Origin of the sequence: Amycolatopsis sp. CFH S0740 (genome assembly GCF_004522315.1) — a bacterium.
In the GTDB taxonomy this organism is placed as follows: domain Bacteria; phylum Actinomycetota; class Actinomycetes; order Mycobacteriales; family Pseudonocardiaceae; genus Amycolatopsis; species Amycolatopsis nivea.
Map to the genome: position 1 here is coordinate 57672 of NZ_SDLS01000016.1, position 57671 is coordinate 115342.

Sequence of the window (57671 nt, forward strand, 5' to 3'; positions counted from 1 at the left end):
GTTGGCCGCAGCCCTCGTGCTCGACCGGTGCGCGGTGTTGCTGGGCAAGCTGCTCGCGGGCGGACACCCGGTGCCTGCCGAGGTCTATGCCATCGACGACCCGATCGCCCGCTTCGCCGCGATGGAACGCATCCGCGGCAGCGACCGCAGCTGTGCCGCCCCCTGGTCAGAGGTCCTGACCAGACTCGGCCTGCAACTCACTCCCCGCAAGGCACGCGAGCTCGTCCGCGCCTTCGCCGAGATGCCACGCGAACTCGCCGAGGAGATGGATGAAGCCAAAATCAGCCTGCACACCCGTATCCGGTTCATCGAACTGCGTCGCGGACGCGAGGATGCCGCCGAAGAAATCTGGGCCGCGGTCAAAGAAAACGGCCGGATCCGGCTGCTCGGCACCGCGCTCGCGCACGCCAACGATCGAGACCTCTCCGCCGAAGAGGCCCTCGCAGCGGCCGAGGAAACACACCAGCACGCCGATGAGGCCCGCGCCGCCAAGCTCCGGGCTCAACCGGCCGACGAGTACCTCGCCGAGGAGAAGGCACCGCCGGTGGACCAAACACTGGTCGACGCGGCGCTCACCGCACTTCGTGCGCTCGTGCATGCGGTGTCTGCCGGAAACCGGCTGCACGAGCACGACGCCTCGTCCCTGCGCTTGCTCACCGATCATCTCGCCGACAATTCAGGGAGTACGCCGTGACCGTATTTCTCGGCCAGCCAGGTTCCACCGCGCCCGCCGCTGCCTGCGATTGCCGCCGATGTCCGTGGTACTCCGGCGAGGACGCCGAGCCCGGCGTCACCATCGCTCCGTTGTGCTCCGGCTGCAATTCCGACTGCAGCTACTGCGGCTGTGCCCGCGCCGACCTGCCTGGCCCTGCTCGGCAATCGGCGTGCGGCGCTTGCCCGATCCGATGCGGTTCCCGCGTCGACATCCGCGCCTGGATGAGCGACGTCGGCGGCACCTTGGAGTTCGACGACATCGAGTTAGCCGGCACGCTGCCTGCCGGGCTGCCCGCGTTCATCCCGCAAATCGACGGCTCGCGCCAGGACCAGGTCGACGCCGCACTGCACTGGCCCGCCTATGCGGTCGGCCTGCGGCGGGTGTTCTCCCTGGCGAGCCACGAGATCTTCCCTCGCTGGCGAACCGGCGAAACCGCGGCCGAGGTTCTCGGTCTACCGCCCTCGACGCTAACGGTGTTCTCCGGCTACGGCGAGGACCCGCTCGTCGAGATGTTCTGGACTGTCCGCGACCGCGAACGCCTCATCGAGCGGATCGCCACGCTCAGGTTCGACCTCGTCCTCGCCCCGAACTTTTCGGTCTACGGGAACTGGCCCCGAGCGGAGCACCTGCTGAACATGCGCAGGTCGTTGCTGATTGCTGCCGAATTCGCCGACGCGGGAGTCTCCGCGGTCCCGAATCTGTACTGGTACCGGCTCGAAGACCTCAAGCGCTACGTCGACTGGCTCGGAACCGCGGCCCCGCCGGCCGTCGCGATCAACCTCCAGACCGTGCGGGAGAGCGGCAACTGGGACACCTGGACCCTTCCCGGGCTGCACTGGCTCGCCGAGAACCTTCCGACTCAGTTGCCAGTCGTCCTCACCGGACTCTCGCGGCGCGACCGGATCGCCACCGCGGTCGAACTCTTCGGTGAACGGCTGGTCCTGGTCAGCCAGAACCCCGCCCAGTACGCCCTTCATGGGGCCGTCATGACCGAGGAAGGCCGCCGCGACCTGCACGCACGGACTGCCGACGCGTTCGCGCAATCGGTCCGCTACATGGCCTCCCTTCTGCCCCACAGCACCGTTCCCGGCGGTGCCCGATGACACGGCACGTCTGGGTCCTCCTGGCCTGGTCCTCCGAGTACGGCGCGGCGACAACACCGGTCGGAGTGCTCGGCCTTGACCTCCTCGACGCAGCCGAGGTTTTCGTGGAATGGGTGCCTCGTATCTACGAGCCCGCGACCCTGTGGCGGCAGCGGATAGCCGGAACCTCGGCTGACGAGATCGCCATCAACATGGGGATCTGGGAGAACTCGCCCGTAGCGCCGGCCGCGCGCGTGGAGTCGTTGAGCGACGGAGGTTTGGCCGAGGCGGTGCAACGGCAGGTCGACGACCTTCTCGCCAGCGGCTGATCACCAATTCCGATGGGCACGAACTCCAAGGCCTCCCACGCCGTCTACGCCATCGCGCCGACGGCTGGCGGCGTCGTGCCAGCCGAGGCTGTCGACGCACCGGCCGAGGAGTACCCGCAGCACCTGATCGGCGTCATCGCACATGAGGAAACAGCGGAAACCGACGCGGAAGAGGCGCTCGAAAAGCTGGCCGTGCTGGCAGCCGGCGGCGATCCAGAAGGCCCGCCGGAGTTCGACTTCGCGAGCACAGCCGACCACTACGACGCAGTCACAGCAGCCGCGGAGGATGTTATCGCGGCTGCCGGCGCGCTCGATCCGGAACAAGCGAACGCGCTGCAGCAGAAGACGCACGAGTTGTGCAGGCAGTTCCTGGCGGGTCTCGAGCACGAGGACCTGCTCGACCTCGCCGGCAAGAACGGCTTTCAGTATCCCGAACTGGCAAGCCTGGACGAGACCGCACCGTCGCCGCTGACCTTCTGGCTCGACCCGGCCGCCGCGGACGACGAACAGAAAAAGACCATCCAGGCGATCGCGCTCAACCGCCACGCGCTCCTGATCGCTGGCGGCAGCGTGGGCGGCAAGACAGTGGGCGAGTGGTACCCGGCCGCACCGGAAACCCTGGCGGACAACACATTCGCCGCGCACCTGGCAGAGGTGGCGCAGCATCAGCAACAAGGCGGAGCGGCTCTCGCGAGTTCGATCGCCGCCCTCATCGACGAAGAGAACAAGTTCGTTGCCGCACATGCCTCTCCGGAGTTGATCGAGGCACACCGCTCCCAAGTCGACGCCGCCCTGACCGCCGTGACCTGGGACCAGCTGGCGCCGGCGATCGCGCAGGCCCAGGCCTCGGGATCGCTCGACGACACTGCAACGCAGGTTCTCGGTCCGCACCAAATGCTGAAGCTGCTTCGCACGTCGACCCCCTCGGCCGAGCACACTGACCTCATCGCGATCGCAACCGCGCGAACGGACCAACTCAAGTCCGCCAGCGCCCTCGCGGAGGAGCTGAAGGGCCTCGCAGCGGGTCAGCCGCCCGCACTGGGGGCGAGCGGCGGCGAGCAGGCGGCGCTCGAGCTTCTCGCGAAGACTCGCGATCTCAACCAGCTCGTCAGCGAGATGGGCGCCTGGAACAGCCTTGCCCCGGCACCGGACTATCAGAGCACCCTCAAGCCTTGCCATGCCGCTCTCGCAGGATGGCTCAAGGAACAGAAGCTGACCGAGCTGCGAGAGTTCCTGACGCACAACGGAATTCTGGACAACGCCGCCAAGATGTCGCGGTCCAAGCTGCTCCTGGCAGTTCAGCAGCACATCGGCACGGACAAAACGATGGCCGGCGCGCTCGCCACCACCATCAAGGGACAGAACAAACCCACCGCGCCGTCGCCGACAGCCAAGCCGACCAGCTTCGTCTACATGGCGGCAAACCCGAAGAGCGCGTTCGGCCACCAGCACGCCCAGATGGTCGCTGCCCTGCGCGCCGCACAGTCTGCGCAAACAGCCACACCACAGCCCGTCGACGCCGCAGCAGTCGAGAACTGGGACTTCGGCTCGGGAAAGCCCGCCGCACTGGGCGGAACCCACCCCAAAACCGTCCACACCGGACCCGACGGAAGGACCTGGCTCGCCAAACGCGAAGGCACGCCCCGCGACGGCGCGGTCACGCACGCCGAGGCCGCGGCGTCCCGCATGCTCGCCCGCGCGGGCTTGCCGTGCGTCCCGGTGTACGCGTCGAAGATCGACGGAATTCCGGTGAGTCTCCAGCCGATGCTCACGGGTGCCAAGGAAATGTCCACCCAGCCTGGTTCATGGACTCAGGCAGACGTCGACTCCCTGGTCCGGCTCCACGTCGCGAACTGGGCGCTCGGCAATCACGACGGGCACAGCGGGAATGTCCTGCGCACGAATGATGGGGGTCTGGTCCCCATCGACCTCGGTCAGGCGTTCAAGAACTTCGGCCGCGACAAACTCAGCCTCGACTACCGGCCCTACACCAACCCCCTGCACCACATGGCTTACGACGCTCACCTCAAAGGCGGGCTGGCGAAAGGCGTCCGCGTCGATCCTTCAGCTGCCCACCCGGTCATCCGAAGCATCGAGTCCATCCCGGACGTCGAGTGGCGCGCGATGATGCACGAAGCGGCGCATCGCGGCGCAAGCCAAGCGATGAAGTGGTCGCAGCCAATGCGCGCCCGCGCCGCGAAGAAGCACGGAGTCCCCGAAAGTGCCGTGACCAAAGACCAGATCGCGGAGGCGCTCCTCGACACCGCGGTCGAGCGCAAGAACAACCTGCGCAAGGACTTCGTCCAATTCTTCACGAAAGAACTCCAGCTCAGCTCCGCATCGGCCCTCCAGTACCTGGGCAAGAGCTGATGGGCACCAACTCGAAGACCTCGCACACGACGTACTCCGTGTCTCCGACATCGGGGAGCCCGGTTCCGGAAGCACCTGCCGGAGAACCGGTTCTTCCGCCCACAGAAGCCACTTTTGCCGGCCAGACGGCGTTGACCCAGATTCCCGAAACTCCCGAGACCGGGCAAGCATATGGCGAACCGGTTCTCGTCGGAAGCGACGACCTGCTGGCATCAACGGCGACGCTGGTGACCTATCAGAGTGCGGACGGTCCGCGCACAGTGCTCTACGCTCGCCTCGACGAAGACGCCGAGGCGAAGCTGCTCGACGCCCTCGACGTAGGTTCGAACCTGGTCGCCAAAGAGGTGGAGCAGACGGTCCAAGGCCGGGTTCCGCTCGACGAAAAGAACGAGCTGGCGGAGAAGCTCATCAGTACGGCGAAGAGCGTGAACCACCACATCACCAACGAAGACCTCACTCCGGGGCACGCACCGGCAACCACCGTCGCCAAACTGGACGCTGCGAAAGCTGCGCTTTCCGCAGTGATGGACGCCGCCGGCGAGAACCCCGGTGCGGCCGAAGTCGAGATGCTCCAGCACTACCAGAACAAGCTCGCCGCGCTCGATCATGCTGTGGCCACCGCCACCAAAATCGCGCAGGTTCAACCCTTCACCTACGAAGGGAAGACGCTTGCCACCATGATGGTGCCGTCCACGCCGGCCGACGCGACGAGCGATCACGCCGTCGCGGCGCTGAGGGACGCCACCCGCATCAAGCCGACGCTCGACCCCGAGACCGGTGAAGCGAGCTGGAACGGCACCGAAAGGTGGACCGACGTCTCGGCCAAGGAATATGCCATCGAACTCGGCGACGGTTTCCAAGCGGTGTACCGGCCCTACAGCCTCAACGATCCGAAGACGACCGAGTACTCGCTGCGCGGCCGCCTGGAAATCGTCGCACCCGCCGGTCAGGGCAATGGCCCGGAACTGGTGAATCGGCTCGGCCAACTGCACCTCGCCAACCGGCCGATGAGCCCGGAGGAAGGAGAACACAGCTATCTCAACGCCAACGTCGTGGCCCAGAACCTCGCCCAGAACACGAGCATTCAGGAGGCTCGCAAGACCGGCGACCACCTCGAGGACATGGTCCGGCAGGAACTGTTCCACGAACGAGCCCACGAAGCAGTCGGCATGACCGACGCTCAGCTCGCGCACTTCGCGAAGGAACTCCAGCTCGAGGCTCATACGCGAGCACTGCCTGCGAAAGTCGGAGTCCTTCGCGACGCAGTCGCCCAAGCCACCGGGTTCGCCGACGGCACGGCTCTCGCCGCGAGCCCCGGCTACGATCCGACGCCGCGAAAGGTCGGCGGTTGGTTCACCTGGAGCCGGTTCGACGTCGGCAACGCCGCGGACAAACTCGCCAGCGCCGCCGAGGGGAAGTCCCTCGTCCATGCGAGCTCCCCGGACGGCCTGCGGATGATGCTGAAAACCGGGCTGCTCGCCTCCTCCGAACGTCGGCTGACGATGGGAACCAAGCGCTCGATGGGCAAGAGCGAAGACGTCGACAAGCTCACCGGCGGGGCCAGCTCAGTGTTCCTGCGGGTACTGAAGACGCCGACCTCCACCGAGCCCCACCCGCGACTCATCTGGGACGACCCATCGCGTCTGCTCGCCCGCACTGACTACTACGGTGCCAACGCCGACACCTTCGGCGTCATCAACCCGGCGAAAGCCTCCGAGTACTCGAACGGGAACCCTGCGACGCGTGACCCGTTCAAGATAGCCAAGTTCACGAACCCGTCGAACGAGGTGATGTTCGGCGACGGCATCGATTTGCTCGGACCGGAAGGCCCCAGCAGGATTAGCTGCGGATCGGAGACACTGCGCAACGAACTCCACTCGATGCTGGCCGCCAAGGGCGTCACTCACATCGCCGGAAAGCCCGTTGGCGACGTGGTCGTCTTGTAGCGGAAGGAGCAGAGATGCAGGCTGGTTTGGATGAGGCGTGGATTCGGCTCGTCGGCTTGCTCAACGGCCGCGACGGCGAGGAGCGGGGCGACCAACTGCCGGGAGCCGAGCTGAGAGTGACCGAGGACGGCAGCGAGGTCTTCCATGCTGCGCTGGGGCGGCACGCTCGTCGCGAGGGCGCCATCTTCTGGATTCGTCCCATTGTCGCGAGGGAGACCGATTCAGCCACCGGGTTGCCCGCATTCGACCTGCAGGTCAACCGCCGCCGTGCGCTCGACGTCACCGAGGCGCGGGTGGACGGGCCGTGGCTAGAGCTGACGCTGGCCACCGGCCAGGTGGCGGTGATTCGGCCTGCATCAGGGCCGCGGCTCGCCATGCTTGCCGATTTCGACTCATGGCTCGCAACGTTGCCAGCTCGCACAACTGCGCGGATCGACCAGCTCGAGGATGACTCCGAGGTGGCCTGAAGCCCGGGCCGTGCTTGCTGCGACGTCTGGCAGTGAGCTGGAACGTTCGCGGTCCTTGGGCGAGGTTGGCAGAGAATGCCAGAAAGCGCGGGCCGCTATTCTGTCCGCGTGGAGTTCCGAGAGTTCGACGGCAAAAAGGTTCAGCGTCCTTCGCTGGATCTTGAGGATGTGCGCGCTGAGAGCGCCGGTTTCCGAGGCGAGTTCGCGTACGATCTGGCTTCGCTCGTCGGGGCTGACCAGGCTGGGGTCGTGGGCGAGGGCGAGGTCGTCCGTTCGATGGTGAAGCAGGTCAACCTCGCTGGCGCCACGCTGGACCCTCTGGACATGCGGGATTCCGTTTTCGCAGGCATCGACTTTTCTCGCGCCAAGTTGCCCCGGGCGACGGCACAGCGGATCGAGCTGGTGGACTGTCGCGCGGCGGGTGTCCAGCTGACCCTGCTTCAGGCGTCGGATGTGTACGCCGAGGACTGCCAGTTCGACTACGGAATCATCCGGATTGACCGGGTCAAGCACGCGGTCGCTTTTTCGGGATGTTCGTTTCGCGAGACGCTTCTGGCCGGCGATCTGTCCAATGTGGTCTTCGTCGATTGCGTGTTCGCCGGTACGGAGTTCGAAGCGACGGCCGCGGCGGGATGCGATCTGCGCGGTTCGACGTTCGAGGGCGTGAAGGGGCTGTTGTCGTTGCGTGGTGCGCGGATCAGCAGTGAGCAGGCGCTCTCGGCCGCAGCGGCGATCGCAGCCGAGAGCGGCCTCATCGTGCGGGACTAACGGCGCTTGTTCCAGTTGTCCCAGCCTGGCCGGTTGTCGAATTTCGGGCGGTCGTCCCACGAAGGCCGGCTGTCCCACTTCCCGCCGGGGGCAGGTGGAGGCGTCCATGATGAGAACACGGTCGTCAGGCAGCGCAGGGAGTTCGCGATTCGCCGGTCAAGCGGCGCCGCTGTTTCGGGCATGACGGAGCACTCCTTCCAGGACGGTGATTTTGCTGTTGACGCAGTAGTTGGTCCGGGTGCCGTCGAGCCGCTGGTGCTCGAAGAACCGGTTCGCGGGCTGGCCTCCTCCACAGAAGTCGAAGTACGGGCAGCTGGTCCGGCAGCGGCGGAGCCCCTCCAGGTATTCCTGCACCCACGCTGCACGTGTTCCCTTCGCGATCAGCGTGTCCAGGGGCGTGTGGAGCACATTGCCGCACGCGAAGTCGCCGAGGCGGGGCGAGGTGAACCCGGCTAGTTCCGGTGAGATCAGCGTGACGGTGCCGTCGTGGGCGACGGTCGGCAGCGGGTCCACCTGCGCCGCAGCTGTGCGCCTGGTTCTGTCGAGGCCGTGCGCGTAAGACAGCACACGGTCGAGTTCGCGCAGCCGCACTTGGGGGTCCGCGGTCCAGGCGGAGGCGAGCGCGGCCCAGAACTCTTCCAGTTGCGCAGTGTCGCGGTGGTTGTCGTGGGTGTTGACGCCTTCTTGTTCTTCGATGTTGACGCCGAGCCACGTGGCACCGAGTTCGGCCGCGAATTCGTACAGTCGGCGCGCTCGGGCCGGTGTCGGGTCGGACACCACGGCGATGATCGAGACCTCGTGCCCGTGCCGGGCGAGGGTCTTGATGCCGCGCAGGATGCGGGCAAACGACTCCTTGCCGGTGAGGTCGGTCCGGTGCCGGTTGTCTTCGGCAGGTCCGTCGATGCTCACCCCGACGTGCACGTCGCGTTCGCGGAAGAACCGGCACCACTCGTCGGTGATGAGGGTGGCGTTCGTCTGAATGCCGTGTGCGACGGCCATCCCGGCGAAGGAGTCCATCAGCGCTCCCAGCCGTGCGGTGCCGAGCGTGAGCGGTTCACCGCCGTGCCAGCACACTTCGACGGTGTCGTTTTCGGTCCACGGTCTGATCGAGGCGGCCACCGCGTCGGCAACCTCACGGGACATGGTCAGCTTGCGTCGGCGGAATGGCAGGTAGCAGTAGCTGCAGTCGAGGTTGCACAGGGTTGTCGGCTGGAGGATCACCGAGTCCGGTCTGGTGAACAGGACGTCCGATGCCATCGTGCTGCTCCCTCCTCGTCGAAATGGGCACGGTTCGGCCCGTACGTTCGAGAGAACCAGGCGAGGAGCGAGGGTTCGGCCCCTCAACGTGGACGAAGGGTCCCCGTCGCGGCGGCGGAGAGTGGACGAACCGTGGACGTTGTCGGCCTGCGCAGCCCGTTCGCCCCAGTACCGTGTCTGGCATGGCAGGCGAGCGTCGTCCCAACTTCGTGTTGATCGAGCTGCGGGAGAGCAGGGGACTCTCGCAGCAGGAACTCGCCGTGGAGCTGAATCGCCTCGCCACCACGAAGTACAACCGCGAAACGAACCTCACCAAGAAATCCGTGTGGCGCTGGGAAGGCGGAGACACCGTCAAACCGAAGGGCATCTACCAGCTGCTGCTGTCCGACTTCTTCGACGTCCCGACCGGCGAGCTGGGCTTCCTCCGCACCCACCACGAACCGGCACCCGCATCCGGTACCGCCGATCCGACCGGCCCGTGCTCCGATCCGGAAGTGGACCGCGAACAGCACGAGTGGCGCGAAACCCGCACGTCGCTGGGCCGAACTCGCCGCGCTCTGGCCCTGGTCGCCGAACAGCTCTACCCCGACTATTCCGTTCCCGGTCTCGAAGGCTGCGGTGTCATCGCCCACCCTGACTGGATCCCGCCTGCACCGGTGTCGTTGGACCAGGTCGCTCTGCGGCTCGACCCGGACCTGGCACCGGCGACGGTCACCGGCGGCGAACCCGAGGCCGCCTCGGTCAGGCCGTGGTGCGCGCCCGGCGTGCGTTATCGCCGCTACCACGACGCGATCCGTGACCTGGCCAGCCCACGCTTGTTCGAGAACCGCCTGTGCTTCCGCCTGGCCTCTCTCGACTGGACAGCCAACAGCATGCGGTTCGGACACATGGGTTTCTTCGATGCGATGGACGTCAACGAAGCCCTGGCCCACGAAACGGCCGAGGAGCATCTCGCGCGCGATCACGACGGCCGGCTCGTGACGACCAGGCCGTCGTGGCGGAACCTGCGGTTCCGCAGCCGCGTCGGGCACCCGTTCGACCTTCGCCGCCGTCCGCTCATGGGAGCGGTCGGAACCCTCACCATCCGCGGAGGCGACTCTCCCAGCGTCGTGCTCCACCACCGCGACGGCAGCCGAGTCGCCGGCGGAGGAGGCATGACGCATCTGCTGCCTGCCGGGATCTTCCAGCCCTCCAGCGTGCTGCCCGCCGCCATCAGCGCCGACTTCTCTTTGTGGCGCAACATCCAACGGGAATTCGCCGAAGAACTCCTGGGCCACGACGAGTACGACGGCAGCGGCCAGCCCATCGCCTACGACAGGCTCGAGCCGTTCGCGACCATGGACCGCGCTTTCGCCGAAGAACGAATCCGGGTCTGGTGCCTCGGCGTCACCATGGACGCGCTCACCCTCGCCGGAGACATCCTCACCGTCGCTGTCATCGAGCCCGACACCTACGACACCCTCTTCGGCGCAGCGGTCGAGTCCAACACCGAAGGAGCGGTCCCGTCCCGAGCGCTGCCGTTCGAGGGCAACACCCTGCGCCACCTCCGCGAAGACGGCACCCTTTCACCAGGCGCGGCCGCGGCCCTCCATCTCGCGTGGACTCACCGGGCCCTGCTCCTCCACGGCGGCCGGGAGACGCCGGTCGCGTAGCCCTTCAACCCCGAGGCCGCCGAGTCGAGCGAACGATGACGCCGCGGACCTGTATCGGGCTCGTGCCCGTTCGCCGTGTCTCCCATGCCATCGCGCGCGGTCCGGGGAGGCGACGTGGAGCTGCTGAGAACCGTCGAGTGGGTAGCGAACCACGACGAGGCACACGGCCAGCTGCTCGTCCGAGGAACGAGCCTCGGCGGAATGATCGATTGTGCGTGTGCGTCGGTGGCCGGACGGTTTCCGTACGGTCGGCTGCACCTGCTGAGAGTGGGCTGGTGGACGACAGCGCCGTGTCGATGCCGTCGGACGATCGCCGTCTCCAACCACCCCAGCTGGCACTACCGACCGGCGCACCGTGGCGGCGGCGGCGCTTGGTACGGCGCGGAGGTGCGGGTCGAGGTTCGCCGTGACGGCTGAAACCCTCGTATGGTCCATCGCGGCCACCGTCGTCACGGGCATCGGCGGGGTAGCCGCGCTCCGGTGCTTCCTGGCGACGCGCCGCCGGTACGAACTCCTCCTTATCGGTGCCGTGGTGGTTCTCGCCGCCTGCACCGCTGTATGGCCGCCGGCACTGAGGCTGGCGGTAGTGCCGTTCGGCGCATTCGGGTTGCCAGCTGCCGTTGTCGACCTCGCCGAGCACCGGATCCCGAATCAGCTCAGCGCGATGTTCGCCGCGTCCGGGGCAGTGGGAATCGCCGTCATCGGTGTTGGTTCGGGCACGCCGGAGATGCTGCTTCGCGCCGCGGTCGGCGGCTTGGGATGGGGCGGGCTTTTGCTCGGGTCGTTCGTTGTCAGCGGACAACCTGGTCCTGGTGACGTGAAACTCGCCCCGTCGCTGGGGATGCTCGCGGGCGCGGCGGGGTGGCCTGTGATCGGATCAGCAATCGCGATCTCCTACCTGATTGCCGGATGCGCCGCACTGGCGCTCGTGCTGTCGAGCCGGCGGCAGGCACGAATTCCGCTGGCCCCGGCGATGGCGGGCGGGACGGTGTTGGCCGTGACGATGACATCGCTGGCCGTCTGAATGAACGGTGACCGGGGTGGCCGTGTCTTGCGGGAACCGGTAACGAGAGGGGTTTGCCCGTGAGTGAGCAGATGTGGTCGGAGGAAATGCTCGATTACGCCGCAGCCAACGCGGCCGACCGTTTCGACCTCGACCAGGACGAAGCCCGCGACATGGTCGGCATGGTGTCCGAGGCGCTGGAGGAGGGAGGCGACGCCGTCGACGACGCCGCCTGGGACGTGCATCAGCACGACACTTCCGTCCCCGGTGAAGACTTTGTCGAGAACGTAGCCGACAGCTTGGGGTACGACCTGGAGTAAGCAGGCCGCCGGACGGTTCACCCTGCGGCGCCCCAGACGTCTGCGCCGCGGTCGGACCATCGAGATCAGTCTTCGAGACGTTTGTTGACGAGGTTGACGGTCTTGCCGATGCGGATCGGTGCGTCGGCGGGGCCGCGCCAATGGCCGGCGACGAGGGTCCGGCGTCGCAGTTGACGGCCGGGCCCATAGGCCTGTCGACGGACGAACGGCCCGACCGGGAACCGGACTCCGACTGTGCGGCCGCTCGGCTCGGCCGGTCGCGTGGCGGATCGCGGCGGTGTCCGGCTGACGGACACAACGCGTACCGGCGAGGTTTCCAGCCCCGCCCGTTCCGCGCGACGGCGTATGGTTCGCGGAAGGTGCTCGTCTTCGGCGACGGTGAACGAATTCGGACGGCAGAACAGCCAAGCCGCGATCACGATCGGAAGCCAAGCAGTTGTGGTTTGCCCGGCGACGACCCTGTGCGGGTCGAGCAGCCGCGGTCCGTCGGCAGGATCGGCGATCACTGGTGCCGCAGTATGTCCAAACGGCAGGTAGATCTCGTTATCCCAGGTCAGCTCTGCGTGGAGCGTTCGGGCGTAACGGGCAGCCTCTGCGGCGGAAAGACTGGCACTGCGCAACGCCTTCTCGACGGCTGAATAGTCAGTCGCGCTCCAGAACGTGATCCATACACCGTTCGACGGGTCGTCGATGAGGTCTGTCGGCCCCCACGAGAACGCGACAATGGGAACGTTCGCCCCGTCGGTCCTCGTGTAGGTCGCCAGCGGCGCAGGGAACAGCGCAAAGCCAGTGAGGGCAGGAAGTTCCTCCGGTTCGATCTCCCATTGGTCTGTGACGCTTCGCGCGGCGTGCTGGACGAGCTGGGCAATGTCCTCGGTGAAGTAGAACATCTTGGCTTGGCTCAGCCGTCGGTGCTCGTCTTGCAGTAAGAGGAAGGCCGCCATTGCCGAGTCGCCTGCCGGGCGGATCGTTCCGAGCCCGTTGAGCATCGCTACCGCGGTGAGCCTCAGGGACTCGTCGCTGAGCAAGTACTCGACCTGCCGCTCGCGCAGCGCTGGGAGTTCACGCGGTGTCGGTGCTGCCCAGTGCAACGAATCTGTCTGGCTCACGCGTCCTCCCAAAACATTGCGATGAATGGTTGCAACGTTTACGGTAGAACAACGTTGAGGCGGATGGATTCAACGTTTCCGAGATCTGCTCGATCGGAGGAACCAAAGGTGAGGACTGACGAGATGGCGACTCGCGTCGCCGATGCGGTCGACGAGGCCTGGCACCGGAGCGGGAGCGCGGGCAGGCACGAAGTCCCGCTTGGTGTGGCCGCCACGCTGGCGCTGCTGCAACCCGACGACGGGCCGGCGTTCGCGGACCAGGTCATGGCGATGACGCCCCGCGCGTACTGGTACCAGTCGCGCGCGGTGTGGATGGAGATCGTCCGGGCGCGGACGGATCTGGTGGACGCGATCAGTCCAATGATCTCCTGGTTGTACGACGAGCCTGACGAGCGTCTTTGCGAGCGGGTGAAAGCGACAGCGGACGCGGCTTTGGCCGCAGGCTTGCTGGATCTGTACACGCCGGAGCTGCGGCATGACGCCGACCTGCTCGGCCGCTTGCTGGCAGTCTTGAAAACCCGTACGGAGGCTAAGGTCAATGCCCAGGTCTACACCCCGCCGGACATAGCTGACACGCTAGTTTCGCTGACGTTGGATGTCGTGAAACCCGGCCAGTCGTTCTGCGAAAACACGGTCGGCACCGGCAGCTTGTTCCGCGCGACCGCGAAGCTTCTTCGGCAGCGGTCACTGGATCCGGCGTCAATGATCTGGATCGGGGCCGACATTGACGAGCTTGCCCTGGCGGTGACCGGTGTGAACAGCATGTTCTGGGGCCTGGGACACCAGGTGGTCCTCTACCACGGCGACTCCCTCGCCCGCGCCGATTGGGCCGAGGTGGCGTACAAGCGCCGTCGGCATGTTCTGCGCTTGGCCAGCAAGGTGCGCGCTGTCCGCCGGATTCTCGACCTGATGTGACCAGGTCAGTGCGCGTGGCGATGCGACTGGAGCTGCAGGTGCGCTGCTATCTTCCGCGACGTGACCGACCGGCGAACCGAGGTCGACGGCCAGCCCGCCGAGCCCGACCAGACCCTTCGTTACCTCGACCTGGGCGAAGTCGGCACCTGGTTCGGCGTCACCCAGACCACTGTCTCGACATGGCGCAGCCGCTATGCCGAGACCCACCCGTTTCCCGAGCCGGACGTGGTCGTCGGCCGTACTCCAGGCTGGGCTCGCGGGCGTCGTGAAGAGATCGAACAATGGGAGCGCGGCCGTCCCGGCCGCGGGGCTGGCGGAGGCCGGCCGCGGAAAGACCGCTCCGGCAAGTCCGCGCAGTAAGCGGTGACGGTCGTCGCTGTTCACCGGTTCGTTTTGACGTCGTGAAAAGCCATCTCGACGGCGTAGGCCGTCTCGGTCGGGGAAAGCGCTTCCTCGCGGAAGCGCTGCATCGCGCGGACGTAGGCGGCAGTCGCAAGGTCGGACGTCAGGTAGACGGAGCAGTGCGCGTGTCGCAACGCGACGGTGGGAGTCTTCCCGTCGATCTGGTAAACGGTGAATGCCGGAAGGTCTCCAACCTCGGAGGTTACTAGCCGGATGCGTTCCGGTCCGTCGACGAGGCGGAGCAACTGTTCGGTCTGTCCGAAGATCGCTTTCCTGCTGACGAATAAGTCACGGATGGCCTGCGGGTCGTCCGGCTGCGGTGCTCGGCGAACGAGCGGCAAGGCTCGATAGCGTCCGCTCGAGGTGAAGTCGGGGCGCTGCAAGCGGTCCGGCAGGGATACCGGAGCCCACTCGACAATGCGGGAAGCCAGCTTGTCGTAGGCCGTCCTTAACCGTGCTGCCGCATCTTGATCGGGTTCGACGTGGTCTTCTCGGCGCGCGTCCGCGGCACGTTGCCGAATGCGGCGGTGCTCGGTCATCGTCATGTGCAGCAGCCCTGCCAGGAACGAGACGGAATCCGATGGCGGGATCCGCTCTCCGACTTCCCAGCTGCTCACTTGGCCAGGGTGTACACCCGCCCTGCGGGCGAGTTCGCGGACTCCGAATTTGGCCTTCACGCGTGCAGCGCGAAGTTCGAGCCCGAGAGCGACCGAGCCCGGTGGCGTGGCGCGAGCGAGCGTTCTCATGGCTCTGTCGATCTTGTGCGGCCGTGCGGGGTTTGCTGCCCGACACGTCGGCGAAGAGCCTCAACAGAGTTGGGCGAACGGCGAACCGCCAAGTTCCGCCGGTGCTCGATGATGCCGGTCGCGGTGAAGAAGACGACGGGGAAGGCGATGACTGCGAGCACGAAAACGACACCCCAGCTCATGATCGCGGATCCAGCGCGGTCACGCTGGCGAGAGCGCGGTCAGCGTCAACATCGGTCTCGCGCTGAAGCTGCACGATCCCACGTGCTTGGTCGTCGGCGTGGTCGCACACCAACTCCGTGGCTTCGCCGAGGAGATCGGCGAACTCGCGGACTTCGTCGGCTGTCAGTTGACCGTCTACGAGGCCGACAATGATGCCGGGCAGTCGGCGGTGCACGCCTGCCAACGCAGTCAGTGTGTCGATCGTCAAGAGATTCATGAGATCACCCGGCCGATCGGGTCCAGCGTGCTGCTTTCTCGTGGTCCGGTCATCGCGACTGTCCTCCGTTGCTCGGAATGCTGGGCAGCAACCCGGAGGCCGGGGCAGATTCGGACGACAGGACAGCTTGACCTTCGACCGAATCCTCGGGGACGGCCGCGCGAAACCTCCGGGTTGCTTGGCACGACTGTCGTTCTTTCGGCCGAAGCGGACCAGGGCGGTAACGGGACGGGCGGGACATTTTAGGGACAGTGAGTGTGCGGACTTGGTGTATCGCTTGCTCCGCAACCAGCGTCGAACTGGGGTAACTTGTTCAGGAGGGGGTAGATCATGAGCACTCCGCGGACAAATTTGAAGCGTGCACGCAAGGCTGCGGGCTATACCCAAGAGACATTCGCTTACGCGCTCGGCGTCGACCCGCGCACGGTTAAACGCTGGGAGAGCGGCGTTTGGGCTCCGGCTCCGGGCCGTCGCGGCGAAATAGCGCGGCTGCTGGGGATAGACCTCCTCGAGCTCGAAGACCTGCTAGCCGATGCGGTGCCAGCTGAGGCCGAGCACGAACAGCGCCGCTATGTGTCCACTGTGGATCTCGATTCCTGGTCGGACGACCTGGATCGTGCGATAGTCCACTTCGGACGGCAAGACTTTCCGGGTGCGAACATGCTGGTTGATCGCTGGCTGCGGCGATTCTCGCCGGACAGCAGCGATACGTACGGCATGTCGCTCTATGCCCGGAGCCTGCGGCTGCAGGGAGACTTGCGCCAGGACCAGGGATTGCTCCGCGGGCCGCTGTCAGCCAGGCAGAGCTACTCGCTCGCGCGCGAGATCTTCACTGAGCTGGGCATGCACAGACGCGTCGCGCAGATCGATCTTCAGCTGGCTGTGAACGAAGAGATGACGGGTGCGCACAGCCGAGCGGCCGGAAAATACCTGGACCTTGCCGATGACGAACGGTTGTCGGGACGCGACCGTGCAAGGTCGCGGCTTTGGGTCGGCACCGCGCTGAGCAAGGCGGGCGATTCGGAACAGGCCGTCCGATTCATCGAACCAGCGATCATCGAGTTTGACCGGCTGGAGGAACCTCTAGACTGGTCGACCGCCCATCAGAAGCTGGCGCTCGCGCACCGGAGTGCAGGTGATCTCCACCGGGCGACGGCGGCGATCTGCGTGGCATTGGACGCGCAGGGTACCGGTACGCCAATGCAGCGGGTGCGCCTGGACACCGCCTACGGTCACATCCTGCTGTCCGATCCGCGGACCGAGGCGGCTGGACATCGTCGGCTCGAGGACGCTGCAGAGGTGGCGCGGCAATACGGCATGATGCACCAGTTGCAGAGCATCCGGAGTCTCCGCCTTGCGCAAGAGGGCTAGGCGTGACCGAGAGGGGTTGACGTAGCACGTGGCGCGCGAGCTGACGGCTCAGGACTGGGCAGACGCCGAAGTCGTCTGGGACTATCACCAGCTCCACCACGAGCTCGTTCCATGTTCGGCCGCGCTGGTTCTCGGTGGGAACGACATCGGCGTCGCATCGTTCGCTGCCGAGCTGTACCACCGGAGCGTGTTCCCGGTGATGGTCATCAGCGGTGGGAAAGCTCCAGGGACTGAGAAGCTCTTCCCGCGAGGCGAAGCCGAGCATTTTCGCGAGGTTGTGCTCGCGTGCGGCGTTCCGGACGAGGCGATTCTTCTGGAGCCGAACGCGCGGAACACCGGCGACAACATCGTCCTGTCACGCGAGGTCTTCGCTGCGGCAGGGGTCCGGCCGACTTCGCTGTTGCTGATCGCGATGCCGTACATGGAGCGCCGGGCGTACGCGACCTGCCGACGGCAATGGCCGGAGGTCGACCCTCGGTGCGCCTCTGCGCCTGTCACCCTGCGCGAGTACATCCAGACGATCGGGATCGCGGCAGAGGTCGTCGACATGATGATCGGCGACATGGAACGCATCATGCGGTACCCCGACCTGGGGTTCGCGATCGAGCAAGACGTTCCGGAGCCTGCTCGCGAAGCCTATTCACGGCTCGTCGAGCGAGGTTTCACTAGCCGGATGTTGAACGCTTGATATCCGCGGAACCAAGCTTTGGCCTGGGAACTCCCTCCGCTAGGGAGTCAGTTTGAGGCGGCGGTTGAGCACTTCACTCGGGTCATAACGGGTCTCGGCTTCAGCGAGGGATTGGTGCGCTTCGCCGAGATGGTATCGCCAGTCGTCCTCCGTGAACGGGATTGCGCCTACTGGGTAACTCGTGCCGCCGAGGCCGACTGCGCCGTCGTACCAGCGGCGGTTGCTTTGCACCATCTGTTCAGCGATCGATTCGGATGATGCGAAGCGGAGCGCTGCGACGAGGAAGATCGTCGGTGCGTCCGGTACGCGGAAAAGCGGCGTGGTGAGCACGTCGGTGGAAACAGGGTAGGTCAGGATCAGCCCGGAAGTGCCGAGGTCGGCGTGGGTGAGGTCATGCGTGATCCCGTCGACGAAAGTGTCGGTGGCGTGGTCGGGCAGGAACAGGTTGGGCCAGGGGTGGGGTGCGCGCCATTCACCGGTGGTTTCGAGGTAGGTGACGGTTTCGTCGAGCCGGGTAGCGAACTCCCAATAGCTGAGGTCCTCGATCTTGTCCCGGGCCGGCTCGTAGCCGATGTCCTCGACCAAGGTGGCGTCGTCGGGTTCTGCGGGCGGCGTGTAGAAGGCGGCGACATCGAGCATGTGGACCCAGCCCGTGTCGCTGGGAAGGATCTGTCCTTGGAGGAAGTCGAACCGGCGCTCGCGGAGGAGTTTCCGCTGCTGGGTGCGTAGTTCGGCCGCAGTCGGGTAGTAGACCTTGACCCGCCGCACTCGTTCCGGCGCGGCGATCAGCGGGATGGTGGCACGCACGATCACGCCGCAGCGACCGAACCCGGCGAGCACTGCGTTGAAGAGGTCAGGTGATTCGGTAGGGGAGCAGGTTCGGAGTACACCGTCGCCGGTGACGACATCGAGGGACAGCACGTTGTCGGTTTGAACTCCGTACCGGTGAGTCGTCCCGCCGATTCCGCCGACGGACAACGTTCCGCCGACGGAGGTGCCGAGATAGTCGGTGAGGACTCGCGGAGTCAGTCCGTGCTGGAGAGTGGCAGCCAGGAGCGCGGCCCAGGTCGTACCGGCGTCAACGACTACACGGTCGCTGCTGATGTCGTGCACCGTATTGAGGTCGCTCAGGTCGAGCACGATGCCGGAGGCTGCCTGCGCTTGACCCATGCTGCTGTGGCCTTGCCCCCGTGGTGTTACCGAAAGGCCGTGCTCTGCGGCGAATCTGAGGACGGATCTGACGTCTCGTGGCGAGTGCGCTCGGGCGACGGCCAGCGGAGTGCGCGAGATGATGCCGCCGAAGTCGGCTGCTGCGTAGGCGATTTCTTGGGGGTCGGTGGACAGTGTGCCCTCAAGTCGTAGTCCTGAGAAGGATTGTTCGGGCATTCATTGCCTCCCAGCGTCGAGGTCGTCAAGCCGAGCGCGGACCTCGGCTTCAGCCGGTTCTCCGCGTTGGCTCAGGATCATTGCTGCTTGTTGCAGGTAGTCACGTGCAGTGTCGTGGTCGCCGGCGACGGTCAGCACCTCGTTCAGAAGCAGGAGGGTGTCTGCCTCTCCCTTGCTGTCCCGGGCAGCTCGCTGGCTCGCAAGCGCCTCCTCCAAGTAGCGCACCGCGGCCTCGAGCTTTCCTCCTGCGAAGTTCGCTTTGCCTATCTGGTGAAGTGCGAGTCCTTCGCCGTACTGGTCTCCGACAGTGCGGCACAGCGACAATGCGCGGAACGCGTATTGAACCGCGTCCTCGTGGCGTCCTTCTTCTCCACACACTTCGGCTAGGTGCATGAGAGTGACGGACTCACCGTGCCGGTCGCCCTGCGCCTGCTGAATCGCGAGTCCTAGTTCGAACGACTCTCGGGCCTCGGTGTGGCGTCCGGCGCCCGCGTAGGCGAGGCCGACACCGACGTGGCACCAAGCAGTCCCGTTGGGGTCGTGATGGCCCTCGAGCGTCTCCAGAGCTCGCAGAAAGAAATCGAGGCCCTCGTCGTACATGCCCAAGCCAAGGCGGACCAAGCCGAGCCCGGTGAGCATTTCCGCTTGGGCACTGGGGTCGAGCGCCTTGTGCGAACCTTCGAGCCCGAGTTGGTAGATGCGATCCCAGACCGTCCAGGGCTTGCGCAGGTGCAGAAACGGAAACAGCGCTTGCGAGATTTGCCAGCCGATTTCCGGATATTCGCCACGCATGGCCGTTGCGATGACGGAGGGGAAGTTCTGCAGCTCAGCTTCGCACCACTTGAACGCGGCAGCATAGTCAAGCTCCTCGGCGGCGACACCGGGCTCGCGGTAAGGCGCAAGGGCATGTGCTGCAGAGCGACACATGTGCAGATACCACGAAAGTTCGCGAAGGTGGGCGGCATCTCGTTCGGCCGGAGGCTCTTCGTCGAGCGCACGCTCCGTCGCGTAAACCCGGAGGAGGTCGTGGAGCCGGAAGCGGCCTCGGTCGATCTCGGCGACGAGATGCCCGCCGGCGAGGACGCGGAGGAGTTCGCCCGCGCGTTCGGCCGGGAGACCTGCGAGTGCGGCGACGGCCTCGACGCTGATGTTCTTGCCGGGATGCAGGCCGACCAGCCGGAACACGCGCGCAGTATCGGCGGCGAGAGCTCGGTACGACCACGAGATCACCGTCCGTACGTTCGTGTCGTCGTCCTCGACCGTCAGCGCACCGAGTCGAGTGCGCTCTTCGGCCAGGTCCTGGGCGAGATCGGACAGGCGGAGTGGATGGGCCGCGATGCGTTCCGCGGCGACTGCCACGGCCAGGGGCAGGTGCCCGCACCGGTCGAGCACGTCGCGCGCGGCCTCGGGTTCCTGGTCGACCCGCATGCCGACTACGTCCCGCAGGAGCCGAAACGAATCGTGCGGGGCAAAGGGGTCGACGCGGAGTTGCGTCGCTCCCGGTCGTACGGAAAGCCCGGTGAGGACGCGCCGCGTGGTCACCAGCACCATGCTCGTCGCGTCGCCGGGCAGGAGCGCCCGGATCTGTTCTGAGGACACCGCATTGTCGAGGACGATCAGCAAACGACGTCCGTGGGTCATCGTCCGGAACAGTGCTGCCCGCTCTTCGGCAGTTGCGGGTACGTCCGAAGGCGAGAGACCTAACGAAATGAGGAATTCTTCCAGGGTTTCGGCTGGTTCGACCGGATGGCCGTGCCGCGAGTATGCGCGGAGATCAGCGAAAAGCTGGCCATCCTCGAAACGGGCGGCGTTGCGATGCGCCCAATGCAGGGCGAGCGTCGTTTTTCCTATGCCGGGAGGCCCGTGAAGGACCCCGACCGAGAGCTGGTCTTCCTGCCGAGAGAGGGAGTCCATCGCAGCCAGATGCTCGACCCGGCCGATAAAACGACCCGCGGCGGCTGGCAGTTGAGCCGGACGCGTCTGCGGCTTCTGGGCCGTCGATCGTTGTTTCGGGATGAGAGCTTTGAGTTCGCCGTCGGCACCGAGTGCAGCGTCGCACGCTTCGGCAAGTTCGAAACTTGCTGCTTTCGTGCCGTGCTCGACATTGTTGAGATGGCTGCGGCTGTAATGGACGCGCTGCGCCAGGGCGGCGAGCGAAAGTCCTTGAGAGATGCGCAACTCGTGAAGCTTCTTCGCGAATTCGGCTCGCATTTGATCGGGCTGCTTCGAGTGCGTCTTCTGTATTCCCATCATGAGAAGACGGAAACCCCCTAGTCATACCCGTTGCCGCATTCGATCCTTGACGGAGTGAAGGCGAGCATCCCCCTCGCACGACCCCTCGTCTGTTGAGGGTAGCGCGAAGGGGCACGGCTCACATGCGGCTTCCGGTGTCCACCCTAAAGGAGCTGGTTTCAGTGGCTATCCGTAGTCGAACTGATCTCGGCGGCCATTTGGCTTACGCGGAGAAGTGCCGGCAGGCCGCCTGACGATCACTGAGCGTGATCATTTGATGAAATTTCATTTTAGTTGGGGAGGAACTATGTCCATTTCCGGAACGATCAGGCGTGCCGTGGTGATGGGGATGACGGTGCTCGTGGTGGGTGCGGGCGTGGCGGCTGAGGCGTCGGCCGATCCGGTGGGTGCTCACATGCCGTGCGGCTACATCGACCCCGGCATGTACCGGCACTGCGACGGCGGCTCTGGTTCGACCGTGATGCTCGACGTGCAGGACATCTTCCGGAATCTCTTCCACTACTGCGTCGGGCCGGGCATCACGAACGTGCAGCCGGTGGTCCATTGGCGGGTGATCGACGCCTGGTGGAACGGCGGCGTCGGATGCCAACCCGGCTACTACGGCCCGGCCTGACCTTGCCCGCCGCGGTGTGGCGGGCCGATCGGGCTCGCCACACCGCCTGTCCCATGGAGGCCCTGATGACTCAGCTCAGGTACCCGGCTGTCGGACTGGTGCTGGTGAGCGTCGTGCTAACCGGATGCTCCAACGCCGCACCCCCGCCGCCTCCGGCACCATCCTCGGCCGCCGCGACCTCGTCTCCCTGGATCCCCACCCCGGAACACGAGATCGCCCCGAAGGCGTTGGCGGTCTACCGCCAGTACTGGGAACTGAGCGAGCAAGCAGAAGCGGCTCCCCGGTCCCAGGACTGGCGTCCGGCGCTGACCCGGCTCATGGCAGACCCCGCCCTCACGTCGTTCGTCGACGAGCTGGCGAACTTGGCTTCGGTGCCTGCTCATTCGGTCGGGCAGTATCACCGGGCTCCTTCGGTGCGCTCGGCCAGCGTGGCCGAGCCGGCTCGTGTCGTGATCGACGACTGCCTGGACGCCTCCGAAGAACACCTGGTCAGCGATCGGCTAGGGGAGACGGGCATGTACCTCGACTACCCTAAGCAGCCTCGACGGTATCGGCTGGAAGCCGAGGTGGTCCGGTACCCGGCACCTTACCGGTGGCTGGTGCAGATCGTGCGACCGCATGTGGATCAGCCATGCTGAGCCGCGCTGACGCCGCTATCGGCGTGATCCTGCTGCTGATTCTCCTTCCGACTCCGGCCGATGGGCAGGAGGGCGGGTGCGCTTCGACCGGCACGCGCGGACGTTGCTGGGTCGCCGCGACCGATCCTGGTCGCCCGGGTGGTCCTTCTCCCGCGCCGAGCCCTCAGCCGTCCGGCGCCGGAGGGCAAGCACCGCGCCCGAAGTTCACCTGCGTCGAGCGACCGTGGGCTCAGCAGCCGCCGCCGGGCGATCCGATGTGGGGCGGGCACGACCCGCACGAGGGGACATTGAAGTTCCAGATGTGCCAAGGCGACGGCGCGGCCCTGCCCTGGCCGCGAGTCGTGTTCGCCCCCAATGGCCAGCCCGCCGCCGCTCCGCAGGTTTCGCCCGCGGAACTGGCCCGGCAGGCAATGGCCGAGCTGGGACTCGAGGCACCTGATATCCGGCTCGCGCCGCCGGGGGATTCGCCGCACGGCGCGACCGTCGGCTTCCCGGTCTGGATGTGGACGGTCCGTCGCCCGGCGACGACCGGCCCGATCTTGAAGACGGCAGCCGCCGGCGGGATCTCGGTGACCGTGACTGCCGTACTCGAGTCGATTACGTGGGCGATGGGCGACGGCGCGGTAGTCACCTGCGCTGGCCCCGGCATTCCGTTCACCGACGACCAGGCTGGCCGACCGTCTCCGACCTGCGGACACGTCTACTCGCGATCGTCCTTGCCGGGTTTCTCTATCTCCGCGACCGGGCACTGGCGGATCCGCTGGTCCGGGGCAGGGCAGGGAGCGACCGACTCGATGGACCTCACGTCCCGGGCACAGCTGGCCGTCCGGGAGATCCGCACTCTCAACACCCACGTCCGGGGAGGCTGAGATGACCGTCAAGTCCGTCCCGGCCTCGGACCGTCCGGCACCACCGGCCCCGACGCCTCTGCACCCGCCGCGGCGACACCGGTCGAAGCTGCTGATCCTCGTCGGCGTGGTGCTCTCGGCGGTGTGCGCCGTCGGAACCGTCGCAGTCTTCCGATCGACCAGCGAAACGATCGCGGCAGTCGGCGTCGCCGCGCCGGTTCGCTTCGGCGAGGCGGTGACCGACGCTGCCTTGCGAGAGGTCGAGGTCCACCCGACCCCGGGGCTCGATCCGATTCCGTGGGATGAACGCGCGGAGATCGTCGGCAAACCCGCTACCTCGGATCTCGTTGTCGGCAACCTGGTGACCCGGAGCCAAGTCGAAGGCCCCTCACTTCCCGTCGTCGGGCAGCAGCTCGTCGGTGTCCCATTCAAGGCCGGGCAGATGCCAGGAGGCGCACCGACCACCCGGTCACCGGTCCTGCTGGTATCCGCCGAGGCCGACAACTGGCAGCCCGTCCGCGCGAGCGTGCTGCGAGTCGGTACGCCTGACGCCAGTGGAATCCGCGTGGTCGACGTCGTCGTGCCCGCCGCAGACGGTCCTCGCCTTGCAGCCAAGGCCGCCGCCAGCGCTGTGGTGCTGATCATGCTTCCGATGGGAGCTGGATGACATGCTGATCTCGTTCTTCTCGCTGGCAGGCAGCCCCGGCGTCACCACGGCGGTGCTGGCCCTCACCTGGTCGTGGCCGCACGATGCCGTCGCCGTCGAGGCAGATCCGACCGGCGGGCACGCCCTGGCGGTGTTCGACCCGGACGGGGCTCTCGGCCGTCGTGGTCTCCTCGAATTGACGGTCGCCGCCCGCAAGACTCCGCTGCACCACGCCATGTCGGCGCAGCTTGTCACCTTGCCGGACGGCACCGGCCGCCACCATCTGCTGCCGGGATGCCGCGGCCCGCTGGAATCCGACGGGGTTCCGTGGACCTCGCTCGCGGGCCTGTTCCGTGAGTTCAAGACAGTCGATGTCCTGGTCGATTGCGGTCGGATCCGGGCACAGGGCGCGCCGCGCGCGGTCATGGCCGCCTCGGACCTGGTCGTGCTGGTTCTCCGGAACGACCGCCATTCGCTGGCCCGCGCGGTGCGCTCGTTCGAGCTCATCCAGCGCGAAGCCGGACTCACCGCGTTCGGCGACGGCAGTCTCGTCGCGGTGGTCGTCCCTGCCGATCCCGGAGCGTCCCAGGGCTTTCCTCCTGCGGAGATCGCGAAAGTGTTCGCGGCACACGGGGTGCCGTTGGCAGGGGTGCTGGCCAAGGACCCTGCTGCGGCCGCGCAGTTCGCCAACCTGTTCCGCCCGCCTCGGCGATTCGCTTCCTCCGCGCTGGTGTCGTCGAGTCGCGCGGTCGCACAGGAACTGGGGAGGCGAGCCTCGACCCGGAAAGCCCTGTTGCGCTCCACCAACGTCGTACGGTTCCCGCCCCGCCCCGGACCTCCGTCGGTGCGCATGGCTCCGGTGCCGACAGTGCGGCCGATTCCGGTGCCACGGCCGAATCACGGTGGGGAGCCAGATGATGCCGGGTGACGCGGAGATGTTCGAGGGTGCCGACGAACTGGTCGACCTGGTGCAGGAACGCTTGGCTCCACGCGTCCAGAACGCGTTGCGACGCGGGAGCCACGCTCCCGCCGACGAGCGAGCGATCGCCGGAGACCTGCTCGACGCAGTACTGAGCGACGTCGGAAAAGAGTGGGTAGCACGCGGCAGGCCGCTCCCGGACCAGAACCAGGATTGGGCAATCCGGCAGGCCGTCATGGCGGAGATGTTCGGTCTGGGCCGTCTCGAGCCGCTGCTTGCGGACGACGCGATCGAGAACATCGACGTGATCGGCAACGATGCCGCGTGGCTGTCCTACAGCGACGGTCGTGTCATGCGCGGACCGCGGATCGCACCGACCGACGACGCGCTGATCCGCTGGCTGCAACGGATCGCCGCACGCCACGGCCGGACCGAGCACGCGATCAACGCGACACATCCGCTGCTGAACATGGAACTGCCCGGTGGCGAACGCCTCGCCGCGACCGTCGGCGTCACCGACCGGCCGCACGTCTCCATCCGCCGCCACCGGCTCGGCGCAGCCGACCTGGAGGCGCTGCGTGCCCGCGGGATGATCTCCACCGCCCAGCTGGCGTTGCTCCGCGCTGCAGTCCGTGCGGAGAAGAACATCGTGATCAGCGGACGGCAGAAGGCCGGCAAAACGACGCTGCTGCGCAGCCTGTGCTGGGAGATCCCGCCGACCGAACGGTTCGCGACGTTGGAGACCGAGTTCGAACTCGGCCTGCACCGGCACCGCGATCGATTCCCCGCGGTGGTGGCCTTCGAGGAGCAACAAGGAAACGCCGAACATGTCGAGAACGGCCGCCCGGCGGGTGGTGTCACCCTGATGCAGCTCGTGTGGCAGGCCCTGCGGATGCACACCGCCCGGATCGTCGTGGGCGAGGTCCGCGGCAAAGAGATCGTCCCGATGCTGAACGCACTGTCCTCAGGCGGTGCCGGATCACTGTCCACTGTGCACGCTCGCAGCGCGGACCAGGCGATCCAGCGGATGGCGTTGTTGTGTCTGGACGCGAATTACGCCTGGACACCCGAGTTCGCGCGCGACATGGTCGCGCAGTCGGTGGACCTGATCGTCCACGTCGACCTCACCGCTCGCGACGGCGCGCTTGACCGGTCGGTGGCGGAGATCGTCGCGGTCGAACCGGGAGAGCACGGGCACCCGGCACGCACCCACCTGTTTCGTCGCCCTACCGGAGCGCTCCGCGCCGTCCCGACCGGGAACCTCCCGACCGACATCGCCGATCTCGAAGCCTGCGGATTCGACCGGAACTGGCTCACCGCCAACGGCGACGGCGACTGGACCCTCCCGGCCGAGGGGCGGGCGTCATGAGCGAACTGCTCGTCGCACTCACCGGTCTCGGATTCGCCGCCGGTCTGACCGCAGTGCTGGCCGGTTTCCTCGGAACGACCACAGACCGCGCCGCGTGGCAACCTCACCTGCGCCGCCTGCGGTTCACGCGACGCCACCTGGTCGCGGCCGCCATCGGGGGAGTGCTGTGGCTGGTCTCCGGATGGCCGGTCGTCGGCGTCGGCGGTGCCGCAGCCGTGATCTTCCTGCCCTGGCTTGCTTCTGCAGGTCGCGTGTCAGCAGCGCGCATCGCTCGCCTGGAGGCGATCGAGACCTGGCTCCGCCGCCTCGCCGACCTGCTCGGCCCCGGCCACATCGGCCTGACCAGCGCGATCCAAGCATCCGTCCGCGAAGCGCCGCCGGAGATCGCCTCCGAGGTACGCACCCTCGCGCAACGGTTGCGGATCTGGGAGTTCCGTCCAGCCCTGCTGGAGTTCGCCGACGACCTCGACGACCGGGTCGGAGACATCGCCGCCGCAGGACTGTGCGTGGCACACCACTACGGAGCAGGCGCTGCCGAACTCCTCACCACCCTGGCACGCCAGGTATCCGACGAAGTCCGCGCGCGCCGCACCGCGGAGGTCGACCGGGCCCGGCGACGCTCGACCGCGCGCATCCTCCTCGGCATCTGGGCCCTGATGTTCCTCGGCTTCGCGCTGCTCGGCGGAACGACCTACACCGGCGTCTACAACACCGTCGGCGGCCAAGCGGTGCTTGCCGTCGTTCTGGGACTAGTAGGCGCGGCAGTCGTGTGGCTGCGCCGGCTCGGTGTCGAACCGAAACCGCCACGGTTTCTGCGCGAGGGAGCACGGCCATGACCGACGTCGCACTCCTGATCCTCCTGTCCGTCGGTTTCGCGAGCGGCGTGACGACGGTAGCTGCGGCATTCGTCCGGACTCGACCGAGACTGGCCGACGTCGTCGGCGACGCCGGCCCGAAGTCCGTGCCAGTGCGGTTCGCCTTGCTCTCTGCCCCCCTCAGCAACCTGGAGCTGGTGGGGCAGAAGCCGGAATCCTTTATCCTGCAACGGTTCGTGTACGCGGCGATCGGTGCGCTCTGGGTGCCGCTGCTCGCCGCCGTTCTCGCGCTTGGCGGCGTGGCCCCGCCTGTGGTTCTCACCGGCGCGCTGTCGCTGACTACGGCCGTGATCGGCTGGATGCTTCCGGCCGCGAGCCTCAAATCGAAGGTCGCCCGCGCACGGACCGAGCTGCGCGGCGCGCTGGCGTGCTACTGCCGCCTCGTCGCACTCGGCAGGGTCGGCGACCGCGGCCCGGTCGAGGCACTCCGGTACCCCGCAAGCTTAGGCGACGGCTGGACGTTCCGCCGCATCCGCGACGCAATGGACGAGGCCGCCCTGCTCGGCGACATGCCCTGGGACGGCCTGCAACGACTCGGTGCCGCGACCGGCGTCCGCGAACTGAACGACCTGACCCACGTCGTCGCCAGCGCCGGTCACGACGGCGCGAGCATCGTCACCTCGTTGCGCGCCAAGGCCGACTCCATCGAGCAGCAACTCTCAGCCGAACGCAAAACCGGTGCGGCGGTGCGTTCCGACCGGATGGACCTCCCGCTTGCCCTGCTCGGACTCGCATTCGTCGTCTTCCTCGCCTTCCCCGGCGTCGCCACCATGCTCACCACCTAAGAAAGGAACCCGTCATGCCCCGCTTCGTATTGACCTTTTGGCTGTTCGCACACGAGCTGCTTTCCGCTCGGCTGCAGGAGTTCCGCCGCGACAGCGAACGCGGCGACGAGAACATCACCAAAGCGCTCTACGCCGCCCTCGCCGTCGGCATAGCCACGCTCATCGCCGGCGCGATCACCGCCTACGTAAACGGCAAGATCCCCCTCATCGGCGGACACTGACATGAACCGCGTCGCACAACTGCGAACAGGGGACCGGGGCGACGACACGATCACCGCGGTCCTGATCATCAGCACCCTGATCATCGCCGCCCTGACCATGTTCCAGCTCGTTGCGGTCTTTCTCGGCCGCACGATCGCGCTGGAGGCTGCCCGGGACGGCGCCGACCGTGCTCGCATCCCGCCCGTCGACGTGACGGGAGCGGCTCAGCAGGCCGCCGCCTATGCCCGTGACGCCACCGGTACCTGGCTGTCGCATGTGGACGCCAATGGGTACTCGGACGGCAACCTCGTCCGGGTAACGGTCAACGCCGAGGTCGCGTCCTTCGTGCCGTTCATGACCGTGCGGATCAGCCAGACTGCTGCCGCGCCGATCGAGCGGATCCGGCCATGACGACCCGACTTGTCGAACTGCACGCCGAGCGTGGCGACATAAACATCGAAGCCGTCATCGGCGTCTCCGCCCTTATCGCGCTCCTGGGTCTCGGACTGCTCGGCATGCGCGTCGAAACCGCCCAATCTGCGGTTGACGCCGCTGCACGGGCAGCCGCTCGTCAAGCGTCGCTGGCCCATGACGGCCGGACAGCCGCGTCTGCGGCCGAGCGACAGTCCCGCGCCGTACTCGCGGAGCAGTCCATCATCTGCGCCCGCCTGACCGTCGACGTCGACGCCAGCGAGTTCGTACGACCCGCAGGCAACAACGGCACCGTCACCGCGCGCGTCCGCTGCGACGTCCCGCTCGCCGACCTCTTCCCTGGACTGGCCGGAACCAGGCCGGTCGAAGCGACTTTCCGTTCGCCGATCGACCGATACGGAGTCCGCCGATGAACCTGTTTCGCGACGAACGCGGCTCCATCTCTGTGCTGATCCTCGGACTCAGCCTCGCCCTGACCATCGCCATCGGCCTCGCCGTCGACGGGTCTCGCAAAGCACTCGCCGCATCACGGGCCACCGCGGTCGCCGAAGAAGCCGCCCGCGCCGGCGGCCAAGCCCTCGATCCGCACGCGCTCGCCACCGGAGGCACCGCGCACGTCGACCCGGCCGAAGCTGCGGCCGCAGCCAAACGGTATGTCGCGGCAGCTGGCATGACGGGAACCGTGCAGGTCCGGACCGACCACATCATCGTGGAGACGACCGACTCCCTCCGCACCGTTTTCCTCGGTGCTATCGGCATCTCCGAACTCGTGGTCCACGGTCACGGCGCGGCGAACCTGATTTCCGCCGACTGACCACGAAGGGGTCGATCATGCGTCCCGCCACCAGCATCGTCCGGTTCCTCGGCGGACTGCTCGCCCTGGCCGCGATTCTCGCCGGGCCGCCGATCGTCTTCTGGACGTTCCGCGACGTCCTGCTCCCGAATCACATGCACACCTTCGCGGACGTGTGGGTCGCCCTCCTCACGCGCGACAGCGGCCAGGTCTTTCTGACCCTGCTGGCGTTCGCTGGCGTCATTGCCTGGCTGCAGCTAGCTGCCGCGGTGCTCGTCGAAGCGACCGGCCGCCTTCGCGGACTGCCGGTGCGCCGGGTCGTGGGCCTCGGCTGGGCGCGGAAGCTCGTCGCCGGAGTATTGCTGCTGATGATCGGGACCGCCACCGTCGCTGCAGCCGCAGAACCACCTGCCGCTTCGACGGCGGCCCCCTACGTCGTGCGGCCCGGCGACAGCCTGATGCGCATCGCCGCCGAACAACTCGGCGACGAGCACCGCTACACCGAGATCTACGCCCTCAACCATGCTCGCCGCCAACCGGACGGGGAAACCCTCCGCGACGTCGCATTGATCAAACCGGGATGGCGCCTCGACCTCCCTGCGAAGACGTCGGCCGGGGGATACCGCGTGCAGCGAGGCGAAACATTGACCTCGATCGCTCGTGACCGGCTCGGCAACGCGGGCCGGTACCAAGAAATCCTTCGGCTCAACAAGAACGTGCACAATCCGGACTTCATCCGAGCGGGCGACACCCTGCAGTTGCCGCCTGCGCCGCCCGCCGTCCCCGCACCGCGGCCACCGCAACCGGAGCTCGCGGTGCCGCCTCCGCCGACGGGTAGCCCGCTCCCGGAGCCTGCTGCGAAGCAGGAGAGCGGCGCACAGCCAGCCCCGTCATCGGGCCCGGCCGTCAACACGCCGCTCGTCATCGCGGGAGCCGTCGGACTGGCGGCAGCAGCTGTCCTGAGCGCAGTCGGTATCCGTCGGCTCCGCGCAGCCCGCAGGCACGACCCGGGAGGAGCAGAGACGGACCCGATCGACAGCCTGGACCGCGCTTTGCGCCAGCTCGCCCATCACGCCGAGAGCGAGGGGAGCAAGCTGCCGGGAATCCGGATGGTCCGGCTCGGCAGCAAGGACACGACCGTCGTTCTGGACGAACCCGCAGAACCGATCGCGCCGTTCACCGCCACCGCGACCAGCACAGAATGGCAATTGGCCGATCCAGTCCCGCCGGGGCACGCGGACGGGGACGCTCCATATCCGTTTCTGGCCGGCCTCGGCCACGACCCGGACGGCAACCTGATCCTTCTGGGCCTCGACCACGTCGGTGCAGTCCTCCTCGGCGGAGACCCGGAGGAGATCGCGCGGGTCGCCGCGGCCATAGCCCTCGAGATCGCCAGCTCGCCCTGGGCGGTGGACGTCACCGCCGACCTCGTCGGTGCCGGACACATCCTCGACGACACAGACGGCATCGAACACCATCAGACCGTCGACGCCCTCCTCGAGCATCTGGCCGACTCCACCGAGCAGCGTCCGCACGTCGTGATCGTGCCGAGTCCCCTCGCGCAGGACGACGCCGACCGCCTCGCCACCAGCGACGCCGCGGCCGACATCGTCGCCGTCGTCGCAGGCACCGGCCCGGACACGCACATCCCGGGCGCATGGGAACTCGACCTCCGCCAGCACCCGACCCCGGTGGAACAACTCGACGTTCGCGTCGCACTGCAGCGCCTCCAGGAGGACGAGACACGAGACGCCGCCGAGACCGCCAGTCCCGTTCCAGCCGAGACTGTGCACCGCGCCCTGCGGGAGGAGCGAGACAAGCCCGAGACACCTGCCGAGACCGGCCCCGAACCAGCAGTCCCTGAGCTGCGGCTTCTCGGCCCGGTCTCGCTGGGCGGCGTCGACTACAGCCGGGTCGAAGGCAAGAAAGTCAACCGCCTCACCGAACTGGCCGCTTTCCTGGCCCTCAACCCGGGCGTCCACGCCGACGAGATCTCGCAGCAACTGGGCACTGCGACCCAGCCATGGTCGGCCGCCACCAGGCAGGGCTACATCTCTCGCCTGCGCACCTGGCTCGGCCACGACCCCGACGGCGGGCTGTACCTCCCGAATGTGGATGCCAAGAACGGCGGTTATCGCCTCGCCGACACCGTGCTCTGCGACTGGTTCCGATTCCAGCGCCTCGTCACGACCGCAACCGGCGATAACCGGCTCGATCGACTGCAAGAAGCGCTCGACCTGGTCGAGGGCACGCCTTTGAGCAATGTTCCGCGAGGCCGCTACGAATGGGGTTCCTGGCACCAACGCGACATGACCGACCAGATCGTCGAGGTCGCCCACGCACTCGTGACCGCGTATTGCGACACAGGTGACCTCCCGCTGGCTCGCCGAGCAGCCGCGCGGGGACTCCGCGCTGAACCCGCAAGCGAAATCCTGAGTCGGGATCTGCTTCACGTCGAGCACGCCAGCGGGAACCGCTCTGCGGTGAGCGCAGTAGCCGGAAGGTTGCAGGAGAGCGCTGAGGCGCTCGGCGTGCCGTTGGAAACAGACACGACGGAGCTGCTGCGCACGGTTTTGGGCGGGCACCGGTAGCGAACTGTCTCTTGCGGCCGACACCGGTGCGGGTTCGGGTCGTTGTCGGTGTCATCGCAGGGTATCAGATTATGTCGGATTAGCCGTGTCTGATTTACCGGAAGACGCGGAGGCGGGAATGAATAATCAAAAACAATTCTCAGAGACCTTGAGTTCGCGAATCTCGGCTATTACTGATGCTTCAGTGGACTGCTGTCTTGTTCGGTTGCCCGCTTCGTCAGTGCGCCTGCGTCAGGTACGGACCCTTGCGGGAGAACTAGATCGGCTCTTGAAGCCCGAGGGGTCCGCGTGGCTCACCGTCGATGACAACCGCACGTCGGGCGGTCTTGACGGGCTGACGTGGCGGGTCGCGTTCGTGCTCCAGAATGACGGCTGGCTTCTTCGCAACGCTGTCGTCGTCGGCGTCGAGGACGGCAAGTGCGAAACTGTGCTGTTCTTCGTGAAGCAAGCACGCTATTACTTCGATCTGTCGGCAGCTCGCTCAGCGCTGGGTCCAAGTCGCGGTGATGTTCTGCTGGCAGGACGAACCGCCCTCGCGGACCGGGTTGTGCTTGCGGCATGCCCGGAAGGCGGGGTCGTCTTGGATGTGACGGACGGGCCGGAAGCAAGGGCGGCCGCAGATCGCTGGGGGCGCACGCTTGTCCGCGTGCCACAGGCCGAGGCGGTGGCGTGATGTTGGTTCACGACGACGGGCAAGTAGCTCTTTACTGCGAGGACGCGGTTGTGGCATTGCGATGTCTGCCGGCCGGGTCGGTGGACTGTGTGGTGACATCGCCGCCGTACTGGGGTTTGCGGGACTATCGGATCGCCGGGCAGATCGGCGCCGAAACCACGGTGAACGACTATGTCGAGCGGCTTGCGGGCGTGTTCGAGGAATTGGCGGTCGTGCTCGCACCGTCTGGCTCGGTGTGGCTCAACTTGGGGGACAGCTACGGCGGTTCCTGGGGCAACTATGTCGCTGCTGGTTCGGCGGCGCGTACCGCAGCGACGCGGTCTCGGTCGCCGTACGGCTGTCATCGTCCGCCGCAGGCAGGGCGTCGGGCGAAGGATCTGGTCGGGGTTCCGTGGCGGGTCGGGCATGCGTTGCAGGATCGCGGCTGGGTGGTACGGCGGGAGATCGTCTGGCACAAGCCGAACGCACGCCCGGAAAGCGTCCGGGACCGGTTCTCCCACCGGTACGAGACGATCTTCGCGTTGACCCGAGACCGTCGAGACCTGGGCGAGACCGGCGAGACCGTGGCCGAGACCTGGGCGGGACAAGAGCTGTGGACGGTCTCGGCCGGGCGAAGCGGCACCGGGCATCCGGCGGTGGGAACGCTGGAGATCGCCCGCCGGTGCGTGCGGTTGGGATGCCGGTCCGGAGGGACAGTGCTGGACCCGTTTTCGGGCAGCGGGACCACGGGTCTCGCTGCCCAAGAGCACCGGTGTCGTTTCATCGGCATTGACCTCGATCTCGACAGTCATCGGGTGGCGTTGCGCCGACTCGGCCTCGATGAGGAACAGCCATGACTGTCGACGTGCAGGGGATGACATTGGCTGAAGCTGCGGCCTTGCCGGCGGTGGTGGACTTGATGACGGCCGCGCGAGCGCTGCGGATCCGGCGGACGACCGCCTATGCGCTGGCTCGCGCTGGCTCGTTCCCTTGCCCTGTTCTGCGTGTGGGAGGCGTGTATCGAGTTCCGACGACGGGATTGTTGCGGCTGCTGGGCGTCGATCACCTGATGCGGTGATCTCGCATCTGCTCGGGCTTCCCCGAGCGCGGGTCGCAGCGCGAGTATCGACGCCCGAGGAAACGCCCTGGTGGGTGATGGCCAAGACGAGAGGGGAGCAGCAGTGCCTGTCGCGAAAGGATCGGTGTTCCGGCGTTGTTCGTGCCGGGACGCGAAGGGGAAGTCGTTGGGCGGCGAGTGCCCGAAGCTGCGGAACAAGCGGCACGGGCAGTGGTTCTTCCGTATCGAGCTGCCGCCTGACGCGGCGGGCAACCGGCGTCCGCGTCGGCGCGGAGGCTACGAGAGCGCGACCGATGCCGAGACCGGTCTCGGTCGTGTCCGGGACTTGCTCGCGCTCGCGGAGGAGGACGACGAGGAGACGCTGCGCAAGATCGGCGATCTCGTCGCGGCGGCGATCGCGCAGAAGCAGCCGCTGCCGGAGGTGGAGCCGGTGCGGCGGCTGGTGCGGGCAGCCGCACCAGCGCTGGAGCATCCGTACATGGACGAGGTGTTCGATGCGTTCCTGGTATTGAAGAAGCGCACGGTGAGCCGGAACATGTACCGCTCGTACGAGTCGCACGTGCGGCTTTATCTTCGGCCGCATCTGGGGAAGGTGCGGCGGGACCGGCTGCGGGTGGGGCATCTGGACGCGATGTTCGAGGCGATCGTGGACCACAACGAGGTGATCGCGGAGCACCGCGCCAGCGGTGATCCGCGCAAGATCGCCGCGGTGAAGTGGCAGCGTCCGGTGGGGCCGTCGTCGCTGCACCGGATCCGGGAGTCGTTGCGGGCGATCTTGAGTCCTGCGGTGAAGGAGGGGTTGCTGCCGGTGAACGTGGCGAAGCTGGTGGAGTTGCCTCCGGCGGTGCGGCCGCGGCCGAAGCTGTGGACTCCGGAGCGCGTCGCGCTGTGGCGGGAGACCGGAGAGGTTCCGTATCCGGTGATGGTGTGGACCGGCGAGCAGACGGGGGAGTTCCTCGATTCGGCGGTGAACCATCCGCTGTATCCGTTGTTCCATCTGATTGCCTACACCGGGCTGCGGCGGGGCGAGGCTTGCGGTCAGCGTCGTTCGGACACGTTCCTGGACGCGGCGAGTCTGGAGGTGGCGAACCAGATCGTGCAGTACGGGTGGGAAACGGGGCAGAGCAAGCCCAAGACCCCGTCGTCGGAGGGGGTTGTCGCGCTGGACCCGGACACGGTGCTGGTGCTGCGGGCGCACCTGGCCAGTCAGGACGAGGCGAAGGCGAGGCTCGGCAGCGACTGGGTCGAGAGCGACTTGCTCTTCACCTGCCCTGAGGGCAGTCCGTTGCATCCCGCGGACGTCGCNCGAGAGCGACTTGCTCTTCACCTGCCCTGAGGGCAGTCCGTTGCATCCCGCGGACGTCGCGGACGAGTTCGCTCGCCTGATCCGGGAAGCCGGTCTTCCGCCGATCACGTTGCACGGGCTGCGGCACGGCGCTGCGACGCTGGCGTTGGGAGCGGGGGTGGACATGAAGGTGATCCAGCACATGCTCCGCCACTCCTCGATCAAGGTGACGATGGACCTCTACACCAACGTCGCCCAGGAAGTCGCCGCCGACGCCGCCCGCAAACTCGCCGGAGCGATCCCGCGGAAGACGGCGCTGCACCCGGCCCGCGCTCTCGGGCTCCCCTCGGGCTCGCAGGAGACCACAATGGACAGTCCGCAACCGGAAGAAGTGTGTTCGGATAGCACAAATCCCCAGGTCGAAAACTTCTCGAACCTGGGGAGTGAGGGTGCGCCATCAGGGACTCGAACCCCGAACCCGCTGGTTAAGAGTCCACGGTCTGACCTGCCGGGCGGTGCCGAGTGACGTCGGACAAGACCTTTTCGTCCGCTCAGGGTGCGGATTGGACAGTCCGAAGTGTTGTCATCTGTCACTCGGTGTCGTCGTGTCCATGTTCTCTCGGGCTCCCCTCGGGCTCACAGATGTCGGTCTCTGTCGCATGGTCCGACCGGGTTCGTGGTGCTGGGGTCGCTGGGCGGGTCGGCGGGGGTGGTGGCGATGAACGTGGTTGGTGATCGGGTACGTCGGGATAGGGCGTTGTGGATCCAGTGTGGATGTACGGAATTGGTGGCTCTTGGTGCGGCATACGCGTCGTATCGTCATGGTCGGGAGTTCGTGTTGCGGTTTAGTGCGGATGCGTCGACGGCGTCGATCTGGCCGTTGATCGTGGACGGTCTGCTGACTACGGCGACGGTCGAGCTGTGGAAGAACGGCCATAGTGCTCGTGCTGGTGGGCGCTGGGCGGCCTGGCTGGCCTTCGGCTTCGGTATCTCGCTGTCGCTGTGCGCGAACATCGGTTCGGCTTCGCGGTTGAGCGTGTTCGGCGTGCTGGTGGCTGCGTGCCCGCCGCTGGCGGTGTTGCTGCCGGTGGAGCTGCTGAACGGCGCCCTGAAACGGCGAAGGGGCCGAGGCTGCGCCTGTGGCTACGGGTCGTGTTTCCGAGACCGGCGACGAGAGTGAGGACTGGCGCGAGTCTCATGTCGAGACTGGGGCGGAGGTCAGTCTCGCTGTGGTCTCGGACGAGGCGAGGCTGACCGCGGAGGAGCGGATGTGGGCCTACTTCGTGGTGGAGCGCGCGAAGGGGCGCACGCCGAGCGGTGCTGAGCTGGATCGGATGGTCGGCATGCACAATTACGGTCGGCGGATGGTCCGGAGGTGGCGTGACAACGGGCGGCTATCGGCGTCAGTGGAGCAGCGACCGTTGCGTGCCGTCCAAGCCTCTCTGTGAGTCAGCCTGGAACTTGCGCCGAGGGTTGGCCGGTAGATCGTGGGACTCCGGCCAGTACGGCGACTGGACGTCGCTGTGGTCCCGCCGGTTGGCCCGGAGCCTGGTCGGAGCGGCCCGCCGGTGCCGCCTGGCTTGATCGTGATTGGGGCACGGCTTGCCGCTGGCTCGTGTCGACCGTTCGGGGCCGCGAGACTGGCTCCACGCACGGGCTTCTGCTGCAGGTACGAGCCTGACGTGAACGACCGACTTCGTCCAACGGGGGAGACCGTTGCTGAGCTCTGGTCTGGCCATGTTGGTCAAGTAGGTCCGCAGGAGTGAAACCCACGTTCAGTGTCAAGGCGGATCTCAGTTTATTCGACCACCAAGGGCCGTAACTCCTCTCTGAACCGGGGGTGAGCTGGCGCATCTACGAGGTGGAGGTGCACTCTGGCGCCGGCGAGCCGGTAGCTTTCAAGCGCTACCAGATCGTTGTCCGTCCACCGACCGTCGGTGATCAGGTGAACGTAGAGATTTATCCGGTGAGCTGGGACATTGCCTAGCCCCGCTTGCCATTCGGCCACTGCTCGTTCGAGGTCCTGTCCGCTGTCGCCCGGTGCAAGCTGAATCCGAGCTTTCGCGATTGCTTCGGCGGAAAACTCCCGAAGCAACCTGAGTCCAGGCGTCGGGCCGCCGAAGGTCGACAGGAACAGGAGGTCGGCTCCGGCGAGGCTGTCGGCCCAGCGAGGACGGGGTACGTTTCTGGCCAGCTCTGCCATGGCTTGAAGATGCTTCTTCGCTGCACGCGGTGGCATGCTTCTGCTGATGTCACCGGCGATGATGGTGACCTGCGGTCGGGGGAGTTCCTGCCACAACTCCACTAGCCACTCGGTGGTTGCAGGTCCTGAGGCGGATCCGGGAACGAGGGCTTCGGCAACTCCCACCGGGGTGCCGGCGAATTGCTGGACGTGCAGCTGATCAGTGCCCGTGCTGGTGAAGTAGGACGCGCCGAGAACTCGGCGGGGTCGCCACTCGAGCAGCGGGAGGGTCGCGCTCTTGAGGTCCTGCGGTCCGTAGTTGGAGCGTGCTTTCGCTTCGACAGCGAGCAGGACCGGTTCGATATCGGTGCCCGGTGAAGCTGGTTCGGTGGGTGCCTGGGCAAGAGTGACGAGGAGTTCCGGACGGTCGCGCAGGCCTGGGAACAGTGAGGCTGGCGGGACCGACTCGTGCTGGTAGTAGCAGCGGAGTTCTGTGCCGTCGATCAGCTGTGCTGTCGCGATGGCCTCAGGGTTCGTAGAGCCTGCCTTGAGATCCCATGCGCCGTCAGTCAAGGCGGGAATCCATCGACTGGTGTCGTAGCTGTCGAGAACCAGCCTGAGGATCCACAGCTCGTAGACCTGCCATCTGGCCTTCCAATACGGCAGGTCGAAGAATCGCTTCAGCTGTTGGGCACTGACGTCGCGAAAGCAGCCGATGAGGTCCGGCAGGCCTAGGCGGAGGTAGTCGGCGAAGAACCGAATGCTGTATGGACACTCCGGCCTGGACCACACGCGAGATGTGACCTTGGGGAGCAAGCGCGCCAGGTCTTCGAGGAAGCCCGTTCTTCCGTCGACGAGTGTGTCTGCCTGCATGTCGTCATCGGACATCGCTGCGACGGCGACACGCAGTAGCTGCTCCAGTTCGCGGTACTCCGCGGCAACTCCGGGGCGGCAGTTCTTGCACCGCGCGGACGGCGGGATCGTGCCGTCGAGGCACGAGGGCTTCCAATGTGAGTCGTGAAGGGTCAAGAGCTTGCTGTCGGGTGATAGCAGGGATGGGTCGAACTCCGTCCTCGACACTTCCTCCACGATCGTTTGCTCGTAGGCTTCGTAGCGGGAGGGGTCCAGGTCCATCGTCTGTATCTGGGCGTCGGTCACCCTGACGCTGAGGTTGGCGGTGGACCGGACGTCAGCCAGTCTTCCGAGCCACGCGTAGAGGTCGTGGACCATCCTGGCCACCGGAGCGACCGCCGAGGCGAGCGCGGCCAGCACGTCGCCCGGTGGCACGGCCTCCAGCGCGTTCGCCAGGTCGGCTCCGGGGGCGACGCCGAACGCGCTCCGGAGCTTGTCGGCGAGGTCGGTGTCGCCTGAGGCGGTGCCGAGTTCCAGGACGGCGATGAGATCGGAGACGGAGGCCTGATCTGCCATCCCCCGACTTTGCCAGAGCCGCTATCAGCCGCTCCGATCGGTACCCGTCGCCGGACCAGGAGCCTCGGGGGTGCCCCAGCGACCCTCGCCGCTGATGGTCAGCACGAGGTAGATCGGCTGGCTGGTGACGCCCGTTGTGGATCTTCAGGTTGGGTGCCGTCGAGGAGGATCTTCGGACCGCGCAGGCGAGCGGCCGCATTTGTTACTCCACCATCGCCTCGTGCGCCGTGTCCTTGCCCGCCTCGGGATCGGCGTCCCACTCAGTGCCATCAACAGGCCGGAGGCGGTCGAGCGCTGGCGGAGTAGGAGATTCATCCGTTCGACGAGCTCCAAGACCTCCCAGCGGCAGGAGTGCAGGCGCTCGCCGACCTTGCTGGAGGACCTTGCCGAGCACTCTTGTCAATGCAAGAGTCTCACAGCGTAACGCTAAAGGAACAATAGCCAGATATCCAGGTTAGTCTTCTTTGTATCAACAGAATAAGGCCAGCTTGCAGGTCCTTGTGTATAATCTTGAAACGTGATCCCGTCGATCGGTAGAAAGGGGAGGGGGCTCGTGGGCGCGGATCCCTTGGCGCGCGTTATGGCAATATTTGGTGCAGTCATTTCGTTTGCAAGCCTGATAGTATCGATCGCAAACTACCGAAGGGGGGCTCGAAGAATAGAGGTCGCCGTCACTGCGGTCGATATCCGGACAACGCACTCGATGGACCGATATCGGCCATTTGGTGACGTAAGTGGTACCGTGCGGGTTTCCAACCACGGGCCGCATAGTTTTCCTATCAAAAAGATCAGCATAGTCGGAGAAACTGTGGAGATTCCAGTGAATCCGCGTGAAATGGACGAAGATCCGCCGGAAATTAAGGAATTGCGAATAATAAGTCCGAGTCATGAAGAGTCTATCGAGCTGCGCAGTCATGGTTCCATTACTCAATCATTTAAATTTGTGCCACAAGTGGAAACAAATCTAAGTCGATATAAATGGTACCTATATCCGAGTATTACACTGGAAAACGGCGAAGTGATCGCTGGTCCTTCGTTCCTGAAGTCAAACTGGCCTGCGGACTGGGTGAAAAGGCTGTAGCTTCACCACGTGCCAGAGTGTTCGTGTGCACACGTGGCCATGGTTGCAATCCCTCGCGATGGCTGCATGTTGGAGGATGTCCCCGCCGCAGCTGTCGACGGGCAATCGTGGTTAGTCGAGTTCGCCCTGGCGTCGGGTCATGGTGTACTGGGGGGCGAGCACCGGGTCCCGCGACATATGGAGCTGCCATGCGGCGAGCCACCCCACGTGACGGAGCAGTGGATCGGTATGGGCGGGGCCGCCGTGGCGCCGACGTGTCACGTGCTGGCATCGTCTCGGTGGCAGTCCAGGGGTGCGTAGCGTCGAAGACCTGCTTGCGAACCGGCAGTGCGAACTTCGCTGGCACGTCATCGCTGCGGTGCGGTGGCGCGTGCTCTAGCCGTTGGTGCAGCTTAGTACTCCAGCTGTAGTTCGTGATCGGGTGCTGGTTGTCGGTGTCGTCGCTGGTAGTGGCATTGTCGGGCGCGGTGTTGGTGGTGCCGGCGCCAGGTTGACCAGCCCATGATGTCGATGACGGCGCGGGCTGGTTCGAGGACGAGTGTGCAGTAGAGGTGCTTGATCTCGTTGCGTGTCAACGGGATCAGGCCCTCGGGTGGCATCGTGTCGCGGGCGTGGGCAGCGACGGCGGCGAGGAAGGCGTGGGCGAGCATCACCAGCGTGGTCCACCGGTACCAGGAGGTCCAGGTGCGGACCTGGTGCTGGTCGAGGCCGGTGAGTTCTTTGCCGGTCTGGAAGGTTTCCTCGATGGTCCAGCGTCGTCCGGCGACCCGCGCCAGCTCGGCCAATGCGACCCGTTCAGGGCTGTAGCAGCGGTAGAACGCGGTCTCGCCGGTGCGCCGGTTGCGGCGCATCAGCACCCAGTGACAGCCCGTTTTCCCGTCCGGACGCAGCCGGATCCGGGCCCAGTCGTAGAAACGTTGTCCTTTCGCGCCGGCTCCGACGGACAGCTTCTGCCAGGCCCGTTTCCGCAGGCCAGCAGCGATCTCGTCGGCTCGGACCCTGCCTGCGGCGGTCGGGACGCGGTAGTCGCACGCGACCGCCAGCACGTAGGCCTGGCCCCGTTTCTCCAGCGGGTCGCGCAACCCGGCGGCGTCTTTGCCGTAGACCTCGTCGCCGGTCACCCATCCCACCGCGACACCCGCGTCGAGCACCCGCGCGATCATGGCCGCGCCCTGGCGGGACTTCGTCGAAAACCTGACCTCGCCCGGAACCCCGGCCTTCTCTCGCCGATCCCGGTCGTCGGCCCAGCTCTCGGGAAGGTAAAGCTCCCGGTCGATCAACGTGTGCCCGCGCGAGGTCGAGTACGTCAGGAACACCGACACCTGCGAGTTCTCGATCCGCCCCGCGGTGCCGGTGTACTGCCGCTGCACCCCGACAGTGCGGACGCCTTTCTTCACATCCCCGGTCTCGTCGAGAACCAGCATCGCGTCACTGTCGCCGAGGTGCTCGACCACGAAATCCCGCAAGTCGTCACGAACCCCGTCGGCGTCCCACGACGCCCGCGACAACAGGTGCTGCATCCCGTCCGGAGTCCGGTCCCCGACCTGCTCAGCGATGGTCCAGCAGTTCACCCGCGGCAGCTCCGAGAGCAACCCCTGCACGAACCGGCCCGCCCGACGCCGGGTCTCCACCCGGCGAAACCGGCCCGCCACACGGGCCATGACCTCACCCAGCAACCACTGCCACCGACCACGGTCTACGCTGGCAACCGCGGCCACCACACGATCTTGAGTTGTCTTCACAAACACCCATGATCACGTGGTGGCCGCGCCTATCTCACGGACACGCCCAGCACATCACGAACTACAGCTGGAGTATTAGAAAGCGTAACATCTGCGGCGGATCGGGCAGCGCGAGGAGAGCCCTGATCCGACAGTTGTTCGGATTTGGCCCAGCAACTTGCCGATCCGGGCCTGAATGCGAAGGAATCGACTCCTGGTGAAAGGAGACTTGTGTCATCTGAGGTTGTTGTGATGGCAGCCCTTCTGATCGGGCTCGCTGTTGGCTACTTCGCGGCGCAATATCGCTCGCGACGTGACATCCGAGTGCTTGAGCGAAACATCGATGTGCATCTGACGCTGGCTCGCGCGCAGCTCCAGATGCAGGTGGACTCGGCCGCGGAGGCACAGAAGAATGCTCGGCGTGCCGAAGCCTACGATCAGTTGGGACGATGGCTACATGATCTCGAACGTACAATTGACGAGGTTTGGTCCGGGTGCTGCATGGACGACGCTTCTGTGCGTGATCAGGCAAGAGCTACATTGGATCGGTGGCCCTGGGAGACTCTGAGGGTGCCATATGAGTTCGCGTCAGCTCAGTTCTATTGGAGCGAGATGACCCGTGAGCGGCTGCGTGAATTTTCCGGTATCTCGAGTAAGTTTGTCAACAGCGCCATGATAGCCATTGGTGCTGATATGTCAGGCGAGGAGGAGCAAAGGCGGTTAGGCGAATGGAAGTCTCGGGTGTGGGAAAGTCGGTCAGACCTGCTTGCTGCCATAGATCGAGTTCGTGACCGAGTCGGCGTTGAACTCGAAGGCGTGACTCGGCGCTGAGGAGACGTCAGTCGGCTCGCCGCATGGAAAGTTTCAGTCTGCGCCATCCCTGTCGGATCCTGCGAGGCGGTGGAATCTCGACATAGAGTGGTGTCCCCAAGATGAGTCTGGTGACCCGCTTATCGTCGTCGATATCTCGCAGGACGCGAGCTATCCCTCGAAGTCGTCCGCGGTCCGGAGCGGGAAAGGCCGATCGCATGAGTCCGCCGAAAACCTCACGGACGATACTATCGGGATCCAGGCGGGGGCGATTCCAATGCACCAGGCTGGTAAGAAATTCCGGCACCACGTGGATGCCCTTCCGATCACGTTCCTCGAGTGCTTTGATAACCTCATATAGCCAGTCGCTTCCTGAGCCCATGCGACCGCTGGAGGCGATTCGATCTCGAAGATGATTGACAGACCCGCACAGGAGCAGTTCGATCTCCTGAGATCCCGGCCCAGGGTCGATACTGCCTCCGAACAGGACGATATCGTCGCCGACCTCGGGGATGGCACTGTCCTCATGCCCGGTTCCGTACGTCATGTCGAGGTCAAACGACACCCACTGATTGGCTTGAAGCCCGGGTGACGAGAAGTCGACAACGCGGCACGTGCGCTCGAGATACCGAATCACTTTCTCCAGCTTCGCGGCCGTTTCAGCCGACGTCACAGCGGTGTTCGCAGCTCCCCCGTATGTCAGCTTCGTCGAAGCGCCGGGCACGCCCACGGTCGCCTCAACGGACCGGGGTCGTATGGTCGACCACTTGGTTTCGGCAAGTTGAATTGGCTCCGGTGCGGCATCTTGAAGTGGCCCCGGCTGCCGGGTTGTGTGATCGGTCGGCATTCTGATCTGGCCCCACCTGCGGTCGTGGCGAGCGGTTCCGGCACTCTGATTTGGCCCCATCTCCGCGCACTGTTTCCGCTGGTCAAGCGGTGGTCGTGTTAGCTGGCTCGGGTGCTGCGGCGGCGTTTGGTGGTGCGCAGCCGGAAGGATTCGGTGCCGGTCTCGATGATCGACGCGTCGAACGTCAAGCGATCGACAATCGCGGCGCAGAGCCGGGGATCGGTGAAGGTGCGGGCCCATTCGCTGAACGCGGAGTTGCTCGCGATCGCGATGCTCGAGCGTTCCTCCCGCTCGGTGAACACCTGGAACAACAGCTCCGCGCCCCGCCGGTCCAGCTCCAAATACCCCAGCTCGTCAAGGCAAAGGAGATCGACGCGGCCGTAGCGGGCGATCGTCTTGGACAGGTGTTTGTCGTCGGCGGCCTCGACCAGCTCGTTGACCAGCGCGGCGGCGGTGACGTAGCGGACCCGGAACCCGGCTTCCGCTGCGGCGGTGCCGAGCCCGATCAGCAAATGGCTCTTGCCGGTGCCGGAGTCCCCGATCATGCAGACCGGCTGCCCCGCGCGGATCCAGGCTCCCTTGGCGAGGGTGTGGACCAGCGCCGGCGGGACGTTCGGGTTCGCAGCAAAGTCGAAGTCCTCCAGCCGTTTCGCGCGCGGGAACGCGGCCTGTTTGACCAGGCGGGCCTTGCGGCGGACCTCGCGGTCCTCGCACTCGATGAACAGCAGCTCCGAGAGGAAGCTCTTGTAGGTGGCCTGCTGCCGGGCTGCGGCGGCGGCCTGGTCGCCGAACCGGTCGCGGATCGTGGGCAGCCGCAGGATCCGGCAGGCCTGCTCGATCGCGGCGTCGGCGGCTTCCTCGGTGAGCTGGTCCCGGCCGCGGGCGGTGGTGCGGGTCATGACGCGGTTCCCTTCCTCGACGGATTGCGCAGCAGTTGGTCGTAGGCGGCGACCGACGGCTCAGGCCGGGAGTCCGGCGGCAGTTCGGCGTCGCGGCGGCGGTCGGGCAGCGACACGACCTTGCTGCGGCTGCGCTGCGGCCTCGGCGGGTCGACCGCCGCGGTGTCGCCGGCCGCGGCGGCGTGTTTGCGGGCCTCGATCGCGACCACGTCAGGCGAGACCGACCCGGCCTCCAGCGTGACGCGGATCCCGGCGAGCACGTGCGCATGAGCCATTCGCCGGTGCAGCAACAGAACTTCGATCAGCAGCCGGGTCCCGGCCTGGTCGCCGTGCTTGGCCCGGGCAGCCGCCCAGAACGCGTCGTGGGCGGCGGTGAACCAGCCTTTCTCCCGCGCGTGGACCAGCGCGGTCGCTCCCCGCAGCGCACCCGGCTTGCCGGCCAGGACCTCCAGGTAGTGGTCCAGCACCAGGTGCTGACCGCCTTTGGTGGTCAGCCGCGGATGCCGCGCGACCTCGACGGCCCCGTGCAGGACGACCAGTTCTTCGGCGTCGAGCTTGGCCCGGACCGTCTGCCCGATCAGTCTCGCCGGGACCGAGTAGAGCGCCTGACGGACGGTGATCCTGGCGTAGCGGTCGACCCGCGGCGTCGTGGTCAGCGCGATGTCGAACTCGTCGGACGGCAACGCCGCCAGCAGCGGTGCTTCGCAGGCGAAGTCCTGCCCGATCGTGGCGGCCCGCCCGTCGACGTGGCGCGCGTCCTCGGCCAGGTCCGCCGCGGCGAGCCTGTCGTTGACGCCCTTCAGACCGGAGATGTCGGCGATCTTCGGGACCGGGACGAACCAGCGCCGCCGGAACCGGCCGCCTTCGCCCTCGACTCCGCCTTTCTCGTGAGCGCCTTCTTTGCCTGGCATGCAATAGAAACTCGTGATCCCGTAAGCTGATTTGAACAGCACCCAGCGATCAGTTTCGACCCGCGACCGTCCAAAGCAGACCCGCCGCACCGCCGAAGACAAGTTGTCGTAACGGATCTCGCCGGCCGGAACCCCGCCCAGCTCGGCGAACGCGGCAACATGCCCGGCGAAGAAAGCCTCCTGCCCCTGAGAAGAATAGACCCGGTGGATTGCCTTGCCGGAGAACGACATCCGCAACGTGAACAGGAAGCACTTCGTGTCGACGCCGCCGACGTTGACCCAGACCTCGGCGAAGTCGACCTCGGCGTCCTGTCCCGGAAGATGCGTCTGCGGAACAAAACCGTCCACCACGCCCGCGCGGCTGCGGGCCTCCAGCGCGATCTCCGGACGCCGCTTCGCGACGTAACTCGACACCGTGCGATAAGCGATCGTCGCGTCGTGCTCGTCGACCAGCCGTTCCCAGATCCGGTGCGCGGTATGCCGCTGCTTGCGCGGCGCGTCCAGATCCTCCCGCAGCATCGCATCCATCGCACCGCGCAACGGACCCGTCACCGGCGACGACCGGACCGGCGTCTTCCGCGGCGGCGGCACCGCCGACCCCAGCGCCTGCCGCACCGTCCGGCGATGCACCCCGTGCCGCTCAGCCAACGCCCGCACCGACAGCCCCTCGACCCGGGCATCACGGCGGATCAGCGCGAACAACTCCACCCTGGACACCATCCCGGCTCCCACACGGACGGCCCCTCCCCGGCACTGTCCGCCCAGAAACCTCCGCTCGACCGACCGACTCGCACACCACGAGCCCGAATTCCCCCGATCGGTGGGTCCTGCACGCAATGCCGAACCGGGGCCAAATCACGATGCCACGGCCAACCACTTGCCCGCGTCCACGAACATGCCATGAAGCTTGCGTTCTGACAGATACAGCAGCTCGCGCATCAGGTCATCGTAGCGACTCGCTCCGGTCAGGTGATCTGTAACTGGTTGAACCGGTTCGTAGGGCGGAAGTGGTCGTCACGCGCACACTCCCCACGCGAGCGGAACCTGGTCTCCTTGTCCTAGCTCGCTCGACTAGCAGACTGTCCCTGTTCCGTCGCCGGAACAGCCAGATGATGACCTTGAATTGTGCAACAGCTGTATAGATGCATAAGGTGCATATTTGATGACAGGGTCAAGTAATGAGCCTGATCGCCCCGTCCTCGTTCTCGAGCCCTGCCAAGATCGACGGCAGCGCGGGCAGTACCTCGTCGTCGACGACGAGGTACTGCTGCTCGGCGCACAGTCCTGTGTGCTGGAAGCTCGCGAGTAGGTCGCCCAGTGCTGGCGGGGTGAGGGCTTCGATGTTCCGCGCGACTTGGCGGCATTGCTCAATTTCTTCCAGGGAAGACGCGGAGTCCGCGGTGACTCTGCGCCACAGATCCAGGTCCATGCCGATCGAGGTGATCGTACGCCTGGTGGCCCGCTCGGCACGGCCGATGATCCCGATGCCGTCCGGGTCCAGGTCGCACCACCCCGCCAGGGGGATGCCGGGAAATCTTGCGATGAAGCGGTGCATGAGTCGCCGGTATACCCTTCCGGCCACACGACGAGCCATCGTCGGTGGACGTCAATGTTCTTGCAGACCTGTTCGAAGTTCTCGTGGTTTTCCACCAGGAGCAGACCGCGCGGCCGCGTGTCGAGGATGTCCGCCTTCAGGAGCGCGCGGAGAGGAAGGCAGATCTACGGCATGGCGAGGTGCGCCAGTGCGACGGTGACTCCGTCCACCACCCAGGTGAGCGGGCCGCGCATCTGGATGGGCTGGTCCCTGAGTTCGATCGCCTCCTAGAGTGACTTCCCGATCAGGTTCTGGAACGCTGCTTTGGACCCTGCGGACCATCGTTTCGAACTGTCGAGCGCGGTCGTGGGCTAGCTTCGCTCGGAGATCGGTTTTCCCTTGTCGACGCGTTCGTAATAGACCTGCTGCGACGCGCAGGGCCGAGTTGTACGGCTTCCAGTGAGTCGATCCGGTCCGGGTTCCGTTCGACACCACGAACTTGTCTTCCTTGCCCAAGGAATGCAGCAAGAGCAGTTCATCGGCGAGCTCTGGGCTACCGGCTATCGCTTCCGCGAGGGAATACCGAGCCCGTAGTACCTCCTGTTGTCTGGCGATCCGCTGGTACCTGGCGTGCCCGGAGTGGGTGATGGTGCTGCCGCCGGTTTCGATGAGCAAGCGCCGCAGACCTATTCCCAGCGCTCCGGTGCGGAGGACCCGGTCGGCCACGGTCAGCTTGACTTCGCCTCGGCGACTGCACGCTTCCCGGCCGAAGAGGCCGTGGATGTCGTTTCACTCTTCGTCGGTGAGACCCGTGAGCCGCAGAGGCGAAGCGAGTTTTCCGTTGTTCCAGAGCCGTTCGTGCGCGGCGGCGCAAAACCGTCTGCCGCCGGCTGACGCGCCCCAACCGGCCACTTCGTCGGCGACTCCGGGCGGTAGCGGTGCTGTCGCCGCCGAGCGGAGTTTAGGCGATGACGTCATCGTCGGCGGGCACGGCGAGCGGGTCGGGCAGGCGGTGGTCACGTTTTCCGTCCTAGATGAACGGCGTTGCCAGTACGCCTTCCTGGCCGGGGTCTCGGAACAGTTCGTAGGTGGCTACTCCCGGCACTTCTTCATGAAAACCCCGCTCGTCGTGGCTGGTCATGACGAAATCCAGGTCGAGGTCCGTGGGCAGGCCCATGCAGTGCCCGCGCATCTCGGCGTCGATGCCAGCGAAGGCCTCGTCGAGGTAAACCGGGTGCGGCGCGGTCGGCTCGAGTGCCTGGTAGTGCGCCGCGGCGGCGACGAACAGCGGGAGTTGCAGCATCACGGCCTTCTCGCCGCCGGACCCCTGCTGGTGCATGCCGTCGGTTAGGGCACGCCAGGGCTCGCTGGCTTTGCGCACCCGGATCCGGAACCGGCACCAGCTGCGGTAGCCGAGCGCCTCGCGCAGCCGCGTCTTCCAGTCGTCCGGCGAGTCCCGGTCGCGAACGGTCTCCACCCGCTTCACGAGGAAGTCGATCAACTCGGTGCGACTCTCGCGCGCGAGGTAGCGAGGTGCCTGGCTGTCGAGCAGGCGGCGCGTGCGCCGTGTCCTCGCCCACCTCCGGATCGGCGTCCCACTTCAGCTCCATCAACAAGCCGGAAGCGGTCGGGCGCTGGCGAAGCAGGAAATTCATCCGATCGACGAGCTGCAGCGCCTCTCGGCGGCAGCTGCGCAGGTGCTCGCCAACCTTGCCGACGAGCACCTTGCCGAAGAGCTCGGGTTCCCGGCCGTCCAGCAGCGTGCGCCGAGTTTTGATCTCGTCGCTCAGGATCCCCGCATCCGCACCTGTGGGGTTCCAGAAATCGGTTCAAGCGCCGGACCTGCGGAAACAGACACGTTGCGGGCAGGGCATGAGCGCCAGTCGGGACGCTGCGTGTGTTGTATCTGGTCTTCCTCCGGCTGGTGGGTCTGCTGGTGTTGCTCGGTCGTTCGTCGGCGTGGAAGGACGTCGAGTTGCTGGTGCTTTGCGACGAGGTGGCCGTGCTGCGGAGAGGCAACGCGAAGCCGCGCCTGGACTGGGCCGACCGGGCGGTGATTGCTGCGTTGGTCCGCCTACTGTCCACAGGATTGCGGCTGCGCCGGTTGGTCACTCCGGCCACGATCCTGCGCTGGCACCGGCGTCTGGTCGCCGGAGAGTGGACGCCTGCCGTCGGGCCGGACCCTGCCTCGATACCAAAGACGGTTACTCAGCGTAAGAAGAATGGTCCAATGGATGAGATAGGCGGGCGCGACACGCGAAGCGTTGTGCAATCCGCGGGAGGTGGGGGCCATCTTCGATGAGGTTCGGGAGCGCTTCGGCGAATGTGGTTGGCTGCCGCTGTGACGGATTCCGAACCCTTGACTTACTCGGTGATCAACCGTGGGCTCCGAGCGTCGCGGGTGGTGATCGTTTTCGACGGGGGTAGTGAATGGACCTACTGGGCACGCCGGGCGCTGTTTCTGGCTAATCAGGTCTGGGGAGGTGTCGGGTTCGCGCTGGTCCCGCACCGAGACGGTGTGGTCGATCCGGCCCTATTGCACGCCTGCCGCGCCTACGACCCGGACTACGTGGTTGCCTTCGGGCGCACACTTTCCGAGATCGACCATTTCGAGCCCGGGAAGCTCCAGATCCGTGGTGCCGACGGCGCCCCGTTGACCGGCGCAGATCGCGCGGCGGCATTGGCCAGAGCCGACAGGGAGCCCGGCTCCGCTCCTTCCGAAGCCGATACGCGAGCCCGTGATGTGGTGTCGAGCGTTTGCTCGCCGTACCAGTTCGACAGTGCGGAACCACTGCTCGACGACGTTTTTCTGCTGGACTGCCCATCGCCTTCGTTTCCCGCGGCGATCGAGGTCCCCGGAGCTCACCAGGGTCACGTTCTTCAGTGCCCGCCTTCATGGGACGGTCTGCTTGGAGTGGCGATCGCGTCCAAGGTCGGGATGGTCGAGCCGCCAGACCTCAACGCCACCACACCACCGGAAAACCCGGAGGCGTCGTCGGAGCTGACTCGTTGGTTGCTTGGCCAGCCAGCTGGCCCCCTTCCGCGCGAGTTGCTGTGGTTCCCGAACGGCATCGCAACCGGAGTGTTGACTGAGCAGTCTCGACATGCGTTCGACCGGACGATGGCCGGCCTTACCCGGGTGACTTCCACCACTTACCGGGACAGGATCGACACTGCGGTGCTGGGCGACACCGCCGAGGATTTCGCGCTCGCGCGACTTCGTGACCTGACCTACGGCCGCACGGTCTGGCTGCCGAGCATCCTCGGCACCGAGGACGTCACGCTCGCCTATCCCATCGTCGCCAAGCTGCACGGTTCGGCTGGCAGATCGCGCGGGTGGAAACATGAGGCGCTGACCATCACTTCGGTCTCCCGACCGCACGAAGAAGTGATTGACTTTCGCGAACGGTTGGTAGCTAGTGCAGCGGGCACCTTCCGTGCTGAGTCTGCCGCCGCTGACGGGGTTCACGTGATCCCGGCCGTCGAGGCGGATTGGCCAGCAAGCGGCTTCACCCATGTCGCGGTGCAAGAGCAGTTCGACGACGTGCTGCCCGTGCCGACATTCACTGACGAGACCGGCACAACCGAAATGGTGGCACCCCTGCCCGCGCCGTCGTTGAACGATGCGGCGCTCGCAGCCCACCGGGGTCTGGCCTGGCAGGTCGATGTCACCTGGGCGGGCAGCCATTCGATTCGCGGTCGCCGCGTTGTGGGCAGCGAACTGTTCGGTGCCAGGACCCACGAGTGGCTCACGATGGCACGGGCCAGCCGTAGCGGGATCTCCCACCGTGCTGAGCGTTTCGACTTTGTGCCGGCCGGCACTCAAACCGTGAACCAGCTCGCTCGGCCGACACTGCGGAACCTCAGCCTGGCCGGTTACGTCAATGCAAAGGCCGCCGAACACGACATGACTACCCGGGTTAGCGACGCCGGGCAGCGCACCGCTCAGCTGACCCGGATGCTTGGCGGCCGTCGTGAATTTGCCTCATTGTTCGGCGGGCCGCTGCTTCCCGCGCTCCACGACCTCCTGCCGGCGAGCTCCTCTGTCGAAGAGGCCTACCCGGATGGACGTGGCGTCGTATTGCGGGTCGGAGAAGGCGTGCTGAGCTTCGACGGTTTCGTCGACCGCACTGACAGGCTGTCCGACAAAGAGGTTCGCGGCGAGCTCGACCGCGCGTTGCGCGCGCGGGTCCTGCGCCGCGGACTGGTGTTGCGCTGTGCCGTGTGCCAGAGCAAGCAGTTTCTGATCATCGACAAAGTCGCCCAGACTTGGCGCTGCGAGCGCTGCGACAGCGGGAACGAGTTGGACCACAGCGCCTGGCACCACTCCACGTGCGAACCCGCATGGTTCTACGGGTTGCACCCGGTGGCACAGCACTTGCTCCGGGACCACGGCGACGTGGTCGCGCTGCTGTCAGCTCGTCTGTCTGCGCCGTCGCAGGGCCGCCCTGTGCGGTACCAGGACCTTATGGAATTGGAGTTCCTGAAAGACAACGAGCCGCAGGTCGAAGTTGACTTGATCGCCTACCGCGAGGACGCCCTCATTGTGGCCGAATGCAAGTACAGCGATGACTTAGGTGGCGGCGTGAGAGTCAAACGGCGCGCCGAGATCGACAAGAAGTGCCGGGCCGCGGCGTGGGTTCAGGCCGATCAGTTGGTGTTCGCGACCACTGCCTCAGCCTGGAAACCGAGCGCTGTCGGGGCGATTAGTGCAGCTGTGCGCGGTTTCGAGGGCTGGTCAGCCTGCAGCCGGCCCGCCGTACGGCTTATCACCGGTCTGGGAACAAATTCCTCCCACGAAGAAGTCATTAGACCTGGCTCCTGACGGCACTTCTCTCGTGATTCTCGCCTCGCGGACGTGCTCGTCATGCCGCGACTTTGCTCGTGCCCAGCCACGACGCGGTGCGGTGGCACAGGGATCCGTCAGTTAACGAGCTCGAGGGGCACCGTGTAAGAACACGTTCTCGATAACGGTGTCCGCGCGTCAGTCTCGTCTTGCGGCAAACGCCCTCGTCTGCCAGTGAGCGGCTGCTCGCTATTTAGCTGATCACCCCCAGCAGCGGACATTTTCGGGGAAGTGAACTCTCTTGTGTATTGCGGATGGCGGCGTTGGCTGGGATTGAGATCCCGAAGCTGTACGGGGAGTTGCCCACAGGCGATGGTCACACCCAGTCACCGCGATGGCTCAGTTGCCAACTCGGTCCACGTGCGCAGGAAGTGGCTTTCCATGCCACCTGGGTGAGCGCTTCGCACGATGACCTGGTCGTCGCCAGGAGAACGGAACATGGCGAGGACCTCGTCCTCCAGAAGGCAGATCCCGTATTCGCCGCTACCGTCGATGTAGACACCGGCCGGTCGCCCGGCCGCCCAGAGCGCGCGTATCTTGCGTCGCAGAACTGCGACGGCCCCGCTGGACAGGATGACTCGGTCTCTCCTTCCGCCGAAGTGGAGAGGCGGATAGGCGATGTCCAGTGCTGCAGGGACGGCTTGGGTGTAGCCGTCCAGCAGGCGATCCGCAGGAATGGCGTCGATCATGGCTGACAGTGCGGCGGGATCGGCGTCGGGTTCACAAGGCAGATCGAAGGTAGCGTGGAGCAGGGCTGTCAGTCCCACGAGAGCACCTCGCCGCCGGTGGGCAACGTGCGCTGCGATCTCCAGTCCTCCCCGCGCGTTGTAGATCGTTTGAGCGACGATCTCCCGTAGGTCGATCTCAGGTGCGATCGTCAGCAGTCCTTCGTCGAGCGCCTGTGCGTTCTGGAATGCGGCTTCAACCAGGGTCTTGTGCAGCGGGCTGGTATTGCCGACGAGGTCATCGCCGATCCACGTGACGAGCTGCCGGATCACGTCCGGATCCTCGGTAGGTTCGCCACCGTTGCTCGGCCCGATGACAAGCTGTGGTGGGCGTGTCGCAGTGTCGGCGAGCGATGCGGCGAGCTGCAGTTCGGTCATGGGAACGGCCAAGTCGGCGCGTGCCCAGGCCAAAAGCGAACGGATCCGGTTGCGGACGAGCGGGTCTGTCTTCACCTGGTACGCCTTGGCGTATGTCCACAATCGCGCGAGCCGAAACCCGAGGCGGGAGAACCACTGCGCGCCAAAGGCCGGGATCTTCTCGTCTGGCGCGATGGTGTCGATGACCTTCAACGCGAAATCGGGTGTGTGAGTGCCGATCACGGTTCCTGCGAGCTCGCCACAAGTGTCGGCGAGTCGTACCGGGTTGGTGAGCAGGTCACGGGTGTAGTCGCCGATGAGGCCCCAGGAGTTGAACACGACCGGGACGGCGTATCGGTCCATGATCGGGCCCGTGCTGCGGTGACGCTGGTCGCTGCGCATGTCGCGCCAACTGCCGGTGCGGTGCCAGCTGACGGTTCCGTGCGATGACAGGAACCGTGTCGCGGCATCGAGTTCAGGCGAGGAGGGATGCCAGCGGTCGCCGCAGCCGAGTTCCGCGACGCGCTTGTGCAGGGGCGAGCGCGTCATCGCGCCGAGGAAGTAGTCCGCTTTCGCGGCACCGAGGAAGCCTGCCGGATTGACCCGCGCGACGGTGAGTCCGGCAGGCTCGATGGACCCGATGGGGTAGTCGCTGTTCTCCCAGGCGAAGCCGAAACCAGTGACGCCGCCGCGGTCTGCCTCACGCCCGATCAGGTCTAGCGCGCTTCCTAGCAGACATTCCGTCGAGACGGGATCGGCGTGGGGGTCGTGCGGGGTGAACCTCAACGTCATGGTGTCGATATGGCGTGCGGGGATGACGTCCTGCCCCAGGCTCGTCCATCCCGACGGAAGCCGGACAGTGAGTTGCAGGGATTCATCAGCCTCGAGGCAGAGAATTCTCAGCCCGTGCCAGGTGATCAACGACGAGAGCGAGTGGTCCAGCAGCGGCGCGTAATCCGTGGAGACCACGACGAAGCAAATGTCCGTCCGAGCCGAGAACGGCAAGTGGTTGCGCAGCTCTTGTTCATAGGCGAGCAGTTCGGTGATCGTCTCTCGCGCGGTGGCCTTGGCTCGCTTGATCTCGAACACCACCACCGAACCTGTTTCCGGTGACACGTAGAGCAGGTCGGCGTACAGCTTTTCAGACCGGTCGAGAGAGATCGACCGCGTGTAGTTGGACACCGGCGTAAGCTCAACGAGCCGGTCGCGTACCATCAACGCGGCATCGGCCACCCGATGGAGGACGATGTCGTCCAGGAGCAACAGCCTCTCGCTTCCCTGCACCTGATCCAGTGCGACAGATTCCACCTCGTCCCAGCCGGCGATGCTGCCGACTAGTCGACCGTCGCCGATCAGCTTGTCTACGAAGCCCTGTAATTCCTTTTCCAGCACAGTTCTCCCCCATGTGGTTATGCCCCTTGATGCCCGTCAGCGCGGCAACGCTTGACGAGGAAGTCGATCTGCGTCGGCTAATGTGCTCCGGCAGTTGGCGCTTGCTCGACGCTGACGAGGACTTCGCCGACGCGGGCACCGCTTCAGCGGAGCCGCGAACAGCGAACGCCTCGATCCGCCGCGTGCGGACGGTCTCGGAGCCCTCGATCTCGATCGCTTTGCGGCGGCCGAGCACGTCGCGCAACTTCTGCAACCGGAACGTCCGTCCAGTCCGAAGGATGAGTCAATAAGGAGGTCATCGGCGACATGATCACATCTGATCGCTCGCAGCGAAGCGGACTGCCACTGACACTCACCCGAATAGAGCACACCTTCTGTGCGTCGAGTGCTCGTCGCGGAATCCGTCGATGCTCGACCTGGTCATTAGCCAGCGGCTGGCCGCCCTCGCCAGTCGCTGGCTGAAGCGTTCCGCCCCCCGGCCCCGGTTCCGCGGCGCAGGCTTGCACCACAGGATGTCGCTTTGGCACGTCGGAAGAGTTGCATGCATGGTTAGTCGATAGCTGTCTCGCTTGGTCGGCTTATGGTGTGTTAGTGACTAACTCAGGCCCGACTTTTCGGCTTGTCTGAATTGTTCTATTTGTCTTGTTGTGAAGTTGGCATGGACATCGCTGCCTGGAATTCTTGGCTGTTTTGTAACCTGACGTCGAATGCTCCGTTTGGCGTATTTCCTTAAATTGGTTGATTAGGCAAAGTAATCCCGGGTTCGTCGGGGGCCCAGCGTTTGCGGCTGGTTGCTCTGGGCGAGGGGGATGTCGTGCGTGGTCGGGTTGTGCGCTGGCGCGCTTTTTTCGTTGCGGCGACGGTGGTGTTGGGCACCGCGACAGTGGTCCAGACCGGTGGTTCGGTAGCTGCGGCGGCTGTTCCTGACACGGCGGCGGACGAGGTGACTGCGGCTGCTTACGCACGCGAGGGCGACAAGCAGGTCGAGGTTGCCTCGGAGACGACCGAGACCACGCAGGTGCTCGCGAATCCCGATGGTTCGTGGACGATGACGCAGTACGTGCATCCCGTGCGGGTGAAGCAGGGGACTGCCTGGGTTGCGGTCGATTCCACGCTGGTGCAGCGATCCGACGGCACGATCGGCCCGAGGGCCGCCGCGATCGATCTCGCGCTCAACCCGGGTGGGGCCGGTTCCGCGGCGACACCGATCGTGAAGGCTGGCGCGCAGGACAAGGCGGTCGGGCTGAAGTGGACGGCCGACTTGCCGAAGCCGCGTCTGGAGGGCGACACCGCGACTTACGCGGAAGTGCTTCCGGGCGTGGACCTGACGGTGAAGGCGGCAACCGAGGGCTACACCGAGAACCTGGTCATTAAGACAGCGGACGCGGCGAAGAACCCCAAGTTGCGCGAGATCGCGTTCGGTCTGTACACGAAGAACACATCCGTTTCCGTCGCGGAAGGCGAGGGCCGCGGCACGCCGGCGCAACCGAAGCCGACCGACGGCCTGCAAGTGACGGACGGTTTCGGCAAGGTGCTGTTCGCCGGTGACGCATCGCGGATGTGGGACTCGTCGGGGGTCGGATCGCCCGCTGAGCAACAGCTTGGCGAAAGCGGCGGCCGTCGTGAGGCGGTGATGGGCTTCCAGCTCGCGGCGGACAAAGTCACGATCGCTCCTGACCAGTCGTTCCTGGACGATCCGGCGACGCGGTACCCGGTCTCGCTCGATCCGGACAACTGGTGCACGTCCTGCGGCATCCAGTCTCATGTGGTCGTTCAATCCGGTTACCCGGACGCGCACAACTGGAACGCCTCCACCGGTGACCTCTCCGATCTCAAAGCAGGGTACGAGGATTACGACCGGGCCGGGACGTCACGGTCCTACATCCAGATGAACACCTCCCGGCTGGGCGGCACGGCCATCCACAGCGCGACGCTGAACACGACGGTGCTGCACAGTTACAGCTGCAGCCCGCGGCCGACCGGACTGTGGATCTCGAACCCGGCCGACCCCGGGACGACGTGGAACCTGCAGCCCGGCTGGTCCTACCACGTGTCGGACATGAACGTCGCGAACTGCCATGACGCAGGCAACGTGGCGGGCCAGTTCGACGCGACCGGCGCAGCGCGGGACGCGGCGGCGAACTACTGGCAGAGCACGTGGTTCGTGCTCGCGGCCGCCAACGAGGGAGACGGTACCGCGGCGTGGCGCCGGTTCGCGCTGAACCCGTATTTCCAAGTGAACTACAACTCGTACCCGAACCCGCCGGCGAATCTGTCGATGCAGCGCGGCCTCCTCCCATGTGTCACCGGCCCGAACCGGCCGTGGGTGTTCACAAAAACCCCGCAGCTGGCCGGCCAGGTGTCGGACCCAGACGGCGGCACGGTGCTGGCGAAGTTCGGCGTCGCGTTCGGCGCAGTAGGGCACAACGTCTACAGCCACGACAACGGCGCGAACCTCGTCGCAGTGGGCACCGCAGGACCGAATCAGCGCGCGACCGCTCAACTGGCGGCCGTTCCAGCGGGCTGGATCAACGACGACGGTATCTACAACTGGTCGATGCAAGCGACCGACGGCGAGTTGTGGACCAACTGGGTCGGCAACTGCGAGTTCACTGTGGACTCCAAAGCACCGCACGCCCCGAGCGTCACGATGACCGGCACTCCACCGGTGAATCAGGGGGACACGGCGGCCTTCTCGGTGCGCGTCGACATGGCGACCGCCGGTCTCTACGACATCGACCATTTCATCTTCACGACCGATGGTTCCGAGCCGCAGGTGCAGGGCTCGCTGACCGCGCCCGCCACACAAGGGACTGACGCCGGGGGCGCGTTGATCGCGACGACGAACCTCAGCACCACCGCGGTGAACGGCAACCAGAACCTGATCCGCGTCAAGGCAGTGAACAAGGCAGGCACACCAGGCCCGGTGGCGACGTGCGTGGCTGACGGTCATCTGGACGGCCCGTCCTGTTCGTATCACGTGCAGCCGGTGACGCCGGGCACGAACCTGGCCGGCGCGTGGTCACTGGACGAGACCGGCGGCACCACCGCAGCGGACACCGCATCGACCACGCCGGGCAACAGCGGCGTCGCCGTGCACAATGCCGCGCTCAGCGGCGGAGCGGCTTGGTCGGCCGGTTACAACCAGGGCAATAGCTGGTCGCATCCCGACGCGAACGGATACGGCGAGGGCGCGAAGGGAGCCTTGAGCCTCGACGGCACGTCAGGCTTCGCTCAGACCTCGGGGCCGGTACTCGACACGACGAAGTCGTTCTCGGTCGGCGCGTGGGTGAAACTGACCGACACCACCCACTCCCAGACCGTGCTGGCGCAGGACGGCACGCTCACTGACCCGTTCCTGTTGCAATACAACAAGGAAAGCAACGCGTGGGTCATGCGCATGACCACCGGCGACAACACCGATCTCAACGACGCCAGGGCGATCGCGAGCGGCGCACCGCAGCTGGGCATCTGGACTCACCTGACCGCGACCTACGACGCGAAGACGAACATAGCCACGCTGTATGTCAACGGCGTCAAGCAGGGGACGGTCGCTGCGCACCCGTGGGCCGCGACCGGGCCGATGCTGATCGGTGCCAGCAAGTGGAACGGCAGCAGGATCGACTATTTCCACGGCCAGATCGACGACGCACAGGTGTGGCAGCGTGTGCTGTCGGCCTCGGATGTGCACGACTTCGCCAACGTTGGCGTGCTGGTCGCCGCGTATGGCCTTGCCGAGGGATGCGGTCCTGAGCTGACGAGCTCGACCTCGCGCGTGCCCTCCCAGCAGGTGAACTGGCAGCTCGACGAAACCGCGGGCGCAGTGGGACACGACACCAGCGCGTTCGGCAACGACGTGAGCATGTCCGGTGGCTACAGCTGGGTGCCGGGCCACTCCGGCGGCGCGGTGCACTTCGACGGTGCGACCGGAACTGGCACGTCGTCCGGACCAGTCGTGAACACCGCCGGCTCGTACACCGTGTCGGCGTGGGTGA

53 protein-coding genes and 1 pseudogene (2 of these 54 cut by a window edge) are annotated in these 57671 nt (G+C 66.0%); 39 read left to right on the forward strand and 15 right to left on the reverse strand.

The features are described 5' to 3' along the window. From EIZ45_RS25615 to EIZ45_RS25645, 7 genes are all read left to right on the forward strand, one after another. Positions 1-694, forward strand: the 3' portion of a protein-coding gene (locus EIZ45_RS25615; protein ID WP_134662646.1) for a ParB/RepB/Spo0J family partition protein. 431 nt of this gene lie to the left of the window's left edge; 694 of the gene's 1125 nt are visible here — the last part of the coding sequence; the start codon falls outside the window, past its left edge; the stop codon is at positions 692-694. Continuing rightward, positions 691-1818: a DUF4417 domain-containing protein gene (locus EIZ45_RS25620; RefSeq protein ID WP_134662645.1), complete on the forward strand. Its 1128-nt coding sequence runs from the start codon at positions 691-693 to the stop codon at positions 1816-1818. Before EIZ45_RS25615 ends, EIZ45_RS25620 begins: the two co-directional genes overlap by 4 nt. Next, complete coding sequence (locus tag EIZ45_RS25625) at positions 1815-2126, forward strand: hypothetical protein (RefSeq protein ID WP_134662644.1); 312 nt, start codon at positions 1815-1817, stop codon at positions 2124-2126. Before EIZ45_RS25620 ends, EIZ45_RS25625 begins: the two co-directional genes overlap by 4 nt. Before the next feature lie 12 nt (positions 2127-2138). Next, positions 2139-4496 carry a hypothetical protein gene (locus tag EIZ45_RS25630; protein WP_134662643.1) on the forward strand — a complete coding sequence of 786 codons (2358 nt, stop codon included), beginning with the start codon at positions 2139-2141 and terminating at the stop codon, positions 4494-4496. A gap of 227 nt (positions 4497-4723) precedes the next feature. Next, on the forward strand, positions 4724-6442 hold the full coding sequence (locus EIZ45_RS25635) for a hypothetical protein (protein ID WP_240692034.1): 1719 nt from the start codon (positions 4724-4726) through the stop codon (positions 6440-6442). A gap of 14 nt (positions 6443-6456) precedes the next feature. After that, entirely contained in the window at positions 6457-6909 is a 453-nt protein-coding gene (locus EIZ45_RS25640; protein WP_134662642.1) for a hypothetical protein, read from the forward strand. Between the two features lie 108 nt (positions 6910-7017). Continuing rightward, positions 7018-7677 carry a pentapeptide repeat-containing protein gene (locus EIZ45_RS25645; RefSeq protein WP_134662641.1) on the forward strand — a complete coding sequence of 220 codons (660 nt, stop codon included), beginning with the start codon at positions 7018-7020 and terminating at the stop codon, positions 7675-7677. Here EIZ45_RS25645 and amcA read toward each other — a convergent pair. After that, positions 7674-7859 carry a multiple cyclophane-containing RiPP AmcA gene (amcA, locus tag EIZ45_RS47670; protein ID WP_370318180.1) on the reverse strand — a complete coding sequence of 62 codons (186 nt, stop codon included), beginning with the start codon at positions 7857-7859 and terminating at the stop codon, positions 7674-7676. The two genes, EIZ45_RS25645 and amcA, sit on opposite strands and share 4 nt — an antisense overlap. Beyond that, positions 7834-8934 carry a cyclophane-forming radical SAM peptide maturase AmcB gene (gene amcB, locus EIZ45_RS25650; RefSeq protein ID WP_134662640.1) on the reverse strand — a complete coding sequence of 367 codons (1101 nt, stop codon included), beginning with the start codon at positions 8932-8934 and terminating at the stop codon, positions 7834-7836. The genes amcA and amcB overlap by 26 nt, the downstream gene beginning before the upstream one ends. A 182-nt stretch (positions 8935-9116) precedes the next feature. Between amcB and EIZ45_RS25655 the strand changes: the two genes are divergently transcribed. The 4 genes from EIZ45_RS25655 to EIZ45_RS25670 all read left to right on the forward strand — a co-directional run bounded on the left by EIZ45_RS25655 (position 9117) and on the right by EIZ45_RS25670 (position 11909). After that, positions 9117-10586, forward strand: a complete 1470-nt coding sequence (locus EIZ45_RS25655; protein WP_134662639.1) for a helix-turn-helix transcriptional regulator — start codon at positions 9117-9119, stop codon at positions 10584-10586. Positions 10587-10700: 114 nt separating this feature from the next. Beyond that, entirely contained in the window at positions 10701-11003 is a 303-nt protein-coding gene (locus EIZ45_RS25660) for a hypothetical protein (RefSeq protein ID WP_240690596.1), read from the forward strand. After that, positions 10993-11610, forward strand: a complete 618-nt coding sequence (locus EIZ45_RS25665) for a prepilin peptidase (protein WP_167756558.1) — start codon at positions 10993-10995, stop codon at positions 11608-11610. Before EIZ45_RS25660 ends, EIZ45_RS25665 begins: the two co-directional genes overlap by 11 nt. Positions 11611-11669: 59 nt before the next feature. After that, positions 11670-11909 (forward strand): hypothetical protein, encoded by a 240-nt coding sequence (locus tag EIZ45_RS25670; RefSeq protein ID WP_240690595.1) that lies wholly within the window; start codon positions 11670-11672, stop codon positions 11907-11909. Between the two features lie 65 nt (positions 11910-11974). Here EIZ45_RS25670 and EIZ45_RS25675 read toward each other — a convergent pair whose 3' ends face one another. Beyond that, entirely contained in the window at positions 11975-12937 is a 963-nt protein-coding gene (locus EIZ45_RS25675) for a hypothetical protein (protein WP_240690594.1), read from the reverse strand. A gap of 204 nt (positions 12938-13141) precedes the next feature. Between EIZ45_RS25675 and EIZ45_RS25680 the strand changes: the two genes are divergently transcribed. Beyond that, a complete protein-coding gene (locus tag EIZ45_RS25680) occupies positions 13142-13933 on the forward strand; it encodes an N-6 DNA methylase (RefSeq protein WP_167756559.1) in 792 nt (263 codons plus the stop codon). 60 nt (positions 13934-13993) lie between these two features. Continuing rightward, positions 13994-14293, forward strand: coding sequence for a hypothetical protein (locus tag EIZ45_RS25685; RefSeq protein WP_134662634.1), 300 nt, complete (start codon positions 13994-13996; stop codon positions 14291-14293). Between the two features lie 20 nt (positions 14294-14313). Here the strand turns inward: EIZ45_RS25685 and EIZ45_RS25690 are convergent, their stop codons facing one another. Beyond that, on the reverse strand, positions 14314-15081 hold the full coding sequence (locus EIZ45_RS25690) for a helix-turn-helix transcriptional regulator (RefSeq protein WP_134662633.1): 768 nt from the start codon (positions 15079-15081) through the stop codon (positions 14314-14316). Positions 15082-15259: 178 nt separating this feature from the next. Then, on the reverse strand, positions 15260-15520 hold the full coding sequence (locus EIZ45_RS25695) for a hypothetical protein (RefSeq protein WP_134662632.1): 261 nt from the start codon (positions 15518-15520) through the stop codon (positions 15260-15262). Positions 15521-15850: 330 nt separating this feature from the next. Here EIZ45_RS25695 and EIZ45_RS25700 point away from each other — a divergent pair, with 330 nt between their 5' ends. Both EIZ45_RS25700 and EIZ45_RS25705 read left to right on the forward strand, forming a co-directional pair. Beyond that, positions 15851-16891: a helix-turn-helix transcriptional regulator gene (locus tag EIZ45_RS25700; protein ID WP_134662631.1), complete on the forward strand. Its 1041-nt coding sequence runs from the start codon at positions 15851-15853 to the stop codon at positions 16889-16891. Between the two features lie 28 nt (positions 16892-16919). Then, positions 16920-17579, forward strand: a complete 660-nt coding sequence (locus tag EIZ45_RS25705) for a YdcF family protein (RefSeq protein WP_134662630.1) — start codon at positions 16920-16922, stop codon at positions 17577-17579. Between the two features lie 39 nt (positions 17580-17618). Here the strand turns inward: EIZ45_RS25705 and EIZ45_RS25710 are convergent, their stop codons facing one another. Beyond that, positions 17619-18965, reverse strand: coding sequence for an FAD-binding protein (locus EIZ45_RS25710; RefSeq protein ID WP_134662629.1), 1347 nt, complete (start codon positions 18963-18965; stop codon positions 17619-17621). Then, a complete protein-coding gene (locus EIZ45_RS25715; protein WP_167756561.1) occupies positions 18966-21176 on the reverse strand; it encodes a tetratricopeptide repeat protein in 2211 nt (736 codons plus the stop codon). A gap of 328 nt (positions 21177-21504) precedes the next feature. Here EIZ45_RS25715 and EIZ45_RS25720 point away from each other — a divergent pair, with 328 nt between their 5' ends. The 18 genes and pseudogenes from EIZ45_RS25720 (at position 21505) to EIZ45_RS46925 (ending at position 36391) form a co-directional block, all read left to right on the forward strand. Next, positions 21505-21831, forward strand: a complete 327-nt coding sequence (locus tag EIZ45_RS25720) for a DUF6355 family natural product biosynthesis protein (RefSeq protein ID WP_134662625.1) — start codon at positions 21505-21507, stop codon at positions 21829-21831. A 65-nt stretch (positions 21832-21896) separates the two neighbouring features. After that, on the forward strand, positions 21897-22469 hold the full coding sequence (locus EIZ45_RS46920) for a hypothetical protein (protein ID WP_240690593.1): 573 nt from the start codon (positions 21897-21899) through the stop codon (positions 22467-22469). Next, positions 22463-23338 carry a hypothetical protein gene (locus tag EIZ45_RS25730; RefSeq protein ID WP_240690592.1) on the forward strand — a complete coding sequence of 292 codons (876 nt, stop codon included), beginning with the start codon at positions 22463-22465 and terminating at the stop codon, positions 23336-23338. Before EIZ45_RS46920 ends, EIZ45_RS25730 begins: the two co-directional genes overlap by 7 nt. A gap of 106 nt (positions 23339-23444) precedes the next feature. Further along, on the forward strand, positions 23445-23984 hold the full coding sequence (locus EIZ45_RS25735) for a flagellar biosynthesis protein FlgA (protein WP_240690591.1): 540 nt from the start codon (positions 23445-23447) through the stop codon (positions 23982-23984). A 1-nt stretch (position 23985) separates the two neighbouring features. Beyond that, complete coding sequence (locus EIZ45_RS25740) at positions 23986-24891, forward strand: hypothetical protein (RefSeq protein ID WP_205669872.1); 906 nt, start codon at positions 23986-23988, stop codon at positions 24889-24891. Beyond that, the gene (locus EIZ45_RS25745; protein ID WP_240690590.1) at positions 24878-26251 is read left to right on the forward strand and encodes a CpaF family protein; all 1374 of its coding nucleotides are present in this window, start codon (positions 24878-24880) and stop codon (positions 26249-26251) included. Before EIZ45_RS25740 ends, EIZ45_RS25745 begins: the two co-directional genes overlap by 14 nt. Continuing rightward, positions 26248-27087 (forward strand): type II secretion system F family protein, encoded by an 840-nt coding sequence (locus EIZ45_RS25750; protein ID WP_134662623.1) that lies wholly within the window; start codon positions 26248-26250, stop codon positions 27085-27087. Before EIZ45_RS25745 ends, EIZ45_RS25750 begins: the two co-directional genes overlap by 4 nt. Continuing rightward, complete coding sequence (locus tag EIZ45_RS25755) at positions 27084-27911, forward strand: type II secretion system F family protein (protein ID WP_134662622.1); 828 nt, start codon at positions 27084-27086, stop codon at positions 27909-27911. Before EIZ45_RS25750 ends, EIZ45_RS25755 begins: the two co-directional genes overlap by 4 nt. Before the next feature lie 14 nt (positions 27912-27925). Beyond that, a complete protein-coding gene (locus EIZ45_RS25760; protein ID WP_134662621.1) occupies positions 27926-28132 on the forward strand; it encodes a hypothetical protein in 207 nt (68 codons plus the stop codon). 1 nt (position 28133) lies between these two features. Beyond that, entirely contained in the window at positions 28134-28523 is a 390-nt protein-coding gene (locus EIZ45_RS25765) for a hypothetical protein (RefSeq protein WP_240690589.1), read from the forward strand. Next, positions 28520-28957 carry a hypothetical protein gene (locus EIZ45_RS25770; protein ID WP_134662620.1) on the forward strand — a complete coding sequence of 146 codons (438 nt, stop codon included), beginning with the start codon at positions 28520-28522 and terminating at the stop codon, positions 28955-28957. The genes EIZ45_RS25765 and EIZ45_RS25770 overlap by 4 nt, the downstream gene beginning before the upstream one ends. Further along, complete coding sequence (locus EIZ45_RS25775; RefSeq protein WP_134662619.1) at positions 28954-29358, forward strand: pilus assembly protein TadG-related protein; 405 nt, start codon at positions 28954-28956, stop codon at positions 29356-29358. Before EIZ45_RS25770 ends, EIZ45_RS25775 begins: the two co-directional genes overlap by 4 nt. A gap of 17 nt (positions 29359-29375) precedes the next feature. Next, a complete protein-coding gene (locus tag EIZ45_RS25780) occupies positions 29376-31928 on the forward strand; it encodes a LysM peptidoglycan-binding domain-containing protein (RefSeq protein ID WP_134662618.1) in 2553 nt (850 codons plus the stop codon). 85 nt (positions 31929-32013) lie between these two features. After that, positions 32014-32601 carry a hypothetical protein gene (locus tag EIZ45_RS25785; protein WP_134662617.1) on the forward strand — a complete coding sequence of 196 codons (588 nt, stop codon included), beginning with the start codon at positions 32014-32016 and terminating at the stop codon, positions 32599-32601. Positions 32602-32693: 92 nt separating this feature from the next. Beyond that, on the forward strand, positions 32694-33437 hold the full coding sequence (locus EIZ45_RS25790) for a site-specific DNA-methyltransferase (RefSeq protein WP_240690588.1): 744 nt from the start codon (positions 32694-32696) through the stop codon (positions 33435-33437). Further along, positions 33434-33658 carry a DNA-binding protein gene (locus tag EIZ45_RS25795; RefSeq protein ID WP_134662615.1) on the forward strand — a complete coding sequence of 75 codons (225 nt, stop codon included), beginning with the start codon at positions 33434-33436 and terminating at the stop codon, positions 33656-33658. The genes EIZ45_RS25790 and EIZ45_RS25795 overlap by 4 nt, the downstream gene beginning before the upstream one ends. 1346 nt (positions 33659-35004) lie before the next feature. Continuing rightward, a complete protein-coding gene (locus EIZ45_RS25805; RefSeq protein ID WP_240692035.1) occupies positions 35005-35469 on the forward strand; it encodes a tyrosine-type recombinase/integrase in 465 nt (154 codons plus the stop codon). A gap of 192 nt (positions 35470-35661) precedes the next feature. Then, positions 35662-36391 (forward strand): annotated as a pseudogene (locus EIZ45_RS46925) (DUF2637 domain-containing protein). A 350-nt stretch (positions 36392-36741) separates the two neighbouring features. Here the strand turns inward: EIZ45_RS46925 and EIZ45_RS25815 are convergent. Continuing rightward, positions 36742-38553, reverse strand: coding sequence for a VWA domain-containing protein (locus tag EIZ45_RS25815; protein ID WP_043837219.1), 1812 nt, complete (start codon positions 38551-38553; stop codon positions 36742-36744). Between the two features lie 517 nt (positions 38554-39070). Between EIZ45_RS25815 and EIZ45_RS25820 the strand changes: the two genes are divergently transcribed. Further along, positions 39071-39634 (forward strand): hypothetical protein, encoded by a 564-nt coding sequence (locus tag EIZ45_RS25820; RefSeq protein WP_134662612.1) that lies wholly within the window; start codon positions 39071-39073, stop codon positions 39632-39634. A 392-nt stretch (positions 39635-40026) separates the two neighbouring features. Here the strand turns inward: EIZ45_RS25820 and EIZ45_RS25825 are convergent, their stop codons facing one another. Beyond that, complete coding sequence (locus EIZ45_RS25825; protein ID WP_081685074.1) at positions 40027-41295, reverse strand: IS701 family transposase; 1269 nt, start codon at positions 41293-41295, stop codon at positions 40027-40029. 312 nt (positions 41296-41607) lie between these two features. On the opposite strand from EIZ45_RS25825, the gene EIZ45_RS25830 reads away from it, so the two are divergent. Further along, the gene (locus EIZ45_RS25830; RefSeq protein WP_134662611.1) at positions 41608-42186 is read left to right on the forward strand and encodes a hypothetical protein; all 579 of its coding nucleotides are present in this window, start codon (positions 41608-41610) and stop codon (positions 42184-42186) included. Between the two features lie 7 nt (positions 42187-42193). Here EIZ45_RS25830 and EIZ45_RS25835 read toward each other — a convergent pair whose 3' ends face one another. From EIZ45_RS25835 to EIZ45_RS25850, 4 genes are all read right to left on the reverse strand, one after another. Further along, positions 42194-43072 (reverse strand): SAVMC3_10250 family protein, encoded by an 879-nt coding sequence (locus tag EIZ45_RS25835; RefSeq protein WP_370318182.1) that lies wholly within the window; start codon positions 43070-43072, stop codon positions 42194-42196. Positions 43073-43110: 38 nt separating this feature from the next. Continuing rightward, positions 43111-43911 carry an IS21-like element helper ATPase IstB gene (gene istB / locus EIZ45_RS25840; RefSeq protein ID WP_043833244.1) on the reverse strand — a complete coding sequence of 267 codons (801 nt, stop codon included), beginning with the start codon at positions 43909-43911 and terminating at the stop codon, positions 43111-43113. Then, positions 43908-45542: an IS21 family transposase gene (gene istA / locus EIZ45_RS25845; RefSeq protein WP_043833242.1), complete on the reverse strand. Its 1635-nt coding sequence runs from the start codon at positions 45540-45542 to the stop codon at positions 43908-43910. The genes istB and istA overlap by 4 nt, the downstream gene beginning before the upstream one ends. Positions 45543-45993: 451 nt before the next feature. Continuing rightward, on the reverse strand, positions 45994-46377 hold the full coding sequence (locus EIZ45_RS25850; protein ID WP_043829539.1) for a hypothetical protein: 384 nt from the start codon (positions 46375-46377) through the stop codon (positions 45994-45996). A gap of 618 nt (positions 46378-46995) precedes the next feature. Between EIZ45_RS25850 and EIZ45_RS25855 the strand changes: the two genes are divergently transcribed. After that, complete coding sequence (locus EIZ45_RS25855; RefSeq protein ID WP_134662609.1) at positions 46996-47250, forward strand: hypothetical protein; 255 nt, start codon at positions 46996-46998, stop codon at positions 47248-47250. Between the two features lie 136 nt (positions 47251-47386). Here EIZ45_RS25855 and EIZ45_RS25860 read toward each other — a convergent pair whose 3' ends face one another. Beyond that, a complete protein-coding gene (locus EIZ45_RS25860; RefSeq protein ID WP_043829535.1) occupies positions 47387-47857 on the reverse strand; it encodes an SbcC/MukB-like Walker B domain-containing protein in 471 nt (156 codons plus the stop codon). Positions 47858-48253: 396 nt separating this feature from the next. On the opposite strand from EIZ45_RS25860, the gene EIZ45_RS25865 reads away from it, so the two are divergent. Together EIZ45_RS25865 and EIZ45_RS25870 are read left to right on the forward strand one after the other, a co-directional pair. Further along, positions 48254-48658 (forward strand): hypothetical protein, encoded by a 405-nt coding sequence (locus EIZ45_RS25865; RefSeq protein ID WP_235146646.1) that lies wholly within the window; start codon positions 48254-48256, stop codon positions 48656-48658. A 39-nt stretch (positions 48659-48697) separates the two neighbouring features. Beyond that, entirely contained in the window at positions 48698-51181 is a 2484-nt protein-coding gene (locus EIZ45_RS25870) for a hypothetical protein (protein WP_134734547.1), read from the forward strand. 347 nt (positions 51182-51528) lie between these two features. On the opposite strand, the gene EIZ45_RS25875 is transcribed toward EIZ45_RS25870, so the two are convergent. Next, entirely contained in the window at positions 51529-53676 is a 2148-nt protein-coding gene (locus tag EIZ45_RS25875) for a hypothetical protein (RefSeq protein ID WP_043829531.1), read from the reverse strand. A gap of 943 nt (positions 53677-54619) precedes the next feature. Here EIZ45_RS25875 and EIZ45_RS25880 point away from each other — a divergent pair. Further along, a protein-coding gene (locus EIZ45_RS25880; protein WP_043829551.1) for a LamG-like jellyroll fold domain-containing protein crosses the window boundary here: on the forward strand, positions 54620-57671 show its 5' portion. 1115 nt of this gene lie beyond the right edge of the window; 3052 of the gene's 4167 nt are visible here — the first part of the coding sequence; the start codon lies at positions 54620-54622; the stop codon falls past the right edge of the window.

What these genes read in the sequence shown, in the direction of transcription:
- EIZ45_RS25625 (WP_134662644.1), top strand. Translation starts at nt 1,815, where the DNA reads ATGACACGGCACGTCTGGGTCCTCCTGGCCTGGTCCTCCGAGTACGGC.
- EIZ45_RS25630 (WP_134662643.1), top strand. Translation starts at nt 2,139, where the DNA reads ATGGGCACGAACTCCAAGGCCTCCCACGCCGTCTACGCCATCGCGCCG.
- EIZ45_RS25640 (WP_134662642.1), top strand. Translation starts at nt 6,457, where the DNA reads ATGCAGGCTGGTTTGGATGAGGCGTGGATTCGGCTCGTCGGCTTGCTC.
- amcA (WP_370318180.1), bottom strand. Translation starts at nt 7,859, where the DNA reads ATGCCCGAAACAGCGGCGCCGCTTGACCGGCGAATCGCGAACTCCCTG.
- amcB (WP_134662640.1), bottom strand. Translation starts at nt 8,934, where the DNA reads ATGGCATCGGACGTCCTGTTCACCAGACCGGACTCGGTGATCCTCCAG.
- EIZ45_RS25655 (WP_134662639.1), top strand. Translation starts at nt 9,117, where the DNA reads ATGGCAGGCGAGCGTCGTCCCAACTTCGTGTTGATCGAGCTGCGGGAG.
- EIZ45_RS25680 (WP_167756559.1), top strand. Translation starts at nt 13,142, where the DNA reads ATGGCGACTCGCGTCGCCGATGCGGTCGACGAGGCCTGGCACCGGAGC.
- EIZ45_RS25690 (WP_134662633.1), bottom strand. Translation starts at nt 15,081, where the DNA reads ATGAGAACGCTCGCTCGCGCCACGCCACCGGGCTCGGTCGCTCTCGGG.
- EIZ45_RS25695 (WP_134662632.1), bottom strand. Translation starts at nt 15,520, where the DNA reads ATGAATCTCTTGACGATCGACACACTGACTGCGTTGGCAGGCGTGCAC.
- EIZ45_RS25700 (WP_134662631.1), top strand. Translation starts at nt 15,851, where the DNA reads ATGAGCACTCCGCGGACAAATTTGAAGCGTGCACGCAAGGCTGCGGGC.
- EIZ45_RS25710 (WP_134662629.1), bottom strand. Translation starts at nt 18,965, where the DNA reads ATGCCCGAACAATCCTTCTCAGGACTACGACTTGAGGGCACACTGTCC.
- EIZ45_RS25715 (WP_167756561.1), bottom strand. Translation starts at nt 21,176, where the DNA reads ATGCGAGCCGAATTCGCGAAGAAGCTTCACGAGTTGCGCATCTCTCAA.
- EIZ45_RS25720 (WP_134662625.1), top strand. Translation starts at nt 21,505, where the DNA reads ATGTCCATTTCCGGAACGATCAGGCGTGCCGTGGTGATGGGGATGACG.
- EIZ45_RS46920 (WP_240690593.1), top strand. Translation starts at nt 21,897, where the DNA reads ATGACTCAGCTCAGGTACCCGGCTGTCGGACTGGTGCTGGTGAGCGTC.
- EIZ45_RS25730 (WP_240690592.1), top strand. Translation starts at nt 22,463, where the DNA reads ATGCTGAGCCGCGCTGACGCCGCTATCGGCGTGATCCTGCTGCTGATT.
- EIZ45_RS25740 (WP_205669872.1), top strand. Translation starts at nt 23,986, where the DNA reads ATGCTGATCTCGTTCTTCTCGCTGGCAGGCAGCCCCGGCGTCACCACG.
- EIZ45_RS25745 (WP_240690590.1), top strand. Translation starts at nt 24,878, where the DNA reads ATGATGCCGGGTGACGCGGAGATGTTCGAGGGTGCCGACGAACTGGTC.
- EIZ45_RS25750 (WP_134662623.1), top strand. Translation starts at nt 26,248, where the DNA reads ATGAGCGAACTGCTCGTCGCACTCACCGGTCTCGGATTCGCCGCCGGT.
- EIZ45_RS25755 (WP_134662622.1), top strand. Translation starts at nt 27,084, where the DNA reads ATGACCGACGTCGCACTCCTGATCCTCCTGTCCGTCGGTTTCGCGAGC.
- EIZ45_RS25760 (WP_134662621.1), top strand. Translation starts at nt 27,926, where the DNA reads ATGCCCCGCTTCGTATTGACCTTTTGGCTGTTCGCACACGAGCTGCTT.
- EIZ45_RS25765 (WP_240690589.1), top strand. Translation starts at nt 28,134, where the DNA reads ATGAACCGCGTCGCACAACTGCGAACAGGGGACCGGGGCGACGACACG.
- EIZ45_RS25770 (WP_134662620.1), top strand. Translation starts at nt 28,520, where the DNA reads ATGACGACCCGACTTGTCGAACTGCACGCCGAGCGTGGCGACATAAAC.
- EIZ45_RS25775 (WP_134662619.1), top strand. Translation starts at nt 28,954, where the DNA reads ATGAACCTGTTTCGCGACGAACGCGGCTCCATCTCTGTGCTGATCCTC.
- EIZ45_RS25780 (WP_134662618.1), top strand. Translation starts at nt 29,376, where the DNA reads ATGCGTCCCGCCACCAGCATCGTCCGGTTCCTCGGCGGACTGCTCGCC.
- EIZ45_RS25795 (WP_134662615.1), top strand. Translation starts at nt 33,434, where the DNA reads ATGACTGTCGACGTGCAGGGGATGACATTGGCTGAAGCTGCGGCCTTG.
- EIZ45_RS25815 (WP_043837219.1), bottom strand. Translation starts at nt 38,553, where the DNA reads ATGGCAGATCAGGCCTCCGTCTCCGATCTCATCGCCGTCCTGGAACTC.
- EIZ45_RS25825 (WP_081685074.1), bottom strand. Translation starts at nt 41,295, where the DNA reads ATGGCCCGTGTGGCGGGCCGGTTTCGCCGGGTGGAGACCCGGCGTCGG.
- EIZ45_RS25830 (WP_134662611.1), top strand. Translation starts at nt 41,608, where the DNA reads ATGGCAGCCCTTCTGATCGGGCTCGCTGTTGGCTACTTCGCGGCGCAA.
- EIZ45_RS25835 (WP_370318182.1), bottom strand. Translation starts at nt 43,072, where the DNA reads ATGGGGCCAAATCAGAGTGCCGGAACCGCTCGCCACGACCGCAGGTGG.
- istB (WP_043833244.1), bottom strand. Translation starts at nt 43,911, where the DNA reads ATGACCCGCACCACCGCCCGCGGCCGGGACCAGCTCACCGAGGAAGCC.
- istA (WP_043833242.1), bottom strand. Translation starts at nt 45,542, where the DNA reads ATGGTGTCCAGGGTGGAGTTGTTCGCGCTGATCCGCCGTGATGCCCGG.
- EIZ45_RS25850 (WP_043829539.1), bottom strand. Translation starts at nt 46,377, where the DNA reads ATGCACCGCTTCATCGCAAGATTTCCCGGCATCCCCCTGGCGGGGTGG.